We start from the raw sequence: 54306 nt of genomic DNA on the forward strand, positions 1-54306 counted from the left end.
AGCGGGACGTTGCCGGCATTGGTCACCGCGAACGAGTAGGTGACGGTCTCGCCGACATCGGCGGCGTTGTTGGCGATCACGGTGTCGTTGAGCTCGGCGGACTTGTCGATGACGATCCTGGGCTCCACGGTGATCGGGACGGTCACGCTGCTGGTCGCACTCACCTGCTCGCCGCCGGAACTGCCGGTGGCCGTCGCGGTGTTGCTGAACTCGGTGGCGGTCGCGGTGTCCGCATCGGTGAGCCGGTGGCTGCCGGTACAGGTCATGCTCGCGGTCGCGGTTCCGGCAGGGCCCAGACTGTCGGCCGGACAGGCGATGTCGGTGACCTTCGGGTCGGTGACCTTGACGTCGTTCAGCGGAACGAGCGCAGTGTTGGTGACCACGAACTGGTAGGGAACCGTGTCTCCGGCGGTGTAGGTGTCGGGCTGGGTCTGACTCCGGTCCACCTGCTTGACCAGGTTGATGCCGGGTGGCAGCGGGTCGACGGTCTCGATGGTCGGGGTGCGGATCAGGTGCACGTCGGTGCCGCCGCCGGTGGAGGCCGCGAAGCCGAACTTCCAGGTCGCCGGCGCCGGCGTCGTCATGGTGTAGCTGAGCACCGTCTGGTAGTGATCGCGAGTGCCGGTGAAGTCCATTTCGACGGTCACTGTTGGGCGAACATCGGGGCTGACGGTGATCCGCACATCGCGCCGGCTGCTGGCCAGGCTCGTCCCGCCGACTGTTCCGGGCAGGGTGGTGCCGTTGTTGGCACTGTTCACGGTGCCGGCCAGGTAGCAGTAGCCGTGGTCGCGGTCGGCCAGCATCGGGCCCCGGATCACCACGGCGTTCTTGATCAGGGTGCCGCTGGAGACCGGCGACCGTTGGTCCGCCGGGCAGCCACGGCCGCGGTTCTCGCTGTCGTTGGCGAAGTTGCCGTAGGCGTCCAGTCCGACGCCCAGATACCCGCCGTTGACCCCCGGTACGGCATCCTTCTGGGCGTAACCCAGCGACCCTCCGAAGGCCCCGACGCCGTCCAGGTCGACCGCGCCGTCGACCAGGAAGAAGCTGATGCCGTCGGCCGGGCCGATGCCCCCTCCGCCGTACTGCCATTGGCTGAACTCGACCTGCAGGCCGGCATTTGCCGGCAGCGCCTGGTTGTAGACGATGCCGCCCTTGGCGTTCTCCGAGCGGTCGGTGTGCTGCAGCCATCCGCCCAATGCATCGTTGGCCGGCGTGCCGACACGCTTCGTGCACGGCCCGTGCGCCGATCCGCCGGGCGGCGGGTTGGTGGTGGCCGCGGTGAGGCAGGCATCGTTGAGCGGGATGATGTTCGGGTTCTCGGCGGAGGTGCCGGTGAACGACTCGTCCAGCAGCAGGGTGCCGTCCGCCGGCGCGGCGAGCGCAGCCGGCGCCACCGCGGTCGCCATCGCAGCGATCAGCACGATGCTGGCAGTGGTGGCCGCGACGCGGCGAGCCGGGATGCTGCCGAGCACCGGACGCACCTTCCTTCCGTCCGGCGGCGGCCAACGGTGCGGTGACCGAGCCGTCGGTCACGATCACGGTAGGACACCGGAGAGTGACGCGCATCTGCTGATCGCAGCTGCGGCAGCCGGCGGCGCCGGCCGCGCCGATGGCGGCGCCGCGGGCGATACCGGGAAGGTTCCGCCCCATTGAACTGTTGCGCCAAGAATGCGCACCGACCTGGGAACGTACGGAGTCTGGCTGCGGACCAACGACCTCGAGGGCGCAGCCGGCCCACAGCTCGCCGCCGCCGTCGAGGAACTCGGGTTCGGCACCCTGTGGGTCGGCACCTCCCGCGGCGACGACCTGCGCCAGCAGGAGTCGCTGCTGGCCGCCACCACCAGACTGGTGGTCTCCACCGGCATCCTGAACATCTGGACCTCGCGGCCGGCCGCCACCGCCGCGTCCTATCACCGCATCGCCGGGCGCTTCCCCGACCGGTTCCAGCTGGGTGTCGGCATCGGGCATCCGGAGAACACCGCTGAGTACGCCTCCCCCTACGGCACCACGGTGACCTACCTGGACGCACTGGCGGACGCCGATGTGCCGGCCGATCGGACAGTGCTCGCCGCCCTCGGCCCCCGCGTGCTGCGGCTGGCCGGCGACCGCACCGCCGGCGCACATCCCTACCTGACGGTGCCGGAGCACACCCGGCAGGCCCGCGAGATTCTCGGCGCCGGGCCGCTGCTCGCCCCGGAGCACAAGGTGGTCGTCGAGGTCGACCCGGATCGGGCCCGCGCGATCGGCCGGGACGCGGTCCAGTACTACCTGAGGCTGACGAACTACACGAAGATGTTGCGGCGCTTCGGTTTCACCGAAGCCGATCTGGCGGACGGCGGCAGCGACGCGCTGGTCGATGCGCTGGTGCTGCACGGCGACGCGGAGACCGTCGCCGCCGGTCTACGCCGGCATCTGGAGGCCGGCGCCGACCACGTCGCGGTGCACCCGGTGGGCGACGTCCTGCCGACCCTGCGAGCGCTGGCCCCGCTGCTGGCCGGCGCCGCCTGACGCGGACCTGCCTGCCGCGGCGTCGGGGCACTGCGTCATCCTGTTCGGAGATGACTGCTGCCGGCCGAACCGACCCCGCCCTGCCCCCGGCGTCCGAGCTGCGGCGGGTGCTGGTCGCGTTGTGCATCACCCAGATCACCAGCTGGGGCGTGCTGTACTACGCCTTCCCGGTGATGCTGACGGCCGTTACCAGCGACACCGGCTGGTCGAACGGAACCGCGCTCGGTGCCTTCTCGGTCGGCCTGCTGGCCTCCGCCGTTGCCGCCCCGCTGACCGGCCGGCTGATCGACCGGCACGGACCGCGGCCGGTGATGACCATCGGATCGGTGCTCGGCGCCGGATCGCTGGTGGCGGTAGCCGGCACCCAGCAACTCGGCCTGTTCTTCGCCGCCTGGGTGCTGGTCGGGTTGGCCCAGTCCGCGGTGCTCTACCCGCCGGCGTTCGCGGCGCTGACCCGTTGGTGCGGACCCGATCGGGTCCGAGCGATCACCACCGTCACGCTGGTCGGTGGGCTGGCCAGCACCGTATTCGCACCACTCACCGCCGGCCTGCTGCACGCCATGAGCTGGCGTCAGACCTGCCTGGTGCTGGCGATCGTGCTGGGCGCGGTGACCATCCCGCTGCACGCCTTCATGCTCACCCCGGGTTGGCATCGCGGCTCGCACCGGCACTCCCCGGCGGACCCGACCCGGCCACCCAGATCGATTGCCCGGACCGCACGGTCCCGCCCGTTCGTGCTGTTCGTGCTTGCCCTCACCCTGGCCGGTTTCGGCATGTTCGGTGCCACCCTCAACCTGATCCCGCTGCTGGCCGACCGCGGTATCGGGACCTCGACGGCCGCGGTGATCTTCGGCCTGATCGGCGTCGGCCAGCTGCTCGGGCGGTTCTTCTACCCGGCGCTGGCCCGCAACACCCGCCCGCAGACCCGTACCGCAGCGGTCCTGGCCGCCGGGGCGGCGGCGGTCGCGGTGCTCGGGCTGCTCGGCGGCTCGGTCGGTGCCTTCGTGGTGGTCGCCATCTGCGCCGGGGCGGCCAGGGGCACCTTCACCCTGCTGCAGGCGACCGGCGTCAGCGACCGCTGGGGCACGGCGAACTTCGCCAGTCTCAACGGCATCGCCGGCGCCGCGCCGGCGGCGGCCATCGTCGGCGCCCCGGCCGGCGCCGCCTTCCTGGCCGACCGGCTCGGCAGCTACACCGCCGGTTACCTGCTGCTGGCCGGGCTGACGCTGGCCGGCGCACTCATCGCGCTCGGCACCGGCGTCGCACCCGACGAGCGCCGCGGCTGACGGCGCTGGCAGGCTCTGCAGGCATGCCGACCGCCGACACCGCACCCGGTGCGCCAGGAGTGAGCGCCGCGACGCTGGTCCGGGTGGAGCGCGAATCGGGCGCCGTGGCCACCAGGGCGATCTCGGTGATGGACGACCGGCTGCCCTGGTTCCGCACCCTGCCGCCCGACCAGCGGTCGTGGGTCACCCTGGTCGCGCAGGCCGGCATCTCCGGTTACGTCGGCTGGGCCACCGGCGCCTCGAGCAGCGCCCGGCTCACCGAGCAGGTGTTCGGCACCGCCCCCCGCGATCTGATGCGGTCGGTCTCGTTCCGGCGCACCGTCGAGCTGGTCCGGGTGGCGATTTCCGTTGCGGACGAACAACTCCCGATGCTGGGCAGCACCGACGCCGAGCGCGCCGCGCTGGCCGACTCACTGCTGCGGTACAGCCGGGAGATCGCCTTCGCCGCGGCCGGTGTCTACGCGGCGGCCGCCGAGAACCGGGGCGCCTGGGACGCCAGGGTGGAGGCGGCGATCGTCGACGGGGTGGTCCGCGGACAGCACACCGGCGAGCTGGCCTCGCAGGCGGCAACGCTGAACTGGGACGCCACCGGCCCGACCGCGGTGATCGTCGGGGCCGCACCGCCGGGCGACCCGCTGAGCGCCGTCGCCGCGGTCGCCGAATGGTCCCGCCGCCGACGCCGGGCCGCGATGGCCGGCGTACAGGGCGCCCGGCTGGTGGTGCTGCTGGCCGGCGAAGACCCGGAGCCGTCGATCGCCGAGTTGTTCGGCGACGGCCCGGTGGTCCGTGGACCGGCCGAACCGGGGCTGCGCGGCGCGGTGAATTCGGCCGCCGAGGCGCTGGCCGGGCTCGACGTGGCGACCGCGTGGCCGGCAGCGCCGCGACCGGTGGACACGGCCGAGCTGCTGGTCGAACGGGTGGTGAACGGCGACCGGCGGGCGGCGGATCGCCTGCGGCGGCTGGTGTTCGCGCCATTGGACGTCGCCGGCTCGCCGCTGTTGCAGACGCTGGACGCCTATCTGGATCACTCCGGCGCGCTGGAGCCGGCCGCTCGGGCGTTGTTCGTGCACCCGAACACGGTGCGGTACCGGCTGCACCGGGTCGCCGAGCTGACCGGCCGCGACCCCTGGTCCGCCCGCGACCAACTGGCCCTGCGAATCGCCCTGATGCTCGGCCGGCTCGGCTGACCCGCTGAGCCGGCTGACCCCCAGCCCGCCGATCAGCCGCCACCAGCCGCCACCCGTTTGGTCGAACCCTGGTGATTCTTTGGAGAGTCTCTACAAGCGACCCGCGGCGAGTTGGTTGCCGTCGTTACCAGCACGAGACCTTGGTCGCTGGTTGACTGATCCTCGTGCTGGCGATCGTCGCTCCCGGACAGGGAGCCCAAAAACCCGGAATGCTCACCCCGTGGCTGGAGCTACCCGGCGTGGCGGAATCGCTCGCCCGGTTCTCCGCCGCCGCCGAGCTGGATCTGCACCGGCTGGGCACCGAGGCGGATGCCGAGGAGATCAAGGACACCGCGATCACCCAGCCGCTGGTGGTCGCCGCCGCACTGCTGGCCGCCGAGCTGCTGCCGATTCCGGCCAACGGCGTCACCGCCGGGCATTCGATCGGTGAGCTCGCGGCCGCCGCCGTCGCCGGCGTCATCGACGCCGAGCAGGCGGTCGGGCTGTCGGCCCTGCGGGGCCGGGCGATGCGGGAGGCCTGCGCGCTGGTGCCGACCTCGATGGCCGCCTGCATGAACCCGGACATCGAGCTCATCCTGGCCGCGCTGGCCGAGCGGAACCTGGTGGGCGCCAACGTGAACGGCGCCGGACAGGTGGTCGCGGCCGGCGCCACCGCCGACATCGCGGCCCTGGCCGGGCATCCGCCGGAGAAGATCCGCGTCATCCCGCTGCAGGTGGCCGGCGCGTTCCACACCGACTACATGGGGCCGGCCCGGACCGCGCTCGCCCCGGCCATCGCCGCCGCCTCGCCGGCCGATCCGACCTGGCAGCTGCTCACCAACCGGGACGGCAGCGTCATCGGTTCGGGTCGTGACTACCTGGACCTGGTGCTGGGTCAGATCACTTCACCGGTGCGCTGGGACCGGTGCATGGCGTCGCTGACGGAGCTCGGCGTCACCGGAGTCCTTGAGCTGCCGCCGGCCGGCACCCTGGTCGGCCTGATCAAGCGCGACCGCAAAGACATCGCCACCCTGGCGCTGAAGTCCCCCGCAGACCTGGACGCCGCCCGGGCGTTCATCGCCGACCACGCCGGAGCCGCCGCATGAGCGCATCGATCACCCTGCCGGAGCATCCGGCCGCCACCCGCATCGCCGGCCTTGGTCACTTCCGACCGGAGCGGGTCGTCACCAACGACGAGCTGGCGAAGACCATCGACACCAACGACGAGTGGATCCGCACCCGGGTCGGCATCGCCGAACGGCACTTCGCGGCCGAATCGGACACCGTCGCCTCGATGGGTGCCGCGGCCGGGCGGCTGGCGATCGCCGACGCCGGCCTCACCTCCGCCGACATCGACCTGGTGATCGTCGCCACCTGCACGCTGCCCACCCCGATCCCACACGCCGCCACCAAGGTCGCCTCGCTGCTGGACATCCAGGCTCCGGGCGCCTTCGACATCAACGCCGCCTGCGCCGGCTTCTGCTACGGGCTGTCGACCGCATCGGCGCTGATCAGGGCCGGCGAGGCGCGCAACGTGCTGCTGGTCGGCTCGGAGAAGCTCACCGACTGGATCGACCCGGCCGACCGGGCGAACGCGATCATCTTCGCCGACGGCGCCGCCGCCGTGGTGGTGACCGGCGCCGAGACGGCCGAGATCGGGCCGGTGGCGTGGGGCTGCGCGATCGATCACACCGAGACCATCTACATCAAGGATCGCGAGTCGTTCATCTACCAGGAGGGCCAGACGGTCTTCCGGTGGGCGACCAGCGCGATCGCACCGGTGGCCATCGAGGCCGCCCGCCGTGCCGGGGTCGAGCTCTCCGACATCGACGTCTTCGCCTCGCACCAGGCCAACCTGCGGATCGTCGAGTCGATCGCCAAGAAGCTGATCGCCGCCGGCGCCAGCCCGGACATCACCATCGCCAAGGACATCGTGACCACCGGCAACACGTCCTCGGCCTCGATCCCGATCGCGCTGGACCGGATGCGGCAGGCCGGCGAGGTGCGCTCCGGCGACCTGGTGCTGGCCGTCGGATTCGGTGCCGGACTCACCTTCGGCTCGCAGGTGTTCCGCTGCCCGTAGCGGGGCATCATGACGCAGACGGCGCGGTCGGGCAGAATCGCGCCGAAGCCGCCGCACCGGAAGACCGGCGCGGCACCACCACCGAGAGGAACAACAGTGAGCAACGAGGACATCCTGGCCGGACTCGGCGAGATCGTCGAAGAGGTCGCCGGAGTGCCCGCGGCCGACGTGACCGCCGACAAGTCGTTCACCGACGACCTGGACATCGACTCGCTGTCGATGGTCGAGATCGCCGTTCAGGCCGAGGACAAGTTCGGCGTGAAGATCCCGGACGACGAGCTGGCCAACCTGAAGACGGTGCAGGACGCCGTCAGCTACATCGAACGCAACAAGGCCTGACCCGCCTCGCGGGACCGGCGTCCTGACCGGCCGTTCGCCGTTCGTCAGCGGAACTGACATCCAGGACGCCGGTCCGCGCAGCGGGCCGCCCACCGGGCTGCCCGGAAGCGCGTCACCAACAAGGAGCACATCGCACATGACAGACCACGACGTCGTCGTCACCGGTATCGGCGCCACCACTCCCCTCGGCGGGACCGCGCCGGAGACCTGGCAGGCCCTGCTGGACGGGGTCAACGGGGTGACGGCGAACACCGAGCCGTGGGTGGAGAAGTTCGACCTGCCGGTGCGGATCAAGGCTGCGCTCAAGGTCGAGCCGACCGAGGTGATCCCCCGGGTGGAGGCCCGCCGGCTGGACCGCTGTCAGCAGGTGGCACTGGTCGCCGCCCGCGAGGCCTGGGCCGACGCCGGCTCCCCAGAGATCGATCCCGAGCGGTTGGGCGTCGTGGTCGGCACCGGCATCGGCGGCGCGCTCACCCTGCTCGGCCAGGACGATCTGCTGGAGACCGAGGGGCTGCGCAAGGTCGCGGTGCTCACCATCCCGATGCTGATGCCGAACGGCCCGGCCGCCGCTGTCGGGCTGTGGGCGAAGGCCCGCGGCGGGGTGCACGCCCCCGTCTCCGCCTGCGCCTCCGGCGCCGAGGGCATCGCCTGGGCCTGGCGGATGATCCGCGACGGCGACATCGACGTGGCGATCGCCGGTGGCGCGGAGGCCTGCATCACCTCACTGCCGGTCGCCGGGTTCTCCCAGATGCGCGCCATGTCCACCCGCAACGACGACCCGGCGACGGCCTCGCGGCCGTTCGACGTCGACCGCGACGGGTTCATCCTCGGCGAGGGCGCCGGGATGATGATCCTGGAGCGCCGAGATCATGCCGTTGCACGGGGCGCCCAGATCTACGGCACGCTGGCCGGCGTCGGGATGAGCAACGACGCGTACCACATCACCGCCCCGGAGCCGAACGGCGAGGGCCAGACCAGAGCGGTCGAGAAGGCGATCCGCAGCGCGGGTCTGACGGCCGCCGACGTCGGCCATGTCAACGCCCATGCCACCTCCACCCCGGTCGGCGACGTCGGCGAGGCCAACATGATCAAGCGGGCCATCGGCGACCACACGGTGGTCACCGCCAACAAGTCGATGACCGGTCACCTGCTGGGTGCCTCCGGCGCCGTCGAGGGCATCGCCACCCTGCTCGCGGTCAAGCACGGCATCATTCCCGGGACCAAGAACGTGTTCAATCTCGACCCGGCCATCGAGGTCGACGTCGCTACCGAGAACCGCGAGGTCAACCTGACCGCCGCGCTCAACGACTCGTTCGGCTTCGGCGGCCACAACGTCGCCCTGCTGTTCACCAAGGACTGATGACCCAGTGACGGCCACCCCCGAAACTCCCACCGCCGCACCGGATCCGGCCGCCGTGGCCGCAGCAGCTTCGTCCGCGGCGGCCACCTCGGTCGCCGAAGGACCCCGCAAGCTCGATCCGCGGGAGCCGGAGGTGCGGCTGGTCGAACTGCTGGACCCGGGCACACTGGTCGGGCTGCACCCGACGGACACCTCGGGCGTCTGGGCGGTCCGCGGCCGGATCGACGGCGCGAAGGTGATCGCCTACTGCACCGACGCCACCCGGCAGGGCGGCGCGATGGGGTTCGATGGCTGCCGGCACATCGTCGATGCCATCGACACCGCCATCCGCGAGCGGATCCCGGTGATCGGGCTGTGGCACTGCGGTGGGGCGCGGTTGCAGGAGGGCGCCGCCTCGCTCGACGGCGTCGGCAACATGTTCGCCGCGATGGTCAGGGCCTCGGGCCGGGTGCCGCAGATCTCGGTGGTGCTCGGCGCCGCCGCCGGCGGCGCCGCCTACGGGCCGGCCCTCACCGACATCGTGATCATGTCGCCGGAGGGGCGGATCTTCGTCACCGGACCGGATGTGGTCAAGTCGGTGACCGGCGAACAGGTCGACATGGAGGCCCTCGGCGGGCCGTCGGCGCACGGCCGCAAGTCCGGCGTGGTGCACATCGTCGCCGACTCCGAGGAAGACGCCTTCGTCCGGGCCCGCAAGGTCACCTCGCTGTTCTCCCGGCCCGGCATTTCCGGGGTGGCCGGCATCGAGGACGATCCGGAGCTGGCAAACGTGTTGCCGGAGCAGCGGAATCGCGCCTACAACGTCCGGCCGCTGATCAACCGCATCCTGGACGAGCCGATGGAGGAACTGCAGGCGAAGTGGGCGCCGAACATCGTCGTCGGGTTGGGCCGGCTGGCCGGCCGGAGCGTCGGCGTGGTGGCCAACAACCCGCTGCGGCTCGGCGGCTGCCTCGACTCGGTCTCCGCGGAGAAGGCATCCCGTTTCGTCCGGATGTGCGACGCCTTCGGCATACCGCTGCTGGTGATCGTCGACGTGCCCGGCTACCTGCCGGGAGTCGGCCAGGAGTGGGACGGTGTGCTGCGCCGCGGCGCCAAGCTGCTGCACGCGTTCGCCGAGGCGGTGGTCCCCCGGGTCACCCTGGTGACCCGCAAGGCGTTCGGCGGCGCCTACATCGCGATGAACTCGAAAGCGTTGGGCGCCACCGCGGTCTTCGCCTGGCCGGATGCCGAGATCGCCGTGATGGGCGCGAAGGCGGCCGTCGGCATCCTGCACCGCCGCAAGATCGCCGCGGTGCCGGAAGAGGAACGGGAAGCCTTCATCGCCCAGCTCGCGCAGGAGCAGGAGAAGATCGCCGGCGGTGTCGCCAGGGCCGTCGAGATCGGGGTGGTCGACGAGGTCATCACTCCGGCCGAGACCCGCCGCCGGGTGGCCGAGGCGCTCGCCTCCGCGCCCGCCGGCCGCGGCGCCCACGGCAACATCCCGCTGTAGGTCTGACTCCTTCGGGGTACCACCGTCGACTTCTGGACATCTCCAGTGGGTGACTGCGTCGAGATCGGTACCCCGAAGACGAGGAAGGTCAGCCTGCGGCGCGAGCCTTGGCGGCCAGTGCCCGGTGCTCCGGCGAATCGATGACGCTCATCGGCGGTTGGGCTACCCGGGCCGAGGCGATCCGCAGCGCCAGCACCGCGGTCGCGGCATCCGTCAGCCGCGTTCGATCGAGGCTGCCGTCCTTGACCGCGGTGACGATCCCGACTGCCGCGGCCTGCGGGTCGAGCGGCATCAACAGCAGGTCCTGACCGGCCTTCAGCGCCCGCCACCCGGCCTCACTGGACGGGTAGGTCTGCGTCACCGGCGTCATCTGCATCGAGTCGGAGACCGTCAGTCCGCGATACTCGAGCCCGGCGCAGTCGCCGTATCCCTTGCCGCGCAAGATGTCCGTCACCGCGTGCGAGGACAAACTGGTGGGCAGGGTGTCGGAACCGATCGCCGGGAACAGCACGTGACCGGTCATCACCAGCGCGACACCAGCCTTCACCCCGGCGGCCATCGGTACCCGGTCGGTGGCGTTCCAGCCCGCGCAGTCGTCGGTCAGGGTCGGCAGTTCGTTGTGGGTGTCGGCGGCCACCCGGCCGATGCCAGGGAAGTGCTTGATGGTGGCGGCGACGCCGCCCGATTGATATCCGCGAACGGCCGCGGCGACCAACGCGCCGACCCGCTGCGGATCCGAGCCGTAGGAACGGCTGCCGATCCCGGACTCCCCCGAGGTGGGCAGCACGTCGGCGTCCGGCGCGAAGTCGACGTTGACGCCGACCGCCCGCATCTCGGCGGCGGCCGCCTTGGCCGACTGCTCGGTCAGTGCCACCGCGGTGTCGGTGTCGTCGATGGCGCCGAGCTCGCTCGCACTCGGGAAGTCGGTGAACCCGTGCACCAGCCTGGCCACCTCGCCGTACTCCTGGTCGACGCCGATCAGCAGCGGCACCCCGGCGGAGCGATCCCGCTGCGCCTGCAGCTTGGCCACCAACGTCTTCACCCGGGCAGGGGTGCCCGGTCCGGTGCCGTCGACGATGCCCTTGGTGCCCATCAGGATCACTCCGCCGTAGTGCTGCGCGGCGATGCTGCCGTCCGCCTGGGAGGCGATCGGCATGATCACCGACCCGGCGAGCTCAGTGGTACTCATCCCGGCCACCGTCGCCGCCGCGGCGGCGTGGTCTGCCGCGGTCACCTTCAGTGCCGCGACGGTCGGCTTCGGCGCCGCGGTGCTGCTGCCCTTGGTCGTCACCCTGGCCGGATCGCTGGTCGACGGTTTCGCGGCGGTCGTGCGGCGCGGGGTGGTCGCGGTCGGCCGCGCCGTGGTCACCGAGGTGGCCGCCGCGGACGTATCGGCAGCCGCCGCGGATGACGGCGCCACGGACCCGGCCACCGACGACCCGACCGCGGTGGAACGGTCCGACGACTCCCCCGAGGCGGTGCAGCCGCCGATCGTCAGGGCGACGAGCACGGCGGTCACCGCCGCCAGACGGCGGCCGGCTGACGCAGTTCGTACGGGCACAGATCTCCTTGGGTCAATTCCGTCACGGGGCGAGCTCCGTTCGGGGGGCGGGCGCTCGCCGGTCCGGTTCGGGTCCGGTGACGATTGGTTCGTCAGGCCTCGCACGGCGAGTGCCGGGCCAGGTTCTCGTTCGATCGGCCGATCAGCAGCGTGTCGTCGACCGTGGTCAGCGGCAGGGTCACGGTCCAATCGATACAGGTCGACTCCTGGTCAGGGGCGAACTCGGGTGCCTGCCGCGACCGGAAGGTGAGCTGCGCCTGCCGTGGCTCGGTCTCGATCGCCGTGATCGACATACCGGTGTCCGTAGTGGTGCTGTACTCGTTGCGCCACCGATCGCTCGAGATCGCCTTCGCCTGGTCCTTTGTCACGGTACCGGCCCAGAGCTGGTAGTCGCCGGCGTTGATCGCGTCGAAGTGACGTTGCAGCAGATCACGGATCTCGGAGGCCTGCGGATCCTTGCCGGCGGCCGCGGAGAGCCGGACCTCGGTGTCGTCGGTCAGGTCCCGGCCGGGGGCGGTGGTGAGTTCCGGCCCGACCGAGGCCGTCGGCGGTGCGGGCTCGGCGACCGAGCTGTCGGGCTCCGGCTCGTTGCCGACCGTGCTCCCGGCATCTTCGGTGCCCTGGTCGGGAACGGTGCCGCCGTCGGCTGCGGCGGTGTCTCCGGTGGATGCGGTGTCGTCACCGGCGGTGTCACCGGCTGTCGTTACGACTGCCGGACTGCTGTTCGGCTCGTCGGTCGGCGGGGTGGCAGCGGCGGCCTCGACTGCCGCCCGGTGCTGCCCCAGGAAATACGCGCCGACGCCGCCGGCCAGCAAACAAATCAACAGAGTGGCGAGCAGGGTGGCGGTCAGCCGCCGCTGGGTCATGCCCGTTCACCCGCCTTGTCGTCTTCTCGACCGTTCACCGATCGCTGCGCCGACGGCCATTGTGCCCGTCGTAGCTCGGCATGCTCGCGTTCAGGACGCGGCAGCCCGCGCGATCGTTGCTCGGCTGTGACGAATCCCGCGATCCGACGGGCGTCAGACGACCTGATGCAGCCAGGTGACGGGCGCGCCGTCACCGGCCCTGCGGTACGGCTCGAGTTCGGCGTCGATGTCGGCCCCGAGCAGCTGGTTCAGCTCGTGGGTGAGCTTCTCCGCACCGAAGCCGTGGGCCAGCAATGCCCTGATCCGGTCCTCACCGACCACGATGTCGCCGTTCGCGGCGGTGTTGGCCCGCCAGATCGCCCGGCCGGGCAGGTGGCAGATGCGCTCACCGTCGGCGCCGGGGCTGGGCTCTTCGGTGATCTCGAAGCGCAGCATCGGCCAGGCCCTGAGCGCCGCGGCGATGCGACTGCCGGTGCCCACCTCGCCGGACCAGGACACCTCGGCACGCAGCAGTCCCGGCGAGGCCGGTTGGTCGGTCCAGGTCAGGGTGACGCGGCTACCCAGGACAGACGAAATCGCCCACTCGGCATGCGGGCAGATCGCTGCCGGCGCCGAGTGGATGTACACCACACCCCGTGCCAGTGACTGACCAGCCATCACGCACCTCCGCTGTCTTTCGGCTCCGTCGTCTTCCCCAACGTGGAACCGAGCGCGGTGCTCGAGTGTGTCTCCGTCTGCAGTTGTGACGTGCTCGGCAGACCGACCGCGGCCGGAAACCGCAGCGACGCCTGAGCACATTGTGCACCCTGTGACGGGTGAGCGCCAGCGCAGCACGGCCCGCGTGTGGCGCCAGGCATCCCCGCCATCCCGGACCCAGGGCACAAAACGTCCCGGCCGTTCGGGACACCAGGCCCCTGACAACGGGACATTTCCCGCCATAGGTTGCCGCCCATGGTTTCCTGCCGGCGCCCGTGGCGGACGGTGTCCGCCGCCCTGGCCACCGTCCTCGGCCTGCTGTTGCTGCTCACCGCCGGCCTGCTCCCCGGGCTGCCGCCGACGGCCTCCGCAGCGGCCGCACCGGGCTGCGGGTGCGACAAGACCGGACCGTTCGTCGATCCCGCCTCGACGAAGCCGGCGGTCAAGCCGCCGGCACCGTTCAAGGCCGACGGCACCTCGCCGTCGGGGGCTTACACCGTGCAGTACGGCCAGGACGCCACCAACGCCACCCTGGTCATCACCCGCAGCAAGGACCAGCAGCGGGTCGCGACCCTGCACCTGGCGCTGTCGGAGAAGCCGCAATGGGGATTCAGCCCGGGCGACGATGAGTTCCTGGCGTTCGGCAGCGACTTCGCCCAGCTGTGGGACCTGACGTCGGTCGATCACCAGGTGTGGTCGCAGACCGGCGCGCCCGCGGCCTACGGCTTCAGCCCCCAAGGTGGCTACCTGCTGGAGATCCCGGCCGGCGCCACGCCGTCGGTCTTCGTCATCGACGCACACACCGGGGCGACCCGGTTGACCACCGAAGCGGTCGACAGCGAGGGCTTCAGCCCCGACGACACCCACTTACTCGCCTGGTCGGCAACCTCCGCGAAACTCTATGAGCTGCCGACCGGGCGGGTCGTGTGGTCGGACCCCGGACCGGCGCCCGACGCCTTCGGCTTCGCGCCCGGCGGCGGCTACCTGGAGATCAAGACCAGCACGAGTGCCACCCAGCTGACGACGACCGTCATCCGGACCAGCGACGGCGGTACCGCGTGGGCGTCCGGCACGATCACGCTAACCGAGCCCCCGATCGGTTCGAACGACAAGATCGGCGCCGAGGGCTCCGGGTTCGGCCCGGACGGCCGCAGCTTCGTCGAGGCCCATCGGCTGCCGAACGGAACGACGATCGGCTGGGCGCTGATCAATCTGAGCAGCGGAGCGACCAGAAGCCAGAACATCACCGCCGGGTCGGCCTTCTGGCAGTTCAGCCCCTGTGGCGACGCGATCGGCCTGGTGGACACCGTCGGCGTGGCGATGTACGCCACCGGCGACGGACATCAGCTCGGCAGCACCTTCCCCACCGGCGGCGCCGGCGTGTCCATGACGTCGACGGACAACTCGCTGGTCGCGACCGTCGGCGGCACCGATCACGTGATCGCCGCCAACACCGCCGGCGGGTCGTGCACGCCGCCGTCCGGGCTGACCATCGCCGATGCCGTTCTCCCGGACGGTGTTTCGACAACCGCGACCGTGACGCTGGCGAAGGCCGCGACGGCCGACACCGAGGTCTCGCTGACGGCGGATAGCGAACTGATCGACCTCCCGGCTTCGGTCACCGTCACCAAGGGCGCAACCACGGCGACCTTCACGATCACCGGGCAGGGTGCCGTGAGCAGCACCGAGGTGGTGCTCACGGCGACTTCGGCCGGAGTGTCCAAGGCGGCCACCGTCACCGTCCGGCCGCCACTGGTCACCGGGCTGACCCTCGAGCCCAGCACGGTCGCCGGCGGCGAGCCGGTGACGGCCACCGTCACCGTGGACGGCACCGCACCGAACGGGGGCACCTCCGTCGACCTGGCCAGCTCCGGTTCCGCGGCGTCGGTACCGGGCGTGCTGGTGATCGATCCGGGCAAGAGGTCGGGCACCGTCGTCGTCAGCACCACGACCGTCGTCGCGGCCACCGCCGTGAAACTCACGGCCAAGACCGGAAGCTCCTCGGCCACAGCGACTCTCACCGTGCAGCCGGTGCAGGTGACCGCGTTGTCCGTTCCCGACGACCCGCTGCCGATCAGCAGTGACGTGCCGTTCCCGGTCACCGTCCGGCTCAACGGTCACGCACCGGCCGGTGGGCACGTCGTCACGTTGCGCAGCGCCGACCCCGAACTCGCATCGATACCGGCGTCGGTGCTGGTGCCGGCCGGGCGCACCGGCGTCACGGTGACCGTCACCCCGCACCCGATCGCGCTGCCGGAAGACTGGAACCCCACCAACAATGGCAAGCGGTCGGTCGTGCTGACGGCCTCCGACACCTCCGGTTCGGCGCAGCTCGCCGTGACCCTGGTTCCCCCGGTGCAGCTGAACTACGCACACTTCGAGGGAGGCGGTTATGCCGACAACTCCACGGCGTCGGCGGGAGAGCCGATCAGCATCATGGTCGCGCTGGCCCGGCCGTGGAACATCGCTGTCGAGGGCGACACCAAGGTGATCTCGCTGTCCACCGACCGGCCCGATCTGGTGTCGTTGCCGCTGGTGGACGGCCGGCCCGGCTACGCCGTCACCGAAGACGGCGACGGCGACATCTCCGGCGCCACCTGGGAGCGGGATCTGTCGATCTCGGTGCGTCCGGTCAGCGAGCCGACCATCGCGGTCATCACCGTGTCGATCGGCGAGACGAGCGTCGATCTCACCCTGGACATCGAACCGCCGGCGCCCGGGACGATCTTCACCATCGCCGGGACCGGTCTGGGCGTCGGTGAACAGGGCTCGACACCATCGACGATTCAGCCGGGCGTCGCCAGCTCCGACCCGCTGCAGACCGACCTGTGCGGCTGCATCGCCGAGGCACCGGCGCCGGTCAAGGATGTCGCTGTTGCCGCCGACGGAACCGCTTACGTCTCGTACTCGACGGTCGCGCCCAACACCACCTACCACCCGACGCCGATCCCGCCCGGCATCGCCAAGGTCGATGCGTCCGGGCTGGTCAGGTTTGCCGATCTCTCCGGCGAGTTGGACACCGGAGCGGACGCCGACGGCCATCCGTCCAGCGGCCAACTCGACCTCGATACGGCCGGGAACCTGTATGTCGCGACCGGCCACTCGATCATCAAGGTCGCCCCCGACGGAACCAAGGCGACGGTGCCAGGGACCGAGGGCCTCGGACAGCTGGCCGACGTCACCGTCGACCTCGCGGGCAATCTGTACGTCGCCGACTGGTCCGCGCGCCGGGTGTGGCGGATCAGCCCCGCCGGCGCCGTCACGGCCTATGCCGGGAGCGGCGTCGATGGCTCCAGCGGCGACGGTGGCCCGGCGACGCAGGCCCGGCTCGGGCCGGTGTACCTGGACATCAGCCCGCTCGGTGTGCTCTACCTCGGCGACATCGAGCACCACGAACTGCGCGCCGTCGATCCCGACGGAACCATCTCGAGCATTGCCGGGACCGGGACCGCCGGTCTGGGTCAGGACGGCAGACCGGCGGCTGACGAACCGGTGGACAGCCCCAATCCCACCGCCACCCAGGGCGGCGGGGTGCTGTTCGCCGACGACTACGATGTGCAATTCATCGATCCCGCCGGCTATCTGCACCACATCGCCGGTGAGGGGTCGCGGGGCGAATGCTGCGGGCAGCTCAGCACCGTCGGCGGAGTCACGGCCGACGGCGGTGGCAACGTCTACATCGCCGACGCCGAGAACAATCGGGTGCGCGAGGTCGGGCACGCCTACCAGCTGTTCGACGTCCCGCCGATCACCGTGACCGGGGCGGCTCCGTTCGGCGAGGTCGCACTCGGCGCGCAGAGCGCGGCGCGCACGCTGACGCTGACCGACGACTCGGACCGGCCGATCACCCTGGGCGCGCTGGACGTCGCCGACCAGCCCGTCGACGGGACTCCGATCGGGGACTATCCGCTGTCCGCCGACACCTGCAGCGGCGCGACTCTGCAGCCGGCGCAGACCTGCACGGTCGATGTCCGGTTCCGGCCACTGGGCCCGTTCGGGCGGCCCGGGATCCTGCGGGCGCAGGTCAACGCATCGGGAACGCAGGCCGGCTACCAGTACGCCCTCGACGAACTCGACGGAACCGGACTGAGCCCACTGCAGGCCACGCCCACGACGCTGAACTTCGGCTCGGTCTCCCCCGGGCAGGTCGGTGACGAGCAGGCGGTGACGGTGACCAACGGCTCCGGATCGGCCGTTACCTTGGGCGGGCTCGAGGCCGGCGGTGACCCGGCCTTCGCGGTGACGAAGGACGAGTGCAGCAATACCGTGCTCGCGGCCGCCGGGTCCTGCACCCTCTCGGTGAGCTATCGGCCGGGCGCAACGGGATCCGATTCGGCCACTCTGGCGCTGACCGGGCCGAGCCCGCTGGACGGCGACACCGCTGTGGTGCGCTACCTCGAGGTCGATCTGTCCGGTAGCAGCGGAACGGACACGACTCCGTCGACGACCGAAACCACGCCAACGACCGAGACCACCGAGACCACTCCGATCACCGAGACCACCGAGACCACCGAGACCACCGAGACCACCGAGACCACTCCGACCACTCCGACCACCGAGACGACGGCGACCACCACGACCACCCCGACGGCGACCACCCCAACCACATCCACCCCGAGGAAAACAACGTCGACCAGGGCGACGCAGACCACTGCGCCGACCGCGACAACGACGCCCACTTCAACGAGGGCGCCCACCTCGACCACAGCGCCCACGTCAACAACTGCACCCACCTCAACGGCGGCACCCAGGTCAACCGCGCCACCCGCCGCGACCGCGGCTACCGGGACGGTCCGGCAGGGCGATCCGCAGACGGTCAGCGGCTCCGGGTTCGACCCGGGCGAACCGGTGCAGGCGTGGCTGCACTCGCAACCGATCGATCTCGGGGTCGTGCATGCCGACGCCGCCGGGATCGCATCGGTTCGGTTCACCGTGCCGAACACCCTGGCGACGGTGAACCACACGGTCGAGCTGATCGGGCTGACGTCCGGTGTCACTGCCACCGTCGGCTTCGTGGTGTCGGCCGGACCGCCACCGATCACTACCCAGCCGACAGCACCCGGCACCAACGGCACGTCACGGCCGACGGAGCAGCAGATCGCCTACACCGGTTCGCCCACCTGGCAACTGCTTGCGGTCGGCGGGCTGCTGGTGCTGCTGGGGCTCTGGCTCCGGGCCGCAGCCCGGCGCAGCGCTAACCCGGGTCGGCACACCGGGTCCGGCCCTCGGCATTAGTCAGCGCCCGGCGGGGCCGGCTCAAGGGCAGAGCAGGCGATCGCCGTTCATCATGCCGACGGCGTGAGCAGTTCCCAGTGACCCTCGGACAGCACCTCGACGGTGCCGTCGACCACCGAAATGGCCGTTTGGTCGTCGATCGCATACGCCGGTCCCGGGATCCTCGTCGCCCAGCTGCGCGCGCGGTCGAGCGTGTTGCTGGACCAGCCCGGGTAATCCAGATGCGGAAAGATCGAGAAGTCGACGACGCCCAGAACCTCGTCACCGCCGTCGGGGTGCCAGTCGACGAACTCGCGGCCGATCCGAGGCGTCATCACCATGCTGCCGGCACTCACTCCGACCCAGACGGTGTCCCGCAGCGACGGAAGCAGATCGGCCAGCCCCGATTGCCGCATCCAATGGCAGAGGTAGATCGCCTCGCCGCCGTCGACCAACAGGACGTCTGCCTCGCGGACCCACGGAACCCAGCGGTCCTCGGCGATGCTCGGCAGTGCGGTGAGCTCGAGGACGCCGATCGATTTCCAGCCCAGGCCGCACAGTCCGGGGTCGTCCCCCCACTCGCCGGCGATCGACCGCCACACCGATGCGGGCGAGCAGGCCGGCTGGCCCCACTGCGCCGTCGGGATGAACAGCGCGCTCGACTCGCTGATCGGCTTCCCCAACAGATCGACCAACGCTGTGCGGATGCTGGTGTTGGTGACTCCGCCGGAGGTGAGTAGCAGTTTCATGATGAGCCTTCTTGTGACCGACGGTCGCCGGGGAGAACTGGTTGCAAAGTGCGAGTAGTTGGCGAGACGCTAGCACAACCGGTTGCGAAGTACTATCAGCCTGATGGCTGACTTCCAAGACGTGGTGCACCGGTCGGGTTGCCCGATCAACCTGGCCGTCGAGGTGCTGGGCGACCGGTGGTCGCTGGTGGTCCTGCGCGACGTGATGTTCGGCGATCGGCACTACTTCCGCGAGCTGCTGACGAGGTCGCAGGAGGGGATCGCGTCCAACATCCTCGCCGACCGGCTGCGGCGGCTGGTCGCCAACGGGCTGTTGTGGCGGTCCGCCGACGAGACCCACCGGCAGAAGATCCGCTACAGCCTCACCGAAGCGGGCGTGCAGCTGGTGCCGGTGATGGCGGCACTCGGCTCCTGGGGGCGGCGACACATGCCGGCCGGCCACGAGCTCTCCGTCCGCGCCGAGCTGCTCGAGCGGGGCGGGCCCGAGCTGTGGGACAGGTTCATGGACGAGCTGCGCGAGCAGCATCTCGGCATTCCGCGCCCGGCGGGGACGCCGTCGGTTTTCGCCGAGCTGCAGGCGGCATACGAAGCCGCGGTCGAGCAGGCAGGCTAGCGCCAACGATCGCGCAGCCGCGATGACGGGTGCCCCAGAAACGCAAGAAACCCCCTGGGAGACGCAAGAAACCCCCTGGCGAGAGGGGGTTTCCTGGGCATTTCACCTGGTCCTGGCTCCCCCGGCTGGACTCGAACCAGCAACCGTCCGATTAACAGTCAGAAGGTTGGGCCGTCCAGATGTATCATTCATAGGCTCCCATCAGGCAAAATGTCTACAGGGCGCTACGGGGTCCCGTGGTAACCTATGGGTCCCTGAATGGGTCCCCGGCCTCACCAGCAACCAAGGCGGTAACAGTCATGGCGGTGTACGAAGACGCGAACGGTGTGTGGTGGGCGAAGATCGACGCGGGCTACACCAAGAGTGGCGGCCGGCGCAGGATCAAACGCAGCGTCAAGCCCAAAGGCGAGAAGGGCAAGAAGGCCGCCGAGGTCGAGGAACGCAAGCTGCTGCGCGCGAAGAACGAGGGCACGCTCACGATCAAATCCACGAAGGTCAAGGCATGGGCCGACGAGTGGCTGGAGCGGCAGGCATCACGCGTCCGGCCCAAGACGTGGCTCGGCTATCGGACCACCGTCAGCTACATCATCCCGACGATCGGTCACAAGGATCTGGATAAGCTCACTCCGGCCGATGTGCGGGCCGTTGCTGCCAAGGTCAAGGCCGATGGAGGGAACTCGACCACGGCGCGCGGCCACCAGACTGTCACCGTCAAGATGCTGCGCGATGCACTGGCCGAGGGTCACAAGGTTCCGGCCCCTGTCTTTGTGGTGGAGCTGCCGAAGATAGCGACGAACGATCGAGATGCGATCCCCGGTGACGATGGCCGCGCGCTACTCGCCACCGCAGCCCAACTCCCCGACGGATCCCGCTGGGTCGCCGCGCTGCTACAGGGCATGCGTCAGGGTGAGTGTCTGGGGCTGACGTGGCAGTGTGTCGACCTCGCACGCAACACACTCGACGTGTCTTGGCAGCTACAGGCGCTCCCCTACGCCCACGGCTGCGACCCGAAGTGTGGCCGCAAGTTCGGCGGCGATTGCCCGCAACGGTTCCTCCAGGTGCCCGATGGATACGAGTACAGGATCCTGTACGGCGCGGTCTGCCTCGTGCGCCCCAAGTCCAAGAGCGGCAAGCGCATCATCCCGCTCGTGCCCTGGATGGCCGCCGCGCTCCGAGGATGGAAGCGTGAAGCGCCGGCCTCGCCGCACGATCTCGTGTGGCCCGACGCGACAGGCGAACCGCGTGACCCCGACGACGACCGAGCCGTATGGAAGGCCCTACAGGACGCCGCGAAGGTAGCGTTACCCGAAGGCCGCCACTGGCACCTGCACGAAGCGCGGCACACCACCGCGACGCTGCTCCTGGAGGCCGACGTGGATCCCCAGACCGTCATCGCCATCATGGGACACGCGTCGATCGTCACGTCCCGCGGATACCAACACGTGCCGCAGGCATTGGCCCGGCAGGCGTTGGAGCGGGTAGCCGAGCGGTTGGGATTGCCCTCGGGTGAAACCGCCACATGACGTCGCGATCAGCTACGACACGATCCCGATGATGATGGCAATGGCGATGGCCGTGAAGACCACGATGTAGGCCCAGTCGCTCGGGAGTAGCGGGTTCTTCCCGGCCGCCTTGCGCTCCTTGCGACGCCGCGCCTTGTCGTCGGTGATCGCCTTCGTGGCGGCAGCTGTTCCGAGGTTCGCGCCATTGACCGTGCCGCCCTTGGCGATCGTGTTGATCCCGGCCGCGAACTTGCGTGCATCGTTCGACAGCTTCGGGTCAACGCGCATCGCCATCGAGTACTCGGGAGCGTCGACCAGGATGTACAGCTCGCGGTTGTCCTTCTTCTTCTGCCACGCCAGCGCGAAGACTCCGGTCAGCAGGATCCGGGACGCGGTGATCCGCTTGTCCAGGTTCCCGGCACTGTCCACCGTGGCAACGGCGCCTTCCAGCGACCCGCCCTGGCCGGCACATCGGATCGTCTTCGCATCCGTGTTCAGCGTCATCACGCCATCGAGCGTCTTCAATGGCCATTGCGCCATGGTGATCAGCTTCCTTTCAAGCAACCTGAGTAGCGGACATCCTCCGTGCGAGTCGGGGGATCACCTCGTGAGTCTCGCCATCGACCATGCATCCCAGACAACGCTCCTGACCTAACGCCATCACCTTCTGCAGAGCCGCCCGCCGCCGGAACGGCGTCAGCCTCTCTGACACCTCGACGTGTTGCAGCCCCGCAAGATAGAGAGCCGCCCGGCCCGCCGGCAGATCCGTCACGTAGACGTTGATCCCGTGCTGATCCATCCATCGATCTACAGAATGCATTCCCCTGCGCCCCATCCGACCCGAGCCCGACCCCATTGGTTAACTCCTTACCGGCAGAGGTTACGGGGCGACACGCTCCGTAGGCAATAGCAGTCAGGGTGAACGCGCGCAACACGAACGGGTGTATTCGTGGCAGGGATCACCCCGCCTCTCCCCCGTTTGCGTCATCATCGTCAACCCACAGCACCTCCGAGCGCGCCATCAACGCCTCGGCCTGCTCCACAACCTCAGACATCGTGACCCCAAGGGCAGACGCGTAGGCCCACGCCTTGTCGATGCTCAGCGTCCGAGAGTTCTGGCTCTCCATGTTCGAGGTCGTCGTCCGTGAGATCTCACCTGGCGACGTGCCAAGTCGGGTTGCCAACTCCCGGCCGCTCACGCCTAGTTCCTTCATCAGCACTGTCACAGCCAGGCGCACGTAGCGCTCGTACAACCGGTCGTCGTTCATGATCAGGAGAGTACAGATCTGGCGTACTAGATACCGGAACGGGTGACGGAATCCGCCGATCGGGTGATTAACCGATCTGGTGTTGTTCAGAACCGATCTGGGGTCTACAGTAACCATCATGGTTAACCAGACGGCAGCGCTGCTACAGGTCGTGCAAGCCGAAGTTGCCCGGTCGGGTCGGAGTCAAGCCGACTTGGCCGCCGCTTCTGGAATCAATCGCGTCACGTTAGGCCGCCGGCTCAACGGCTCGATCCCGTTCACCTGGGACCAGCTGTATGCCCTCGGCCGTGCGCTCGGAGTGACCCCACTCAGGTGGTTCGCCGAGATCGAGGCTGCACAGTCGCAGCCGTCCTAAAGGGACCCGATCCTTCACAACTCCATACAGCGCACGGACGTAGATACGGGAGCACCCACGCCATCGGGTGTTGCTACACGCCAAGTGAGGTCGGCCAGGCAGCCGAAGGAACCCACCACTGGTAGGGAACGGAATCCGAGCGCGGCACACGAGGGCCGGTATGTCCCGGATCGCTTGTGATGCAACACCAATCAGCAATGCCCCGCCCAGCCCAGTGCCGCACGGACCTCCGAGCGCGTGGATGGCTGGCCGCCGAGTTCAAGTCGGGCCGGGGCACGTATCCGCACCCAGTGGCTATGCCTGCCACGCATCGGGTGCAAGCGCTGCCAGTAGCGGCGAACGGTCATGCCGACCGAACGGGGCGCGCCATCGACGCCCACAGCGCACCGACACCAATCCCCCACCCCGACCGGAAGGACCGACCATGAAGTCAACCCCGACACCGCTCACCGTGCACGCATCAGCCTGCACCACCCGCACCTATCAATACCAGGCGCCATGGAAGTTGCGAGCGCCGATCATCGCCGTCTGCACCACCCCGAACTGCGGCGCCACTCGCCGGCTCGTTGGTCGTGATGTTCCCAAGCCGATCTCGGAGTTGGCCCAGTGAGCGCGCCGACCAAGTGGGCGGTTCTCAGCGAGAACTCCACCGGCTACCGCAGTACCAGCCTGTATGGACCGTACAGAGATCTCAGCATGGCCATCGCCCAGGCCGAGAGCTACGCGGCGGACTGGGATGGCTCGAACCCCCGCCGATACGCCGTCGTTGAACTGGTCGAGCACTACATCACGGAGAGCACCCGATGACCGCGCCGAAGCTGTTCCTCACACTCCCCGAAGCTGTTGCGGCAACGGGTATGAGTCGGGAGCAGATCAAGAAGTACATCCACACTACGAATCCGAACGATCACCTACCGGCCAAGAAGCTGGACAACGGCCGCTACCTGATCAAGGTCACCGTGTTCAACGAGTGGTTCGAGCGGCAGGCAGACGCATGAGCGCGCGAGATGACGCGCGACCGAATGCCGTCGAGCCACTAAGGCGAACGCCGCACTGCTACCGGCAGGGATCTGTCGCATCGAGCCCGACGACCCTTGTCGGGGCGGGGTCGGGTAGAGGGCTTAGCGACGACGATTCGGAGTGTGCGTTCTGCTTCACGGAGACTGGTCTCCATTCCCGGTCCTGCCCAGTCGGGAAATCCAAGGGGTCGGCATGACCACACTCCCCCGATTCTCCCACGCCGAGATCCGTTCGTTCGCAGACTGGCTGATCGACCAGGGTTGGACGTACACGGGCGACGACGCGGACGGTCACGCACTGTTCAGCTACCCGAATGGTGCGGCCTACAAGTTGCCCGAGACGCCGCGTTACTTCCCCGTCCAGCGAAACCGGGTCGCGGTCCAGAAGTTGATGGGCCACAAGGTCGACGGCAAACGTTCTGCCGCCGCTGCCCGTGATCGTCAAGCGCGTGAGGCATTGCGTGCCAGGGAATACCAGCAACACAGAGACGACGAACTGTCCCGGATCGTTGCACGCATCGACTCACGAGATGAGCGGGCACAGCAGCAGATCCGGGAAGCAGCCGACGAACTTGGTTGCCATGCCAGCGTCCGGGCCATTGATGCCCGACGCCGAGAGCTGATGTCAATCGCTGCCCTGATGGGTACGCGCATCCCTTAGGAGTTCCGTCGTGGACCAGCGCAGCAAGAACCGATGGTGGGAACACTCTCGCCCCGGTCATGAACTGACACCGGAGGGCAGTCCGCTCTCTGGCAATCAATTCTCTGGACGTACGTACGTACTTCGCGGCCACGTCATCCACCGGTGCTCATGTGGCTGGTTCGGATGGATCCACCCCTCACCCAAGGAGTTCCAGTGAACACCGTTGTTTCCGTGGTCCTCATCATCGCGGGACTGAACCTGCTACTCGTGGCCGTCCTGCTGGTCGGCTTCATCCGTCGCCCATTCTCGAAGCGCAACACGATCGGCCATGCGCTGCAACACGTTGACGATCCGGTCGACTTCTACCCGGCCGAGTTCGTTGAGGTCGACTGGGAACAGCTCGTGTTCCACAACGCCGACTTCGATGACGAGTGCGACAACCTGTACGGCAGCGAGTCATGACCACTCTCGCCGACGCCTTCATCATCCTCCCCGACGCACACGGACCAACCAGCCACCACGACCCCAGCAACATGCGCCCCGAGATCGAGGCCAGGTTGCATCGTCGTCGGCGGCTCGTGTTCGACATTCGCCTAGGCCGATCCGTTGTGCGGCCTGCATACCACCAGGAGCGTCCGTCGTGATCTTCGAATACGGATCAGCACCCCGAGGCCAGCAACCCAAGCCGCTGCCCTACTTCGTGCCCGTCGGCTACCAGCGCTACGACCTCATGACCGACTCGAACGGCAACCTGTACCTACAGGACGCCGTGACCTGGACCAGCCAGCCTGACCCGAGGGCCAAGCGCTGGGATCCGATTGGGCCGGTGGAACTGTGATGGACCTGCAAATCGGCAACGGCGTGCTGAGCTTCCCGATCCCCGCTGACCCATACTTCGTGGACGTGACCCGTTGTGACGACGGCGAGTGGCTCATCGGCATGAAGGACGTCCGGATCCACGGCACCGACGAGACGGTAGAGCGGCTGGTCTTCGAGGCCATCTGCCAGATCGTCGATGCCCACGGTCGCAACGCGGTTGAGCGCATGGTGCACGAGGCCATCGCCAAGACCTATGCGCGGCAGGCGGTGGCATCGTGACCGCCGCAGAAGTAGACCCATTGCACCCTTGCCCTGAATCCGTGTCGGTCGTCTCCGGTCACCGTGAGGACTGGCTGGCGAAGCGCTCCACTGGCATCGGCGGCTCCGACGTGTCGGCGATCCTGGGCATGAACAAGTACTCCAGCCCCCGCGACATCTGGCTGTCGAAGACTGGGCAGGGCAAGGACGCTCACTCGTGGCCGATCATGCGGGGCAACGCACTGGAGCGCCCACTGCTGGATTGGTTCGCCGAGCAGACGGGCCGGGCGGTTGCGTCTCTACCCATGCAGAGGAACGTCGAGCGGCCTTGGATGCTCGGGTCGACTGATGGGATCTCCGGCGACGGGATCCTGGAAGCGAAGACGGCGAGCTACTGGGTGGGACGGCATGACTGGGCCGACGGCATCGCGGACCACGCCGAGATTCAGATCCAGTGGTACATGGCCGTTACCGGTCTCACTCATGGCTGGGTGATTGCGGCCCTGGGCGATGACGATCCGGTGATCAAGCCTGTGCAGCGCGACCAGAAGCTGATCGATGTGCTGATCGATGCGGCCGAAACCTTCTGGGTGCACAACGTTCTCGGCGAGGTCGAGCCTGAGCTGACGTGGCTGGATCGCGGCACCGTCGCCGACGAGTACCCGACCGTTGAGCGTCACCGGGTGGACGGCTCGGCCGAGGTGGACGTGCAGATCACCACCCGTCAGTGGGCGGCCGACGAGATCAAGCGGGTCACGAAGATCAAGGACGCCGCCGAGGCCGAGATCATCCAAGCCTTGGGCGACGGCGACCACCTTGTGATCGACGGCCAGGTCGCCGCCACCCGCAAGGCGCGGAGCACCACCAGGTTCGACCGTTCCGCCGCCGAGGCTGACGGCCTGGACCTCACCCCGTACATGAACACCACCGAATCCCGCGTGCTCCGCATCCCCGCGAAGCGCGCCCCCTGGAAGGAAATCTGATGGGCTGCGACATTCACCTGTACACCGAAGTGCAGAGCGACGATGGAACCTGGCGCACCACAACCGAACCAGTGGTCGCGGACGCTGGGACGGAGGACGAATACACCAGCCTGGAAGCTACGTTCCGCGGGCGAAACTACGACCTGTTCGCCATCTTGGCTGGCGTTCGAAATGGCCGCGGCTTCGCCGGTACCGATCTCGGGGACCCGACCGTGCCGATCTCCGAACCCCGCGGGATTGCCGACGATGCATCCGAGCAATACCGCGCCGAGTCGGACCGGTGGGGCGTCGACGGCCACTCGCACAGTTACTTCACCCTGACGGAGTTGCTGCGGCACACCTGGACCGAATCGACTACAACGCACCGGATGTGGGTGCGACGCAAGAAAACCGCGTCCGCGATGAGCCAGTACCTACTCAGTCAGGGACTCGATGACCCTGACAAATTCGCGGCCCGGATGCAGGAGATCTTTCAGTCCACCGGGGAAGACGGATACCGCTATCTGGAGAACTGGGAGGCCGAGGGTTGCGGTCGCTCCAGTGAAGGCCAGGGTGCATCTGGCTGGCGCACGATTCAGTGGACGACCAATCACCTTGAGTCGGCCGGTTCGAGTTGGTCGAAGTTCCTGGTGTCCCTGTGCTCGCTGGCTGCGACCTACGGACTGACCAACGACCAGGTCCGCATCTCCTTCTTCTTCGACAACTGAGAGGCACCACTATGGCATCGAATCTCGCAGCCCGCGCCGCCGAACAGGTCGAGCAGCAGACTGCACCGAACCGTCCGCCGACGATCAAGGAACAGATCGGCCGGATGGAATCGCAGTTCGCGCTGGCTATGCCTCGCGGCTCGGAGGCGGCGCAGCTGGTGCGTGACGCGATCACCGCGATCAACACCAACCCTCAGCTTGCCGAGTGCACGCCGGCTTCGGTGCTCGGGGCTTTGATGACGTGCGCGCAATTAGGGCTACGCCCAGGCGTTCTGGGTCACGCCTGGGTCCTGCCGTTCCGGTCCAAGGGCGTGATGCAGGCGCAGCTGGTGATCGGCTATCAGGGCCTCGTTGAGTTGGCCCACCGCACCGGTCAGGTCGCATCCTTGATCGCCCGGGAGGTCCACGAGCGCGACCACTTCGACGTGGACTACGGCCTCGCAGACTCGTTGATCCACAAGCCTTTGCTCAACGGCGACCGCGGTCCCGTCACCGGGTACTACGCCATCGTCAAGTTTAAGGGTGGCGGCCACTCGTTCATCTACGCCAGCAAGGCCGACGTCGAGGCGCACCGCGACAAGTTCTCCAAGATGAAGAGCTTCGGTCCGTGGGTCGACAACTTCGACAGCATGGCCTTGAAGACGGTCGTGCGGATGCTGGCCAAGTGGATGCCCAAGTCCACCGAGTTCGCCAACGCAATCAGCGCCGACGAGGGCGTGCGGGTCGACTACTCCCCCACCGCCGACGTCGCGCAGGCAACCGAGTATGTGCAGCCGCAGCTGGAAGAGGCACCGGTCGAGGGCGTCGTCGTCTCCGAGGGTGGCGAGTCCTGATGGCCGATAACGTCGAACCCCCCAAGATCACCCACCTGGGGATGCAGCGTGGCGTGTGGCCCGTGCAGGTGTTCACCAGTTCCCTCTATGCCGCCAACTGGGCGGCCGATGCCAATGCAGGAGTGCAGACCCGCTACATCTGGCCAGTCCTCAGTGTCGAATTGGGCAAGCGCCAGAAGGCCGAGCATGTACCGGCCCGCACCGTGTTGGTCGACTACGACGATTACGCAAACCTGATCGCCGAGCCCGACACGGACGCCGACCAGTGAACACCCGTCAGTACCAACACCTCTGCCGCCGAGCCGAACGCGAGGGCTACGACGGCGACATTGCCGACCTGATCTACGAGGACCACGAGCGCGCACAGGATCAGCGGCGCGCGGAACGTGAGCGCGGCAAGGCATACGACTACGAACAGGAGAAGGTGTCATGAGCACACCCATCAAGTTCGAGGACATCCGAGTCGGGGACCGGGTGCGCGGGATCGACCATCACGACAACGGGACCACGGTCACGGTTGAGTGTGTGGTCACAGACCTGGACGACAACTGGTTCACGGACGGCGGGAACTTCGAGTCTTTCCGGGCACCGAAGACAACTCCTGGGGTTCGTCGGACGTTCGAGCTGATCGAGCGCCCAAAGCCGGAGTTCAAGCCGGGCCAGATCTGGCGGCACCGTGTCAGCGGCAACAGGTACCTGATCCTAGAGATCGGCAACAGTGACCCGCTGGCCTGGGGCATCGACTCCCGCATCCTGATTGCCTACCACGACTTCGACAACCACCTGACCTACGTCGGCGAGGCTGAGATCACGGTGAAGCAGCCATGACTGACTACTACATCTCCCGCGACCAGGAGTGCATCGTCGTGGAGCTGGAGGACACCTGCAACCACCGCGATGCCGGCGTCTCCCTCACCACCACCGAGTGGGAAGCATTCGTCGCAGAAGGTGACGCGATCCGGGATGCGATCGAGTCCGGGGCTGACGATCCGGACGTGCTGGGCGATCTGATCCGGGACGGTGCGTGATGAGCATCGATCCTAGTGACGTCCACCAGCGCGTCGATGCCGAAGTGACCGCGATCGAGTACGCGGTTTGGCTGCCTGGCTTCGGTCAAGTAGTCCGGGGTGTCGATGAGTCCCGAGCGCGGGAAGTCGTTGATGCACACCGGGCCGAAGGTCGCTACTGCACCGTGACGTTCCGCAAGCGTCGGACGCAGTGGACCGCATGGTCGGACTCGTACAACCCGTCCGAGATCGCGTGGACCACCTGGACAGGTGATCCCGAATGACCTGCTGCATATGCCATTCCCCAGCCCACACCGTCTACGCCGAGGGTCCGGAGATCGCAGGGTTTTGCGCCATCTGCGATCGGATCGGCGCTGAAGATCAGGAGGAATTGTGAACACCCGACTCTTGCATGACATGATTTACATGCAGTGCCCCGCTTGCGATTTCCTGCACGGCGTCAGGATCATCGGTCAGGGCGCCTGGGACTGGGACTGCAACAGGGATGCGCCGACCATCTCCCCGTCGATCCTGGTTCAGGGTGGCGCTGAGAACATCCGCTGCCACTCATTCCTCAAGGCTGGGCGCTGGGAGTTCCTGTCCGACTGCACTCATGCGTTCGCCGGGCAAACCGTCGACATGGTGCCACTTCCCCCCGTGCGATGGTACGGCGCCGGGGATGACGAGGACGAGACATGAGCGACCTAATGAACTTCATCCCCACCGTGCCTGTAGGCAGCGGCGTCTCGGTCGATGTCATCTTGGAGATCCGGCGCGTCACATTCCTTGAAGCGGCGGCGCTACTGGATACCGAAGCGCCCGAGCACTTTGGGAGCTACTGGGGATGGCGTGCCGCTGCCGACCGTCTGCGCCTCGCTGCTGAGGAGGACTGATGAGCGCCCCCATGGAGTCCGCCCGCTCGGTCTACCTGGGTGGCCTGGCGCTGCTGCTGATCATCGTGGCGGCTGCGGTCATCTGCGGGGTGCTTCGATGAGCGAGTGCGAGTGCTTCCCGGTCGAGAACCCTTGGACCTACTACGGAATCGTGGAGCCGGGTGGGGCAATGGATCCGAACCCCGACTGTCCGGTTCACTTCCCCGCGAACGAGAAGGGGCCGACGCTGCGGGAGCGGTACCTACGAGCCACCCTGACTACCCGCTCGGCCGTCGTGAAGATGTACGGCAAATGGTGGTACGGATGCGATTTCAACCATCGGCCTGGCCTCGTCGATGAGCAGTTCCCCACCCACGCCGAAGCTCTTGCCGCTGCCAACCAGCACGCCTTGAAGCACGTGATGCAGGACTATCGCCCCTGCTGCTGGTGCTCACGATGCCAGGACGTGGAGATCCAACGGGAGCTTGCTGCCGGTCGATTCCCCGCCCGCTTCATGATCGTGTGTCCCGACTGCGGCAACAAGCGTTGCCCCCGAGCCACTTTCCACGAGCACACATGCACCGGATCCAACGATCCGGGCCAGGAAGGAAGTCGGTACTGATGACCATCAGCTTGGCCGCACTGGAGGCGGCAGACAAGGCAGCAACCGAGAGGCCGTGGCGCGCCGACGACGAGCACGGACTCATCCCCGGCGCGACCCCGGCTTGGTGCGTATCGCTGGACGATGGCTCCGAAGGGTACGTCCGGGACATTGCCTACACCACGGGCATTCACGAGCAGACCGACGCCGAGCTTATAGCCCTCTACCGCAACGCCACACCGCAACTGGCGCAGGCGCTTCGGGCGGTGCTGGCGCTGGCGGACAAGTGGGACCAGGAGTCCAAGCGGCAGGCAATCATGCGCGGTCTGGGCAACACCTGGCGGTCCGAAGATCTTGACGAGTGCTCACGTCTTGTCAGACAGGCCATCGCCGACGCAGGGGTGGAGCCGTGACCGAGCACGAACCCATCGATCTCCTTGGCGCTCTGGCACGCAGCATCGAAGCCACACGGGTGCAACGTCGCATCAACCGACTGCCCCGAGCGTGCGAGCTCTGCCGCCGGTACGAGCCCGACCACGAGGCGACGTGTCCAGTTCGGCTGGCGCAACAACTCGAACGCATCAACCCATCGCTCGCGGCTGACATTGCCGCCGACAGAACGGAACACGACCATGCCTAGGAATAACAGCAAGGAACGCAAGGACCGCCGACGTCAGGTAGTGGCGCTGAACCAGGCGCAACTGGTCGAGGTCTTCAAGTGCTGCGACGACAAGACGATCCTGACGTTCGCCGAGCATCAGAAGCGGGCGCACGGAACGGTTGGCGCCGAGGCCACATCATGACCCGCCTCGTCCCCGCCATCCTCATCCTCTGGGCCGTGTCGGTGCTGGTGCTGCTGCCCCGCCTGGTGTCTGACGTCCGGGCGGTGTGGGCATGAGCCGGCTAGTGAGCGGCGGCCCGTGGACGGCAAGGAGTCAGCTGGTCGATGTCCTGCGCCGGATCACAGACGATGCGCAATCCGATGCGCTGGTCGATGCTTTCGAGGCAGAGATTCACGCCGCCATCCTGCGGGCCGCCAGTCAAAGAGCCTTCGCAGCAGCCGCTGCCGCCGCTGATCGCCTGCGGGCTGGGGAAGGAGACCAGTGATCACGGTGACCGACATTTTCGCAGGCGCCGGCGGGTCGAGCTCCGGCGCAGTGCAGGTGCCGGGCGTCCATGTCGCCCTGGCAGCGAATCACTGGCAGCTGGCCGTGGACGTCCACAACTCCAACCACCCGACGACCGAGCACGCCTGCGTCGACCTGCACATGGAGGACCCCCGGAACTTCCCGAAGACCGACATCCTGTGGGCATCTCCGGAGTGCACCAAGTGGTCGATCGCCAACAGCAAGGCGACCGCGCTCAGTGTGGAGATGGGCGGCGACCCCAGCCTTTTCGATGACGTGCCGGACGAGCTGATCAGCACCGACGAGGACGAGATCAGTCGTTCCCGGCTGCTGATGTTTGACGTCCTCCGGTTCATCGAGTACCACCGCTACCGGGCCGTCGTTGTGGAGAACGTCGTGGACATTGCCACCCAACCGAAGTACGGCACCGCCTGGGAGTCGTGGAAGCGTGGCCTGCACAACCTGGGCTACCAGTTCCGGATCGTGTCCCTCAACTCCATGCACGCCGGGGCGATGGGCAGGCCAGCACCGCAGTCCCGGGACCGCCTGTACATCATCGCCGTCCCCGTCGGCGAGAAGTTCCCCGACGTCGACTCGATCCTCCGACCACGGGCCTACTGCGGGCGCTGCGACAAGATCGTGGAGACCAGCCAGTCCTGGAAGAACGGGAAGACGGTCGGCCGGTACCGGGCGCAGTACGTGTACGTGTGCACCGGCTGCTGGAAGGCTGTCGAACCGGCATGGCTGCCCGCGTCGACGGCGATCGACTGGTCCATCCAAGGCCAGCGGATCGGTGACCGCACGAAGCCGCTGTCTCCCAAGACCATGGCGCGCATCCGCGAAGGGCTCAGGAGGTACGGGCACGAGTTCCTGACAATCCACCGCGGCGACCGGACACCAGGTGTGGCCGACAACCGGGTCATGGCAACCACCGACGCGCTCCCCGCACTGACTGCGTCCGGGAACTTCCTCGGCCTGGCGGTGCCCGTCGAAGGCAGAGACGGCAAGGAGGCCCGGCCGATCAACAAGCCGCTTCGCACCATGACCACCCGCAATGAGACGGGCATCCTGACGATGCTGCGGGGCACCAACTCCCCGAAGCTCACGAACGAACCGCTGGACACCATGGCGGCTTCCGGGAATCACCACGGACTCCTGGTGCCCTACTACTCGTCGTCGGACACCGGCCGACCAACGAGCGATCCGATCGGCACGCTCACCACCCGCGACCGATACGCGCTACTAATGCGGAACAACTCGAGCAAGGGCGACGGGGCCGAGATGGTCACCCCGTCTCACGAGCCGATGCGAACCCTCACCACCCACGGCCATCAGTCCGTCCTGGAACCCGCCACGATCGATCCGGAGGACTGCTCGTTCCGGATGCTCGAACCACACGAGATCGCCGCCGGCATGAGCTTCCCAGCCGACTACCGGTGGGTCGGGTCGAAGCGGGACCGGGTCCGGATGGCCGGGAACGCTGTCACTCCCCCGGCTGCACGGGATCTCGTCGCGGTCGTAGCCGAATCGCTGGGGGGTGCGGCATGACCTGCATCTGCGGCCATGACGCCGCTGACCACCAGCTCGTGCCTGTGAGCGACAAGGCGTACGAGATCCACGAATGCGACCTGTGCCCGTGTCCTGGCTACTGCGCCGACGAGGCACTAGCGGCGGTAGAAGCGATGGGAGACAAGGAATGAGCCCGAAGCGAATCCAGATGTCCCGCCAGCATCCGTGGCGGGCTGACAACCCCGACGCGGTAATCGTCAGCCGGCCGTCGAAGTGGGGCAATCCGTTTCGGGTGATGCGGGCTGACTGTAGCGCCGGCGGTAGGTGCTGGGCCGTTGCTCTCGGGGCGATGGTCGTTTACCAACACCCAAGCAGTCTGTCGCTTGCCCGCGAGATGGCCGTTGAGTTCTTCAAGTCGTGGATGGCAGAAGACGACCACCATGACCTCGCGGACCCATCTCCACTGGCTGGTAAGGACTTGGCCTGCTGGTGCCCGCTCGATCAGCCGTGCCATGCAGATGTGCTGCTGGAACTGGCGAACGGCGGTGCCTCGTGACCACCATCCTCGCTTGCCTCGCCACCACCACAGCCCTCCTGCTGCTCCTGTGGCACACGGGCTGGATCTTCGAAGTCCTCGGGCGGATACCCGGGGCTGATGTCAGGGAGCGCAAGTGAACCCGTACCTGCCCCCAATCCGTGAGGATCCCCAGCCCGACGACGCCTTGTGTCGCAAGGTGGGCCACCCAGACGACTGGTTCCCGACCAGGATCCGGGACGCCGCCGAGCCGATCAAGGCTTGCTGGAGATGCCCGCTGATCAAGGGGTGCGCAGCTGCCGCTCTCGACACCATGCAGCGACACGGGGTGTGGGCCGGGGTGCTGCTCAATGACGCCGACATTCAGACGTCCCGTGACCAACTCAGGGAGATCTTGAAATGACATCACCACACGGCAGTTCCAGTGCCTACTTCATCGACCGTTGCAGGTGTGACGTGTGCAAGCTGGCACAGTTCCGGCGAGCCAAGACCTGGCGTCGGAAGCGCCACCTTGACCCGATGGTGGACGCGGCCCCAGCATACGAACGGCTCCGGGAATGGGAGGCGGAAGGCTTTGCGCTCCGACCGGTCGCCGCGTACTCGGGGCTTAAGCGGGTTGCCCACGACCAGAAGCACATCCACCGGTCGTTGTCCGAACGGATCCTTGCCGTCACCCGAGCCGAGCTGCTGGCCAACCTGCCCGACGGTGCCCGCGTCCCGAATATAGGCAGCCATAGGCGGGTCAAGGCTCTGGTCGCTCTCGGGCACACTCACGAGTCGCTTGGCGTCACCGCGAAGAATGCCAGCAGCAGTCGATCCAACCGCGTGACAGCCGCCGTGCACCGCCAGGTCGCGGCACTCTACGACCAACTGGCCATGACTCCCGGCACGTCTGAGCGGGGCAAGAAACTGGGCAAGCACCTACCGCCGCCCCTCGCCTGGGATGACGACGCGATCGATGACCCCGAAGCCACCGCCGCGCAATGGATCCGTACGGCTGGCACCGACCTCCGTGACGAGCTCACCGAGCGTCGCGAGGCCATCGCCAAGCTCACCAAGGCTGGACTGTCCGCCGCCGAGATCGCAGACCGTTTGCAACTCGCGCCGCGGACCATCGAACGCCACCGCAAGATCGCATCCTGAAAGGAACCAACATGGCACTCCCCTACATCACAATCCAAGGCAATATCGTCCGCGATCCGGAGCTGAGATTCACCGCATCCGGTAAGGCTGTCGCATCCATCACCGTCGCCGCGAACGAGCGCTACAAGGACAAGGCTGGCGAGTGGCAGGACGGCTCGTCACTGTTCCTCGACGCCTCCATCTGGGGTCCGGAAGGTGAAGAGGTAGCCAACCTACTGCACCGTGGCTCGAAGGTCACCGTCACCGGGAAGCTGCACACCCGCTCATGGGAGACGAAGGACGGCACCAAGGCGTCGAAGGTCGAGTTGAAGGACGCGACGGTCGCTGAGGTCATCCAGGCGCCCAAGGACTCGGCTGGTGGGCAGCGGCCGGCGGATCCATGGGAGCAGGTCCCGGCGGCTGTTCCCGGTGACGATTCCCCGCCTTTCTGACCGGAATTCGGTAACAGGATGGTAACAACGGAGAGGTTTTTGGACTGAAATGGCGCTCCCCTGGGTCCGTTTGGACACCCAAATTTCGTCCAATCCGAAGGTCCTCATGCTGCTCGCCGACAGTCACCAGCAGGCCGTGTGCGTCTACCTATTCAGCCTCGGCTACTCGGGCGCACATGGCACGGACGGCTTCATCCCCAAGCTCGCACTCCCGATGATCCACGGCAGCATGGCCGACGCGAAACGCCTTGTCGGCGTGGGCTTATGGTCCAGCGCTGGTGGAGGGTGGGACATCAACGGCTGGACAGAATTTCAGCCGACGAGCGACGAGAACGCCGAGCGGAAACGCAAGGCCAAGCTGGCCGCCCACAAGCGCTGGCACCCGGACGAGCCGTTCACCGAGTGATGCTCAGCATGCTCCGAGCATATGCGCCAAGCATTGCTCCGAGCATATGCACGTACGGACGTACGTACGGACGAACTTACTTAGAGAGTTCTCACCTTGAGAGGAAAATCTTCTGTTGAGTAACGCGCACGCGAACGAGGAACAGAGTTATCCACAATTTGGGGACAAGCCAGGCGCTACGCGCACTGGCAGGTCCAGGAAGTCCGCGAAGGCTGCGGGGTCACGGTTCGAGAGGTCCATCGCCGACTGGTTGGCAGCGAACGTAGACGACCGCATCGACCGGCGACCGCGAAACGGCGCAAAGGACAGGGGCGACATCGGTGGCGTGAGACTTTCGCCCGCCCTTGGTGGTGGCCGTGTGGTCCTGGAGTGCAAAGACGTCGCCAAGCTCTCGTTGGGCACTTGGTACTCGGAAGCATTGACGGAGATGGGCAACGACGACGCTGTGGTGGCCGCTGTGGTTCATAAGCGGGTCGGCAAGGGCAATCCCGCCGACCAGTGGGTCACGATGAGCCTGGGCGATCTGAGGGCGTTGCTGATCGGCGAGCGGGTGGAGTCGTGAGCCGCTACTCCCGACGTCTCAACGGCGGCTGGAACCCACGAGCCAAGGGCCACCAACGCAACTACCGACGATGCAACTGCCCCGAGTTCTGCCAGTGGGTCGACCGGATCGAACGAATCTACGTGATGCACGCCCAGTACCACGCCAAGACCAAACACCGCAGGAGGAACCGATGAGCACCTTCCTTACCGTTCTCGGGATCATCATCGTCGTCGCTCTAGGGTTGGGATCACTGGCGCTGCCGCTTGTCGCATGGTTCTCCTACAGCGACATCAAAGAGTCCGAGAAGATCGGATACCCGACCATCTCGGACAAGCAACGTTGGTTCTCGAAGCACCGAATCTCGCTGACCGTACAGGTCTTCATAGTGATCCCCTTGCTTGCGACTGGCGTGGTTGCGATCGGTCTGGGCGCCGAGGGAAACGCAGCGCACTGTGGCCAAGGAACCCGGTACGTGGAAGCGACTACCACTAGCTCGGGCGTGATCATGGTCGGCTCGACCGTTGTCCCGACCTCATCGTCGGATACCGACTGGTGGTGTGTTGCCGAATGACCACCCTCACGCCAGCCGAAGAAGCCTGGGTCGAGCAACTAGCCGGCGCCGATGCCCTGATCGAGTTCGGGCGCTGGTTGAACATCCGCAAACTCACCGACGGCATCTGCACCGAGGCTGCTGAGCGGCTTATTGAGCTACTGGAGGAAGAGAGATGAGCACCGTCTATCGATACGCCGATGGGTCGGAAGGGTTGACACCGCCACCTCAATCTGTTTGCTACGACCACGACTGGGTGACCATCGGTGCCCCGTTCCTGTTCCTCTCGGAACTCGGCTTCGTGGAGTGCGCAACATGTGGCCTGCGTGGCTTCCGGCGCAGCTACTTGGAGGCATCGTCATGAACCTGCCCCTGCGCATCTGCCTCATCGCCGCAGCAGGTATCGGCGCGCTGATCGGTCTGTCCAATGCGATCGCTCGGACGGCTTGGATGTACGAGGGTGGGCTACTGGGGCTGCCTGATGCGCCTGACATTGAGCCGCAGACCGACTGGACCGATAGCAGCGGGTATGACGCAACCTGGGCGCCGACGCATCTGTTCGGAGGTTCGAGATGAGCACCCCGGCGCAACCCGACTGGCACGACGGCCATCAGGTGATCAAGCACCTACGCACCCGGTGCGCGACTTGCGGCGAGCAGATCGACGTGCCAATTGTCCGCAGCACCAGCCGTATCGGAGGCGCGCTCGTTATCAGCATGGGATCCGACACGTACGACTACGAAGCGCATCAGCTGACACATGAGGTACATCCATGAGGGCCGCACTCATCGGCCTACTCGCCATCGTCTACACCCTGTACCGCAACCCGCTACTCGCCCACCGAGCAACCGTCACCTACCTGCAATGGAGAGGCCGCCGATGAGTGACCAGATACAGGAATTCACCAGGTGTGTCCGAGGATGCACGATGCGCTGCAAGTCCTTCGACTGCAAGGAAGCCGGCGCGCACGATCACGAGCCAATCCCCCGACAGTCCGAGGTTGGCCTACTATGCGCCATCTGTGCTCGCAGGATCTTGGAAGCGCTAGCCGACATCGAGCTGATGTATCCCGAACTGAGCATCTACGCCCAGCAACAAGGCCAGCAGCAAGAGGGCAAGCGGGGCAAGCTCTCCGGATCCCCCGCGCTGATCCGGCTGGACGTGCTCGCGATGCTGGACTTCAACGCCAACCCCGGCGATGGCGTCCGGTCCATCATGGGCACACTCGCCTCATGGGCCGACTGCGTGCGTGACGACCTGGGACTCGTTACGTCAGGCTCGCCCATCGACATCCTGCGCACCTGGCACGCGCGCATCTGCGCACTGCCCTGGATCGATGACTACTGGGACGAGGTGACCGAACTGGCGGGCATGCTACGACGCGCCACCAATCAACCCAAGCCCATCGGCAGATGCTTCGGTCGCGCCACCAACAAGGGCTGCGGACGGAGACTCTACGAACCCGTGCCACCAGAAACCGCCATCGTCTGCCCAGATGAGAACTGCGGCAGGCGATACGACGGCGCCGAGCTGGTCAAGCTCCAGATCCAAGGAGAGAGGGATCGGGTTGGTAGCCGTATCGCGTAGGGCATGGCGGCCCACCATCACCGAAGCGGCACGGTTCTACGACGTGCCCGTGCACAGGGTGGACAAGTGGCTACAGCGCGGCAAGGTGCACCGCAATGAGGATGGCACCGTGAACGTGAGGTGCCTTGGGTTATGGCTGATCCGCCACACGCTTGACGACTACGTTGCGGATCACGCTGAGGTGTGTCAGACTTTGACCTGACCCCGTATACCCATTTGCTCCCCGTCGTCCGACAGGGCTGGCGGGGTTTTTGCTTCCCCGGCCCGCCACGTCAGCACATCTCACACGAGGCGTGAGCTGTGGCCGGGGACTTAGCACCACGCATACGTCGGGCTACCGCGGGCCAATGAGTGGCTAGGCGGCTAGGTCGTGCGCTAGGAATACGCACCCAAGGACGAGCGTGGAACCCTGCACCGTGCGCACGGTGCGGACAACTTCATAGCGCGAGCCGATCGCCAGGACCATGCACGGACTGGCGATCGGCTCGGCACAACGGAGGACGTCGTGAGTCGCTGGCACGCATGCTCAGCCGACGACTGCGACCAGTTGGCCTACGACTACGACGAGTGCGACGACTGCCGAGAAGCACGCGGACAGGATCGGCGCACCAAGCGACACGAGACACGCGATGAGTTGGACGAGTAGCGACCGACGATCGAGACTGCCGAGCAACTGGCCGTCACTCGTCAAAGCCGTGAAGACTCGAGCCGGCGGACAATGCCAAGCCATCGACCACGGCATACGTTGCACCGTCAAGGGTTCCGACTGCGACCACATCATCCCCGGCGACGACCACAGCATGAGCAACCTGCAATGGCTCTGCCGCGACCACCACAAGATCAAGACCGCGAAGGAATCCCGCGCCGCTCGAGCGCGACTCCGACGCGAACGGTATCGACCATCGCCGAAGCATCCCGGCCTAAGCTGACCCCCTGGGGGGAGGCCCCGGGTCGGCCCGATAAGAGTACCGCGGGAGCTAGCAAGCCTGGTCCGACGAACGACCCTCGGGCATTTCAGACCCTTTTTTCGTGATCCATCCGGCTCGCCCAGGCGGTGAGTGTCGCCCCAGGAGGGCACCGTGAACGACTCCCCCGATCGCTTGAGCGCCACGGCATTGAGCCTCTGGTCTGCAACAACGGCCAAGTATGAGCTGCGTACAGATGAGTTGGCCGTGCTCGAGGCGGCTTGTCGTGAGATGACGCTGATCGAGCGGATGGACGCGATCCTGGCCGAGGCGGAGCCGGTGGTGAAGGGTTCCATGGGGCAGCCGGTTGTGAATCCGTTGATCGGCGAGATTCGTCAGCACCGTTCGACGATGAACACTCTGCTGCGTTCGTTGAAGCTGCCGGATGATGGCGGGTCGGTGAATCAGCAGCGGTCCGCCGGCCAGTCCTCTTGGGCTGCTCGGGCTCGTGGCGCGTAGTCGGTCGGCTGCATCTGAGGCTGATGAGTCGCCGGAGATCATCGCCTGGTACCGCGACCTTCTGGATAACGCTGCGCCGCCGACGGATCTCGCCTGGGAGCCGGTGAAGGTCGGTCCGACGTGGCAGTGGGACAACGGCTGGGTGCTGCCCGAACTGACTCTCGGCTGGGATGTCCTGGCCTGGTGTGGTCAGTATCTCCGGGCGAAGCGTGGTGGGCCGTGGACGTTCACGGCTGAGCAGGCGCGGTTCATCCTGTGGTTCTACGCGCTCGAGGAATCGGGCGAGTTCGCCTGCCACTCGGCAGTGTTGCAGCGATTGAAGGGCTGGGGCAAGGATCCGGTCGCTGCCTGTCTGGCGATGGCGTCGATGCTGGGTCCAGTGACGTTCGATCACTGGGACGGTGATCGTCCGGTCGGCCGCGATGAGCCGGCGGCGTGGATCCAGCTGGTGGCCGTGTCGCAGGAGCAGACGCAGAACACGATGAAGCTGTTCCCTGGTCTTGTGCCGGCTGAGACGCGGCTTCGGTTCGGTGTGCAGATCTCGAAGACCAACGTCTGGGCGTTGGGCGATGAGCGGCAGATTCAGGCTGTTACGTCGTCGCCGCTTGCGATCGAGGGTGGTCGGCCCACGCTGATCGTGCGGAACGAAACGCAGAACTGGAACACGTCGAACGACGGGTTCACGATGGCTGGTGCGATCGAGGGTAACGCTGCGAAGTCTGAGGATGGTGCGGCGCGGATCTTGGATATCTGCAACGCCTATCGTCCCGGTGAGGAATCGGTCGGGCGGCAGGTTCGCGAGGCGTGGGAGGCGACACAGGGCGACGCAGACGCTGAGGATGAGCAGGACCGGCCGCGAGCCGCGTCGGTGGGCGTCATGTATGACTCGCTCGAGGCTCCCCCGGAAGCGCCACTGACGGCTGAGGATGCGCCGGCTGTGGTTGAGTCGATCCGCGGTGATGCGGTGTGGCTTAACACGAAGCGGATCGTCAAGTCGATCCTGAACTTGTCGAACCCACCTTCGGAGTCTCGTCGCAAGTGGTACAACCAGATCACGGCGGCCGAGGATTCTTGGGCGACGCCGCAGCAGTGGCAGATCATGGCCGCGCCCCGGGTCGAGGTTTCCGAGGATGACGAGATCGGGCTGTTCTTCGACGGTTCCAAGTCGGACGATGCAACCGGCCTGATCGGGTGTCGGATGTCTGACGGGCATCGGATGACGCTGGGTATGTGGCAGCGTCCGCCTGGTGTCCGCGGCAAGGGCTGGTTGGTTCCGCGCGATCGGGTCGATGAGCGCGTGCAGGACATCATGAACCGGTACAAGGTGGTTGCGTTCTTCGGTGATCCGTCGCATACCCGCGATGACGAGACGCAGGAACGGTACTGGGATGGCCTGTTCGATGAGTGGCACCGCCGCTACAAGGACCAGTTGAAGATCTGGGCGACGCCGGGACGTGAGGGTCACGCAGTGATGTGGGACATGTCGAACGTGAAGCGGGTCCGGGAGTTCACGGATGCGGCCGGCAGGACGCTCGAGGACATCGAGGAATCGGAGCGTCGCGCTCAGCAGAATCCGCCCTTGCTGCCGGTGTTCACGCACGATGGCGATGCACGGTTGGCGTTGCATGTCCGGAATGCCAGGCGTGCTCCGAACAACTTCGGCGTCTCGATCATGAAGCGCCACAGGGAGTCTCCCGACAAGATCGACCTGGCGGTTTGCATGATTGGCGCGGGCATGGTCCGGCGCATGTACTTGAACAACCGCAAGTCGGAACGAGAACGTACCGGAGAAGCCTACTTCCGGCCGAGATGGTAAAGGGGGTAGGCAATGGGCTTGAGTCAGTCTGCGGCGCTTGACGCTGTGCGCAACATTATGCAGTCCGCTCGAGCCGCTGAACTCCCCCGGCTCGAGCGGATCCATGCTGCGATGCAGCCGATCGGGCCACTCCGGAAGTCTCAGGTTGAGGTTCCGATAGATGCGCCGAACGTGATGCGACGTCTCGCAGAGAAGGCCGACACGAACCTGTTGCCGCTGGTGGTGAAGACCTTCTCGCAGGTGTTGAAGATCGACGGCTACTACACCGCCTCGTCTCCGGATCGCTCCACTGCATGGAACTACTTCCAGCGCAACCGGATGAATGCCGGACAGACCGGGATCCATCGCTCGGCGCTGCAATACGGCGCGTCGTATGCGACGGTCCTGCCTGGCAGTCAGGGGCCAGTGTCGAAGGGCTACTCGCCGCGTCAGATGACTGCGGTCTATTCGGATCCGACGTGGGACGAGTGGCCGATGCTGGCACTCGACATCGACGGTCAGATGCTCCGCCTGTTCGACGAAGAGAAGGTCTACTACATCGGCGCGCAGAACCCTGTGCGCGGTACGTTCCAGGACGACTCCGTACTGGGCGCATCCGCGAATCAGTTCCACTACATCGAGTCCAGGAGTCACGACGCCGGGATCTGCCCGGTTGTTCGGTGGCGGGATCGGATGTTGCTGGACGGTGAAGAGCAGTTCGGCATCGTTGAGCCGCTGATGACTGTGCAAGCGCGGATCAACGAAACCGTGTTCGGGCAGCTTGTCGCCCAGTTCTTCGCTGCGTTCAAGCAGAAGTATGTGCTGGGTTGGATTCCGAAGTCTGAGGCCGAAGAGCTTCGGATGGGCGCCTCCGACATCTGGTACTTCGCGGACGGCAAGTCGGAGGGCATGGAGGTTGGGTCGCTTCCGGAGACGGACCTGACCCGATACATCTCCGCGAAAGAGTCGGCCATGTTGGACATGGCCGCTCAGGGTCAGTTGCCCGCGCAGAACTTGGGGATCCCGGCGCTGTCGAACATCTCAGCTGAGACCCTTGCCGCCCTTGAGGCTGGCAAGGAGCGCGAGGCGGACGAGATCGGGACCAGCTTGGGTGAGTCTTGGGAGCAGTGGTTCCGTCTCTGCTCGCACTTGGATGGCCAGGCCGAGGCTGCCGCGGATTACACGTCCGAGGTCCGCTGGAAGGACGCCACCGCCCGTTCGTTCGCCCAGACTGTCGATGGTCTCGGAAAGTTGGCGCAGATGCTTGGCCTGCCGTCGGAGATCCTGTGGGAGAAGGTTCCGACCCTCACGACTCAGGACATCGAGCGCGCGAAGGTCATTCGGACCCGCGAGCAGGCCCGACAAGGCTTGGCTGGACTCGGGTTTGCTGCCGGTGCCGCTCGGCAGGATCCGACCGTTCAGCAGGCGGTGAACCAGCGTGCCGACGCTGGCTGACGTTCAAGGGTTCCAGTCGTCACTCGATGACGTTTCGTCTGCATCGCTTGCGGAGTTCCTGGCGGTCTGGCGGGTGTTGGATCTCGGGAACGCGGCTGCGGCTACGGGCGCGATTCGCGAAGCTATTGCGGCCCTGATCGAGCAGTACGGCCCGATGTCCGCGGAGCTTGGCGCGCAATGGTTCGACGATCTGCGGGTTCAGGCTGGGCAGTCGGTCAGGTATGAGGCGCGGCTGTCGAAAGTCGTGATCACCGACGCCTTGCAATCTCGGATCGGTTGGTCGGCGTACCCGCTGTTCCTCGAGCAGCCGAACGCTCAGCAGGCCCTTTCACGGTTTACGGCAACACTTCAGCAGGAAGTGACGGAGCCGGCGAAGGAAACCGTCGAGGTCAACGTGGAGCGGGATCCGGCGCGGCCACGGTGGGCGCGTCACGCTTCGGCGAACGCGTGCGCATGGTGTGCGCTGCTGGCGACCCGCGGCCCGGTGTATAGGTCGGAGACGTCGGCTGGCGGCGGGAAGAAGTACCACCCGCACTGCCATTGTGTGCCGGTCGCCGTGTGGTCGAACCAAACGTTCGAGCCTGCACCGTGGGTCGCCGACTGGGACAAGGGCTATCGGGCCGCGCGGAAGAAGTTGGACACCAAGGATTCCGCAGCGGTCCCGTCCAAGGCGATCCTCGCTGAGATGCGTACCTCTCTCGGCCTGAAGTAGAAACTTCCCGTCCTGGTGGCGGAAGAGCAGTACCCCATCACTCAGCCCCAGGAGGGCACACCAATGCCGGAAGACGTGTCGCAGAACGCAGTGCCAGCAGCGCCGGAAGTTCAGCCGGAACCAGCCGCCCCGGAGGCGACTGCGACCGAGCCTGCTCCGACCGGTGATCTCTCGCAGCTCCCCGAGTGGGTGCGCGCCGAACTGACGAAGGTTCGAAACGAGGCCGCCAACTACCGGACCAAGCTGCGAGAGGCCGAACCGCTTGCCCAGAAGGCTCGCGAGTTGGAAGAGGCACAGAAGACCGAAGTTCAGAAGCTCGCGGAAGCCCGCACAGCTGCCGAGGCTCGCGCCGAAGCCGCCGTGTCGGAAGCTCTCCGTCTGCGCATCGCCGTCAGGCACGGCATCGCGGAAGCCGACTTCGATCTTCTCGGATCCGGCACGGAGGAACAGATCGAGGCCAGGGCGAAGCGGATCGCTGAGCTTGCAACCGCATCGGCTCCCAGCACCACCACGACCCCACCGCCGTCCGACAGGCCCGTCGAGCAGTTGCGCCCCGGCGCGACGCCGACGGATGTGCCCTTGGGGCAACAGGACAGCTATCCGGCGCACTGGCTACCAGGGCGCACCGAATGAAAGGAATGAACAGTGGCGAATGAAGCAATTCCCCTGTTCCGGCCGGGATCTGACGTAACCGTTCAGACCACCGCTGCCGTGACCGGCAAGACCTTCCTCGGCGTCTCTGGCGCTCGGGACACCACCACCGGACTTGTGAAGGTGGCCCCCGCAACCGCGGCCGGCGCCGTCTTCGGAGTCGCCGCGTACGACGCGGCCTCGGGCGCTCGCGTCCCGTCGATCTCCGGCCCCGGAACCATCCTCTTCGTGACCGCTGGCGGCACCATCGCTGCTGGCGCACAGGTCGAGGTCGGCTCCGGCGCCAAGGCGGTCACCCTGGCCAGCGGGATCGCTGTCGGTCAGGCCCTCGAAGCAGGCGCGGCGAACGCCGACGTCCTGATCAAGCTCTACTAAGGAGGGCTGAACAATGGCACAGAACCCCGTTTCTTACCCGCTCGGCGCTCCCGTCGTCAGTGGCACCGAGATCACTCTCGACACCATGCTGAACGAGCCGACCCGGATCACCCGCTACCTGTCGGATCTGACCCTGCGGAAGATGTTCTCGCAGCGGATCTTCTCCAACGGCGGCAGCGTTTCCGGCGGCGCGGTCATCTACGACCAGCTGACCGCGAACGATCTGTTCACCGACCGCGACGTGCAGAACGTCGAGCCGGGTGCAGAGTTCCCGATCGTCACCTCGAGCCGCGCAACGTCGAAGGTTGCCCAGGTCGAGAAGTTCGGTGGCAAGTTCTTCGTCACCGACGAGGCTCGGGACCGCAATGACCCGCTGGCCCTCCGGATTGGTGCGCAGAAGTTGGCGAACACCATCCAGCGCAAGACCGATGGTCGCGCCCTGGCTGTCCTGAACGCCGCGGTGACCGAGTTCTCGCAGACCGCCACCGGCACCAACTGGGCCACTGCCCTGTCGACCGCGGCCGGTTCGATGACCAAGGCCATCGAGCCCGCGGCGGACTTCGCGAAGGTGCAGCTGTCCGCTGACACCGACGAGCTGGGGGTTGAGTACAACCTGTGGATCGTCAACCCGGCGCAATACTCGAACCTGGTGCAGTTCTACGGCGCCAGCAACCTGAGTGCCGTGCTGTCGGCCAACGGGATCGAGATGATCCCGACCAACCGGCAGACCGCCGGTGAGGCCCTGGTCGTCGAGGCTGGGCAGGTTGGTGAGATGCGATTCGAGAAGTCGCTGAGCACCGAGACCTGGCGCGAGCAGGCCACGGAGCGGACCTGGGTTCAGTCCAGCGTGCGCCCTGTGTTCGTCGTGACGAACCCGTACTCCGTCATCAAGGTCACCGGCCTCGCAGGCTGATGGCTTCTCGGAACGAGCGCACCGTCCGGGCGAAGGTGGTCACCTACCTGAGCCCGGACGGGCACCGCACGGCAATTCGCGGTGACGTGATCACGCTGGCCGCCGGGGATCTTGCCCGATTCGACCAGGCGGAGGTCGCGGCCGGTTATCCGTCGCTCGAATCCGAGACTGATGCGAGGGAGGTGTCCGGTGGCGATAGCTCAACCGGAGGAAGTCGCCCGGCGGCTGGGTCGCGAGTTCAGCGCAAGCGAAACGGATCAGGCCGGCGCTCTTCTTGATGACATCGAGTTGGAGATATCCCTGCGCGTGCCGGACTTCGCTTCTCGGCTGACGAACGACGTCGCATTCGCGGAAGTGGTGGGTCTGCTCGAGGTCCGCGCGGTTCGGCGCGTGATGTTGAATCCGCTCGGTGTTCGGCAGCGCTCGGATTCGGTTGATGACCACACGGAGTCGGAGACGCTAGACCCGTCGATCGCCTCGAGTGGTCTGTATCTGACGGATGCGGAGTGGGCCATGCTGATCCCGGGGCAAACTGCCGGGACGGTGCAGGGCTCGGGCGGGTACGCATGAACCCGGACCGCCTTGCCGGGGTGCTGGCCAGGGGACGCGATCACGCGAACGCGCTCATGCAGGACTCCTGCACCATCACCATCCCGGGCGAGGGTGAAGGCACATACGACCCGGGCACGAACACGACGATCCCACCGGATCCGACCGTGATCTACGACGGCAGGTGTCGGATCCAACTGTCCCAGCCAGTGTCCGATCGCCCGCTCGTTGCGGTTGATCAGAAGACGGTCGTGTCGCACGTGATCTCGATTCCGGTGGGTTCGCCGACTGTGCCGAGAATGGCCCTGATCACGATCACGGCGAGCACTCACGATCCGGCGAATATTGGCCGCCAGTTCACGGTGCGTTCGCGGTTGTCGAAGACTCACGCTACGGCTGAGCGGTTGCAGGCAGACGAGTTGCAGTTGGAGGCGCCGTGATCACGGTTACTGGCCTCAATGAGCTGATCTCGGATCTGCGTGCGGCTCCGGCGAGGCTTGAGTCTCAGGCGAGGCGGAACGTATCGAAGACCGCCCTTGAGGTGAAGAAGGGCGCTCAGGCTCGGGTTCGTGCTGCTACTCCTGGCGCGTCTCACCTGCCGCACTATGCCCGCTCGATCGACTATGACCTGCTTGATGGCGGGTTGGCGGCCGAGGTTGGTCCGAATCCCGACAAGATTCAGGGCCAGTTCGGCGTGGGTGTCGAGTTCGGTTCGGCTCGTACGGCCCCGATCTCGCACATGTTGCCGTCGGCGGATGAGCAGTGGGCGAAGTATGTGGCTGGCATGGATCAAGCTGCGGCGGATTCGCTGTGACGACGGTCCAGGAGGCGTTCATTGCGGTTGTGAAGGCTGCTGTTCCGGCGGGTGTGAAGGTCTTTGACTCGATCGTCACCGGGAACACCACGGCCCAGTATGTGGCGGTGTACCCGGATAACGGGGATCGCACGCAGGGCGCGGCGCAGGGGTTCAACGACGGCAAGTTCCGTTTCCAGATCACGTCTGTTGCTTCCGGTTCCGTCCAGCTGGGCCAGGAGCTCCGGGGCCTGCGTAAGCGCGTGTCTGATGCGCTGATCGGTGTGCGGCTCGTGGCTGACGGCTGGTTGTGTGGCCCGGTTGAGTCGGACTTCTCGAACAAGCCGCTTGCTGACGAGTCCGCATTGCCGACTCCGACGGTGTATGGCACCGACGGCTTCGTGTTGCTCGCCGATCGCCTGACCTGACCCACCTCCTGTCTGCCCGCGCCGGTTCGGTGTCGGGCCAATTGTCATGCCCGAAAGGGGATCTGATGCCAGTCATCCGATACCGCAAGCCCAATGCGAAGTCCTGGGCGACTGTCGCTCAGATCAGGGCGAATCTTGCTGCCGCCGAGGCAGCAGCCAAGGCGAATGCCTCGGTGGCAGTTCCGCAGGTGCGCACCACTCCTCCGGCCACTGAGGCCACCACCGAAGCGGAGCAGAAGCCCGCCACCCCCAAGGAGAACACTCATGGCACGTCTCGTTGACTCCGAAGTCACCAAGCTGGTCTGGTTGGCCGGCGACGCAACTGTCATCGCCGACATCAAGGCCCCGACGGTCACTGAGCTGACCGCCGCCGTCGACATCACCTGCTACGTCCTGAAGAACTACGAAGTTCGCGCGGACGCTTCCGACACCACCGACGAATCGGCCGTGTGCGACTCGGCTGCCGGTGCGGTCCCGACCCGGAAGAAGTACACCGGCAACCTGCCGCTGTTCCGCGACTTCGCGTCGACTGGACTGCCGGACACCACGGACCTGCTGGCCGTGTTCCACGAGGACTACCCGCAGGGGTACTTCATTCGCCGGGTGGGCAAGCCGCAGGAGACCGCGTTTGCCGCGACGGATGTCCTGGACATCTACCACTTCTCGGGCGACGTTCCGCAGATCCAGGGTGGCACCGGTGAGGGCTTCCTGAAGATGACCGTGCCGCTGCTGCCGACCGGCAAATTCACCACGAAGGCCGTCGTCGCTGGCCCGTGATCTGACTCCGCCTGGCCCGGGGCGTGTTTGAGGCGTCCCGGGCCGGGTGGCTCCACGTAGTTCCGTTGTTCCGTCTTACCGAAGGAGATACCGTGGCTGATACCACGCACTACGTCCGCGCCAGGAAGGCCCTCGAAGGTCTGCCAGGCGGCAAGGACTCCGCTGCTCTCGATGCGTCCCTTGCGGTTTCGACTGCAACCCGCGAGGTCACTGCTGCGATCATCGCGCAGACCCGGGCGGTTGAGACCAAGCTGCACGACATCGCTTCCGCGCTTGAGCCCGATGCTGGGCTCGTGCGGTTCCAGTCGCCCAGCGGTAACGCTGACGTCTGGATCTCCCCCAGTCACGTCGTGGCCGTTGGGCAGGGCGTCAACACCTCGAACGAGGCCACCGTCTTCACGAGTCTGGCCGCCGCTCCGATGCTTGTGCAGGGTTCGCCCGCCGACGTCGCCGCCAAGCTGGGAGTGTCGGCATGAGCGAGAGACTGCTGATCGTCAGTCTGTTGACGGCGCTGAATATCGACCCGTTCCGAGTCGCCCAGAAGGGCTGGACCGTCACCGAAATCGGCGACGGAGAAGCCATCGTCTACTACGACGAGTTTGACCTGGACAAGTTCGGCAAGCGAGTCCTGGTGGAGAACAAGGACGGCTCTGTGAGTTTCGCCAGGACACGGAAGACCTTCACTGTCACGGCGAGCACGCCTCGACCCGACACTGGGCCGGACGTCTGGTCGCACATACCCAACATCATGGCCAAGAGCCTGGAGGGTCAGCAGGTGACCTTGAAGGTCGGCGACGAGCAGATCCGCGCCATCGTCAAGGACGAGATCGGCCGGGCCGCCATGGTCGCGAAGGGTGCGAAGCGATGACCACCCCGGAGGCGAAGGTCGACGCGAAGTCATTCGACCTGGACGCATTCCTGGGCAACTTCACCGCGCCGAACTGGAAAGTTCGCATCCCGACCCGGGGTGATCTGCTGGTGGAGATCGAACGTCTCCGTGTCGAGATCGCCGCCATTGAGGCCGCAGAGTCCGGCGACGAAGCCGTTGGTGATGGTCGCTCGAAGACGAAGCTGATCACCGAGCACAACAAGCTCGTCGACCAGTTCGAGGCCGAGAATGTGGAGTTCACGTTCCGCCCCACGAACATCGACGATCACATCACCGCCCGCGCCAACGCCCAAGCCGACGGACTGGATCTGTCCGCCGAGGGATCCGCAGAGAGGCTGCTGCCCTATCAGTGGGCCGTCGCATGCGTCGAGCCGGCCGGGATCACCGCGCAGGCATTCATCGCGCTCCGTGAACGTGTCGGTGACGCGGCCCTCGGGATCCTCCACGCCATGTGGCTCAAGGCCAACAACGGCGGTGGTCTGATCGAGGCCCCTTTCTCGCCGAAGTCCTTGCCTACCCCCACAACCGCGGCGCGGTCCAGAAGGTAAGGGCTGCCCTGCGCGCCGGTCGTTCCCCGCTCGTCTACTGGACGGGCCGGAACGAATGGAACGCTCGGGCCGACATGATCAACCTGGCGCTGATCATGTACGACGACTCGCTGTGCGGGTCGTGTGGGCAATCTGCGATTCACGCATTCAATCCCCGCAACTCCGGCGAGTTCGAGATCGCTGACGACACGGTGTGTCTCGGCTGCGAAGTGATGGAGCAGCACGGCGACGTGAAGAACCCTGCTGGCACGAAGGTCTACGTGCAAAACCACCTGAGTGACGACTGATTTGGGGAGGTGCTGACCATGCCGCAACGGGAACTCGTCGTCAAGGTCAGTGCCGACATCCACCAGTACCAGCAGGCGATGACGCTTGCCGCGTCGTCGGCGCACGGTTTCCAGCAGGCGATCGGTGCCGCCGGCCAGTCCATGCAGGGCTTCCAGTCGGCGTCGTCGTCGGCCGGTTCGGCCGCTACCCACGTTGGGCAAGCTCAGCATCAGGCGGCGTCGCAGGTCAACTCTGCGAACAGCCAGATCGCGTCGTCGAACAACAATGCGGGCAACAGCTTCACTGCGTTCGCGAAGAAGGCCGTCGCGATCGTCGGCATCGGTGCTGCGATCAAGTCGACCGCCAAGGCCGGAATGGACTTCCAGTCGCAGTTGAACACCCTGGGCGCCGTGTCTGGTGCCAGTGCCACGCAGATGAAGAAGGTCGGCGATCAGGCGCGCGCTCTGGGCGCCGATATCGAGATCCCGGGTGCGTCTGCGGCGACTGCTGCCCAGGCGATGACGGAGCTGGCCAAGGGTGGCCTCAATGTCCAGCAGTCGATGGCTGCTGCGAAGGGCACCCTTCAGTTGGCTGCTGCTGCCCAGATCGATGGGGCTGAGGCTGCCGAGATCCAGGCCAAGGCGATCAACACGTTCGGTCTGGCTGGCAAGGACGCCGCGCACGTTGGCGATGTCCTGGCGAACACTGCCAACGCTGCTTCGGGTGAGATCACCGACTTCGCTGCGGCCCTTGCTCAGGGTGGCCTTGTCGCGCATTCGATGGGCATCTCGATCGATGACACGTCGACCGCTCTGGGTATCTTCGCGAATCAGGGGCTCGTCGGCTCTGATGCTGGTACGTCGCTGAAGACGATGCTCGTCAGCTTGCAGTCGCCGACGAAGCAGCAGGCCGCGGCTCTGGATCAGTTGGGCGTCAAGGCGTTCGATGCTCAGGGCAATTTCGTCGGCATGCGCACGATCACCGAGGAACTGGCGAACGCTCAGGCGACCCTGACGCAGGAGCAGTACGCCGCTGCTGCCTCGACCGCGTTCGGTACCGATGCTGTGCGTGCTGCGGTCGCTGTTGCTGCTGGTGGCACCGAGGCGTGGGACAACATGGCCGCCGCGGTCGGTAAGGCTGGCGGTGCTGCGGAGTTGGCGGGCGCTCAGACCAAGGGGCTGAAGGGTGCTTTCGGTCTGGTCGAGAACGCTGTGCAGGACGCTCAGATCGCGCTGATGGAGAAGCTGTCTCCGGCCCTCGAAGCTGGGACGCGGTCGCTTGCGGACATGGTGCCGGCGCTGGCTGATTCGCTGGTGCCTGCCCTGTCGACTGCGGGTCAGGCCGTGATCGGTATCGCGCAGTCGGCGCTGCCCCTGTTGGCGTCTGCTGCTACGGCGATCGGCCCGCTGTTCACTGCCGCCGCGGATGGTGTCGGCGCGATCATGCCGGTGCTGAACATCGTCGTCGGTGTCGTCGGTGCGGCTGCGAACCTGTTCGCGTCTCTCCCCGCCCCGGTTCATGCTGCGGTGCTGGCGATGCTACTGCTGCGTACGGTTCGTGGGCCGCTGAACTCTGTGGGTACGGCTGCGGCTGGGTTGCGCACTCAGTTGACGCTGATGGGCCGCCAGATCAGCTACCTGAAGTTCCAGGGCATGAATGCCGGGCTTGCGACGATGCGTGTTGGCCTGCGTGGTCTTGGCGTTGCTGCGGCTACTGCTGGCCGTGGGCTGATGGCTGCGTTCGGTGGGCCTGTTGGTCTGGCGATCATCGGTATCACGACGGCCCTGTCCATCTTCTCGTCGAACAGTGCCGAGGCTGCTCAGCGGACGCAGGAGTTCAACGATCGGTCGAAGGAACTGGCCGACACCCTGGAGAAGACGACGGGTGCGATCTCGTCTGACACGACGTCGAAGATCGTCTCCGACTTCGCGAACGTTGCGTCCGAGTTCGACAACGTAGGGATCAAGTCGGGTGACGCGGCTCAGGCGATCATCGACTACGGCAAAGGTGCTGCTGGTGCCAAGGCGAAGGTTGACGGGATCCGCGACTCGATCCTGAAGACGACCAACGTTGTCGACAATAGCGACATCAACAACGGCCAGGCCGCGATGGCGCTCGATGCCTACTCGACTGCGCTCGGAATGACCGGGATCACCTTCGATGATCTGAAGCGTGCGGCCCTGGGTGGCAATGATGCGATCGCTGCGATGGCGTCGAAGATCGCGGCTCAGGGTGGCGACTACGAAGCGGCTGCCCGGAAGATGCGGGACTACCGCGGCCAGGCTGAGTCTGCCGTTCCTGCCCTGCGTTCATTGAATGCCGAGCAGGACGTCGTGGCGGCTGGTCTGCATGTCCAGGCTGAGGCGTTCAAGACGGCCAAGGATGCTGCGACGGCTGCGGCTGGTGCGTACGGGTCGCAGCTCCAGCAGGCGATGCGGAATGCGTCAACGTCGGGTGCCTCGCTCGAAGAAGCGATGACGGCGCTGAACATCCCCGCCGAGCAGCAGGCCGCGATCATGGCTGCCCTCGCCCCGCAGCTGTCCGCTGTGGGTGACAAGGCGCACTACATGACGCCGGAAGCTCAGGCGGCGGCTCAGGCTCTCGGTGTCACTGGCGACAAGGCTGGCGAGACTGCCGGGAACCTTGATCGCTTGAAGGGTTCCGTTCCGACGTCGGCATTGCAGGCGTTGCACGGCGACGCTGATCACGTGGCGGGCTCTGTCGGTGGTGCGGCCACTGCGGTTGGTGATTGGGCGAAGGCTCTGGAGGATGCGAAGGAGCCGACGGGCGGCTTGTCGTCTGCTCTGGCCGAGGTGAAGGCTGCCGCGGACAACGTGACGACGGCTTCGGATCTGATGGCTGCCGCTGTTCTCCGGGCTGCTGGTGTGGATCTGACTGCCGAGCAGGCACAGCGCGAGAATGCTGCTGCCCTGCGAGGTATCACCGAGGGCATCTACGACAAGGCCCGCGCGTCTGCCGATGACCAGCTGGCCACCCGCGATCGGATCCAAGCCGAGAAGGACCTTGCGGAGGCGCAGAAGGACGGCCGGAAGACCGACGAGGACGGCAAGTACACCGAGACGCAGGAAGAGTACGACCGGCGGATCATCGACTCGAAGGACAAGGTTCGCGACGCCCGTCGCAAGGAGCAGGACGCACACCTGAAGAACGCGGCTGCTCAGACCGCCGACAAGGAGGCGTACGGGAAGGCCGCTCAGTCGGCGCTGGACATGGCGAACAAGTCGGGTCTGGCTGCTGCTGCTACGGGCTCGGTCAAGGATGCGTCGAAGGCCGCGCAGGTTGAGATCGGCAAGCAGCGCAAGGCGTTCATTGACGCTGCGGTGTCGGCAGGCGTGTCGGAGAAGGCTGCGGCGAAGCTGGCCGATCAGTACGGGCTGACCCCGAAGGCTGTCAAGACCGCGTTCGAGGCGCAGATCAGGGATGCCGAGAAGAATGGCACCCACCTGTTCCAGGTGTACGACAAGACGACTGGCACTTGGTCGGCGCAGTTCCTGACACGGGATGATGCTGCGGCGAAGCTCAAGGCTGGCGACGTCTTGAAGGCGTACGACAAGACCAAGGGCAAGTGGACCGGCAAGATCACCGCCGACAATGTTGATGCTCTGGACAAGATGGAGGCGACTCAGAAGAAGGTCGACTCCCTCAAGGGCAAAGAGGTGCAGATCACCTACAAGGGTGTGATCACCACCCCGGATCTGGCTGCCACGTCGGGGCTGAACAAGGCCCGGGCGAACGCGGCGGGTGGTTATCAGGTTGGTCCGGGTACTGGCACGTCGGATTCGATCCTGTCGTGGCTGTCCAATGGCGAGTACGTCGTCAATGCGAAGGCAACGGCGAAGAATCGGCCCCTACTGGAGCAGATCAACCGGGACACTCCGGCATTTGCGTCCGGTGGTTTCATGGGGAACTCCGGCAAGGAGATCCGCTACGGCATCACTGGTTCGTCTGCGGGTGCTCCGGACTTCGCGAAGATGCTGGCCGATGGTGCTCAGGGTATGGCGTCGGCGGTCGGTAAGAAGCTGACGGCCTCGATTCCACCGATTCCTGCCGCGAACTATTCGGGCGTGTCTCAGTGGCTTC

The 54306-nt window shown here is 66.5% G+C and carries 71 protein-coding genes and 1 tRNA gene (2 of these 72 running past the window's edge); 64 read left to right on the forward strand and 8 right to left on the reverse strand.

The window, feature by feature from the left end; translation table 11 throughout:
• Positions 1 to 1472 carry the start of a DUF7507 domain-containing protein gene (locus tag K340_RS0100560; RefSeq protein WP_154673979.1) on the reverse strand. The gene continues 3583 nt to the left of window position 1, outside the view, so the window shows 1472 of its 5055 coding nt (coding positions 1–1472); it begins with the start codon at positions 1470 to 1472; its stop codon lies off the left edge, out of view.
• Positions 1473 to 1668: 196 nt separating this feature from the next.
• Here K340_RS0100560 and K340_RS0100565 point away from each other — a divergent pair, with 196 nt between their 5' ends.
• The 8 genes from K340_RS0100565 (at position 1669) to K340_RS0100600 (ending at position 10231) form a co-directional block, all read left to right on the forward strand.
• Complete coding sequence (locus tag K340_RS0100565) at positions 1669 to 2508, forward strand: LLM class F420-dependent oxidoreductase (RefSeq protein ID WP_029135275.1); 840 nt, start codon at positions 1669 to 1671, stop codon at positions 2506 to 2508.
• Positions 2509 to 2558: 50 nt separating this feature from the next.
• Positions 2559 to 3794 carry an MFS transporter gene (locus tag K340_RS0100570; RefSeq protein ID WP_211229192.1) on the forward strand — a complete coding sequence of 412 codons (1236 nt, stop codon included), beginning with the start codon at positions 2559 to 2561 and terminating at the stop codon, positions 3792 to 3794.
• Positions 3795 to 3817: 23 nt separating this feature from the next.
• Positions 3818 to 4981 carry a PucR family transcriptional regulator gene (locus K340_RS26475; RefSeq protein WP_051264697.1) on the forward strand — a complete coding sequence of 388 codons (1164 nt, stop codon included), beginning with the start codon at positions 3818 to 3820 and terminating at the stop codon, positions 4979 to 4981.
• A gap of 164 nt (positions 4982 to 5145) precedes the next feature.
• On the forward strand, positions 5146 to 6066 hold the full coding sequence (locus K340_RS26480; protein WP_037362138.1) for an ACP S-malonyltransferase: 921 nt from the start codon (positions 5146 to 5148) through the stop codon (positions 6064 to 6066).
• Positions 6063 to 7043 (forward strand): beta-ketoacyl-ACP synthase III, encoded by a 981-nt coding sequence (locus K340_RS0100585; protein ID WP_029135277.1) that lies wholly within the window; start codon positions 6063 to 6065, stop codon positions 7041 to 7043. The genes K340_RS26480 and K340_RS0100585 overlap by 4 nt, the downstream gene beginning before the upstream one ends.
• 96 nt (positions 7044 to 7139) lie before the next feature.
• Positions 7140 to 7382 (forward strand): acyl carrier protein, encoded by a 243-nt coding sequence (locus K340_RS0100590; RefSeq protein WP_029135278.1) that lies wholly within the window; start codon positions 7140 to 7142, stop codon positions 7380 to 7382.
• 136 nt (positions 7383 to 7518) lie between these two features.
• Positions 7519 to 8742, forward strand: a complete 1224-nt coding sequence (locus K340_RS0100595; RefSeq protein WP_029135279.1) for a beta-ketoacyl-[acyl-carrier-protein] synthase family protein — start codon at positions 7519 to 7521, stop codon at positions 8740 to 8742.
• A 235-nt stretch (positions 8743 to 8977) separates the two neighbouring features.
• Positions 8978 to 10231 (forward strand): acyl-CoA carboxylase subunit beta, encoded by a 1254-nt coding sequence (locus K340_RS0100600; RefSeq protein WP_407662194.1) that lies wholly within the window; start codon positions 8978 to 8980, stop codon positions 10229 to 10231.
• Between the two features lie 88 nt (positions 10232 to 10319).
• Here K340_RS0100600 and K340_RS26485 read toward each other — a convergent pair whose 3' ends face one another.
• From K340_RS26485 to K340_RS0100615, 3 genes are all read right to left on the reverse strand, one after another.
• Entirely contained in the window at positions 10320 to 11792 is a 1473-nt protein-coding gene (locus K340_RS26485; RefSeq protein WP_154673980.1) for a glycoside hydrolase family 3 N-terminal domain-containing protein, read from the reverse strand.
• A 92-nt stretch (positions 11793 to 11884) separates the two neighbouring features.
• Positions 11885 to 12658, reverse strand: coding sequence for a hypothetical protein (locus K340_RS0100610; RefSeq protein WP_029135281.1), 774 nt, complete (start codon positions 12656 to 12658; stop codon positions 11885 to 11887).
• Positions 12659 to 12811: 153 nt separating this feature from the next.
• Positions 12812 to 13315, reverse strand: a complete 504-nt coding sequence (locus K340_RS0100615) for a DUF3145 domain-containing protein (RefSeq protein WP_029135282.1) — start codon at positions 13313 to 13315, stop codon at positions 12812 to 12814.
• A gap of 294 nt (positions 13316 to 13609) precedes the next feature.
• Here K340_RS0100615 and K340_RS0100620 point away from each other — a divergent pair, with 294 nt between their 5' ends.
• The gene (locus K340_RS0100620; protein ID WP_154673981.1) at positions 13610 to 18589 is read left to right on the forward strand and encodes a choice-of-anchor D domain-containing protein; all 4980 of its coding nucleotides are present in this window, start codon (positions 13610 to 13612) and stop codon (positions 18587 to 18589) included.
• 50 nt (positions 18590 to 18639) lie between these two features.
• On the opposite strand, the gene K340_RS0100625 is transcribed toward K340_RS0100620, so the two are convergent.
• On the reverse strand, positions 18640 to 19317 hold the full coding sequence (locus K340_RS0100625; protein ID WP_029135284.1) for a Type 1 glutamine amidotransferase-like domain-containing protein: 678 nt from the start codon (positions 19315 to 19317) through the stop codon (positions 18640 to 18642).
• A gap of 103 nt (positions 19318 to 19420) precedes the next feature.
• Between K340_RS0100625 and K340_RS0100630 the strand changes: the two genes are divergently transcribed.
• Positions 19421 to 19930: a winged helix-turn-helix transcriptional regulator gene (locus K340_RS0100630; protein ID WP_029135285.1), complete on the forward strand. Its 510-nt coding sequence runs from the start codon at positions 19421 to 19423 to the stop codon at positions 19928 to 19930.
• 113 nt (positions 19931 to 20043) lie between these two features.
• On the opposite strand, the gene K340_RS35555 is transcribed toward K340_RS0100630, so the two are convergent.
• Positions 20044 to 20154 (reverse strand) — tRNA-Asn (locus tag K340_RS35555).
• A 75-nt stretch (positions 20155 to 20229) separates the two neighbouring features.
• Between K340_RS35555 and K340_RS0100635 the strand changes: the two genes are divergently transcribed.
• On the forward strand, positions 20230 to 21453 hold the full coding sequence (locus K340_RS0100635; RefSeq protein WP_029135286.1) for a tyrosine-type recombinase/integrase: 1224 nt from the start codon (positions 20230 to 20232) through the stop codon (positions 21451 to 21453).
• Between the two features lie 12 nt (positions 21454 to 21465).
• Here K340_RS0100635 and K340_RS26490 read toward each other — a convergent pair whose 3' ends face one another.
• On the reverse strand, positions 21466 to 21972 hold the full coding sequence (locus tag K340_RS26490) for a hypothetical protein (RefSeq protein ID WP_154673982.1): 507 nt from the start codon (positions 21970 to 21972) through the stop codon (positions 21466 to 21468).
• A gap of 419 nt (positions 21973 to 22391) precedes the next feature.
• On the reverse strand, positions 22392 to 22700 hold the full coding sequence (locus K340_RS0100650) for a helix-turn-helix domain-containing protein (protein WP_029135288.1): 309 nt from the start codon (positions 22698 to 22700) through the stop codon (positions 22392 to 22394).
• Positions 22701 to 22818: 118 nt separating this feature from the next.
• On the opposite strand from K340_RS0100650, the gene K340_RS0100655 reads away from it, so the two are divergent.
• The 53 genes from K340_RS0100655 to K340_RS33680 form a co-directional block, all read left to right on the forward strand.
• The gene (locus K340_RS0100655; protein WP_084613902.1) at positions 22819 to 23055 is read left to right on the forward strand and encodes a helix-turn-helix domain-containing protein; all 237 of its coding nucleotides are present in this window, start codon (positions 22819 to 22821) and stop codon (positions 23053 to 23055) included.
• A gap of 424 nt (positions 23056 to 23479) precedes the next feature.
• Entirely contained in the window at positions 23480 to 23665 is a 186-nt protein-coding gene (locus tag K340_RS0100660; RefSeq protein WP_029135290.1) for a hypothetical protein, read from the forward strand.
• Between the two features lie 193 nt (positions 23666 to 23858).
• Positions 23859 to 24053, forward strand: coding sequence for a histone H1/H5 family protein (locus K340_RS0100670; RefSeq protein ID WP_029135292.1), 195 nt, complete (start codon positions 23859 to 23861; stop codon positions 24051 to 24053).
• A gap of 214 nt (positions 24054 to 24267) precedes the next feature.
• Positions 24268 to 24735: a hypothetical protein gene (locus tag K340_RS0100675; RefSeq protein ID WP_029135293.1), complete on the forward strand. Its 468-nt coding sequence runs from the start codon at positions 24268 to 24270 to the stop codon at positions 24733 to 24735.
• Between the two features lie 195 nt (positions 24736 to 24930).
• The gene (locus K340_RS0100680; protein ID WP_029135294.1) at positions 24931 to 25179 is read left to right on the forward strand and encodes a hypothetical protein; all 249 of its coding nucleotides are present in this window, start codon (positions 24931 to 24933) and stop codon (positions 25177 to 25179) included.
• A 178-nt stretch (positions 25180 to 25357) separates the two neighbouring features.
• Complete coding sequence (locus K340_RS0100690) at positions 25358 to 25555, forward strand: hypothetical protein (RefSeq protein WP_029135296.1); 198 nt, start codon at positions 25358 to 25360, stop codon at positions 25553 to 25555.
• Positions 25555 to 25815, forward strand: coding sequence for a hypothetical protein (locus K340_RS0100695; RefSeq protein WP_029135297.1), 261 nt, complete (start codon positions 25555 to 25557; stop codon positions 25813 to 25815). Before K340_RS0100690 ends, K340_RS0100695 begins: the two co-directional genes overlap by 1 nt.
• Positions 25812 to 26777: a YqaJ viral recombinase family nuclease gene (locus K340_RS0100700; protein ID WP_161632033.1), complete on the forward strand. Its 966-nt coding sequence runs from the start codon at positions 25812 to 25814 to the stop codon at positions 26775 to 26777. The genes K340_RS0100695 and K340_RS0100700 overlap by 4 nt, the downstream gene beginning before the upstream one ends.
• Positions 26777 to 27484, forward strand: coding sequence for a hypothetical protein (locus K340_RS33650; protein ID WP_051264701.1), 708 nt, complete (start codon positions 26777 to 26779; stop codon positions 27482 to 27484). Before K340_RS0100700 ends, K340_RS33650 begins: the two co-directional genes overlap by 1 nt.
• 11 nt (positions 27485 to 27495) lie before the next feature.
• The gene (recT, locus tag K340_RS26500; protein ID WP_051264703.1) at positions 27496 to 28317 is read left to right on the forward strand and encodes a recombination protein RecT; all 822 of its coding nucleotides are present in this window, start codon (positions 27496 to 27498) and stop codon (positions 28315 to 28317) included.
• Positions 28317 to 28586, forward strand: coding sequence for a hypothetical protein (locus tag K340_RS0100715; RefSeq protein WP_029135299.1), 270 nt, complete (start codon positions 28317 to 28319; stop codon positions 28584 to 28586). The genes recT and K340_RS0100715 overlap by 1 nt, the downstream gene beginning before the upstream one ends.
• A complete protein-coding gene (locus tag K340_RS35560) occupies positions 28583 to 28750 on the forward strand; it encodes a hypothetical protein (protein WP_154673983.1) in 168 nt (55 codons plus the stop codon). Before K340_RS0100715 ends, K340_RS35560 begins: the two co-directional genes overlap by 4 nt.
• A complete protein-coding gene (locus K340_RS0100725; protein ID WP_029135300.1) occupies positions 28747 to 29145 on the forward strand; it encodes a hypothetical protein in 399 nt (132 codons plus the stop codon). Before K340_RS35560 ends, K340_RS0100725 begins: the two co-directional genes overlap by 4 nt.
• The gene (locus K340_RS0100730) at positions 29142 to 29345 is read left to right on the forward strand and encodes a hypothetical protein (RefSeq protein WP_029135301.1); all 204 of its coding nucleotides are present in this window, start codon (positions 29142 to 29144) and stop codon (positions 29343 to 29345) included. Before K340_RS0100725 ends, K340_RS0100730 begins: the two co-directional genes overlap by 4 nt.
• A complete protein-coding gene (locus K340_RS0100735; protein WP_154673984.1) occupies positions 29342 to 29608 on the forward strand; it encodes a hypothetical protein in 267 nt (88 codons plus the stop codon). The genes K340_RS0100730 and K340_RS0100735 overlap by 4 nt, the downstream gene beginning before the upstream one ends.
• Before the next feature lie 109 nt (positions 29609 to 29717).
• On the forward strand, positions 29718 to 30023 hold the full coding sequence (locus K340_RS0100740; protein ID WP_051264705.1) for a DUF6527 family protein: 306 nt from the start codon (positions 29718 to 29720) through the stop codon (positions 30021 to 30023).
• Positions 30020 to 30217, forward strand: coding sequence for a hypothetical protein (locus tag K340_RS0100745; protein ID WP_029135304.1), 198 nt, complete (start codon positions 30020 to 30022; stop codon positions 30215 to 30217). The genes K340_RS0100740 and K340_RS0100745 overlap by 4 nt, the downstream gene beginning before the upstream one ends.
• Positions 30218 to 30314: 97 nt before the next feature.
• On the forward strand, positions 30315 to 30818 hold the full coding sequence (locus K340_RS36360) for a hypothetical protein (RefSeq protein WP_051264707.1): 504 nt from the start codon (positions 30315 to 30317) through the stop codon (positions 30816 to 30818).
• Positions 30818 to 31210, forward strand: coding sequence for a hypothetical protein (locus K340_RS0100760; RefSeq protein ID WP_029135306.1), 393 nt, complete (start codon positions 30818 to 30820; stop codon positions 31208 to 31210). The genes K340_RS36360 and K340_RS0100760 overlap by 1 nt, the downstream gene beginning before the upstream one ends.
• Entirely contained in the window at positions 31207 to 31437 is a 231-nt protein-coding gene (locus tag K340_RS0100765) for a hypothetical protein (protein WP_029135307.1), read from the forward strand. Before K340_RS0100760 ends, K340_RS0100765 begins: the two co-directional genes overlap by 4 nt.
• Positions 31430 to 31600 carry a hypothetical protein gene (locus tag K340_RS35565; RefSeq protein WP_154673985.1) on the forward strand — a complete coding sequence of 57 codons (171 nt, stop codon included), beginning with the start codon at positions 31430 to 31432 and terminating at the stop codon, positions 31598 to 31600. The genes K340_RS0100765 and K340_RS35565 overlap by 8 nt, the downstream gene beginning before the upstream one ends.
• Before the next feature lie 91 nt (positions 31601 to 31691).
• Positions 31692 to 31904 carry a hypothetical protein gene (locus tag K340_RS35570; protein WP_154673986.1) on the forward strand — a complete coding sequence of 71 codons (213 nt, stop codon included), beginning with the start codon at positions 31692 to 31694 and terminating at the stop codon, positions 31902 to 31904.
• 5 nt (positions 31905 to 31909) lie between these two features.
• Positions 31910 to 33472 carry a DNA cytosine methyltransferase gene (locus K340_RS0100780; RefSeq protein ID WP_211229193.1) on the forward strand — a complete coding sequence of 521 codons (1563 nt, stop codon included), beginning with the start codon at positions 31910 to 31912 and terminating at the stop codon, positions 33470 to 33472.
• Between the two features lie 148 nt (positions 33473 to 33620).
• Complete coding sequence (locus tag K340_RS34915) at positions 33621 to 33989, forward strand: DUF4326 domain-containing protein (protein WP_211229194.1); 369 nt, start codon at positions 33621 to 33623, stop codon at positions 33987 to 33989.
• Positions 33990 to 34104: 115 nt separating this feature from the next.
• Positions 34105 to 34371 carry a WhiB family transcriptional regulator gene (locus K340_RS26505; protein ID WP_051264709.1) on the forward strand — a complete coding sequence of 89 codons (267 nt, stop codon included), beginning with the start codon at positions 34105 to 34107 and terminating at the stop codon, positions 34369 to 34371.
• Positions 34368 to 35111 (forward strand): helix-turn-helix transcriptional regulator, encoded by a 744-nt coding sequence (locus tag K340_RS0100805; RefSeq protein ID WP_154673987.1) that lies wholly within the window; start codon positions 34368 to 34370, stop codon positions 35109 to 35111. Before K340_RS26505 ends, K340_RS0100805 begins: the two co-directional genes overlap by 4 nt.
• An 11-nt stretch (positions 35112 to 35122) precedes the next feature.
• Complete coding sequence (locus tag K340_RS0100810; protein ID WP_029135311.1) at positions 35123 to 35542, forward strand: single-stranded DNA-binding protein; 420 nt, start codon at positions 35123 to 35125, stop codon at positions 35540 to 35542.
• A gap of 49 nt (positions 35543 to 35591) precedes the next feature.
• Entirely contained in the window at positions 35592 to 35948 is a 357-nt protein-coding gene (locus K340_RS0100815) for a hypothetical protein (RefSeq protein ID WP_029135312.1), read from the forward strand.
• A 325-nt stretch (positions 35949 to 36273) separates the two neighbouring features.
• Entirely contained in the window at positions 36274 to 36510 is a 237-nt protein-coding gene (locus tag K340_RS26510) for a hypothetical protein (protein WP_211229196.1), read from the forward strand.
• Positions 36511 to 36682: 172 nt separating this feature from the next.
• Positions 36683 to 37063, forward strand: coding sequence for a hypothetical protein (locus K340_RS0100825; protein ID WP_029135313.1), 381 nt, complete (start codon positions 36683 to 36685; stop codon positions 37061 to 37063).
• Complete coding sequence (locus K340_RS35575; RefSeq protein ID WP_154673988.1) at positions 37060 to 37221, forward strand: hypothetical protein; 162 nt, start codon at positions 37060 to 37062, stop codon at positions 37219 to 37221. Before K340_RS0100825 ends, K340_RS35575 begins: the two co-directional genes overlap by 4 nt.
• Positions 37218 to 37406 carry a hypothetical protein gene (locus K340_RS35580; protein ID WP_154673989.1) on the forward strand — a complete coding sequence of 63 codons (189 nt, stop codon included), beginning with the start codon at positions 37218 to 37220 and terminating at the stop codon, positions 37404 to 37406. Before K340_RS35575 ends, K340_RS35580 begins: the two co-directional genes overlap by 4 nt.
• A complete protein-coding gene (locus K340_RS0100835; protein ID WP_029135314.1) occupies positions 37403 to 37618 on the forward strand; it encodes a hypothetical protein in 216 nt (71 codons plus the stop codon). Before K340_RS35580 ends, K340_RS0100835 begins: the two co-directional genes overlap by 4 nt.
• Entirely contained in the window at positions 37615 to 37818 is a 204-nt protein-coding gene (locus K340_RS0100840) for a hypothetical protein (RefSeq protein ID WP_029135315.1), read from the forward strand. Before K340_RS0100835 ends, K340_RS0100840 begins: the two co-directional genes overlap by 4 nt.
• A gap of 151 nt (positions 37819 to 37969) precedes the next feature.
• Positions 37970 to 38629 (forward strand): hypothetical protein, encoded by a 660-nt coding sequence (locus K340_RS0100845; RefSeq protein WP_154673990.1) that lies wholly within the window; start codon positions 37970 to 37972, stop codon positions 38627 to 38629.
• A gap of 1079 nt (positions 38630 to 39708) precedes the next feature.
• Positions 39709 to 40053 (forward strand): hypothetical protein, encoded by a 345-nt coding sequence (locus tag K340_RS33665; protein WP_154673991.1) that lies wholly within the window; start codon positions 39709 to 39711, stop codon positions 40051 to 40053.
• A complete protein-coding gene (locus K340_RS0100870) occupies positions 40043 to 41869 on the forward strand; it encodes a hypothetical protein (protein WP_211229197.1) in 1827 nt (608 codons plus the stop codon). Before K340_RS33665 ends, K340_RS0100870 begins: the two co-directional genes overlap by 11 nt.
• Before the next feature lie 12 nt (positions 41870 to 41881).
• Positions 41882 to 43303, forward strand: a complete 1422-nt coding sequence (locus tag K340_RS26520; RefSeq protein ID WP_084613904.1) for a phage portal protein — start codon at positions 41882 to 41884, stop codon at positions 43301 to 43303.
• Positions 43287 to 44015 carry a VG15 protein gene (locus tag K340_RS33670; protein ID WP_051264715.1) on the forward strand — a complete coding sequence of 243 codons (729 nt, stop codon included), beginning with the start codon at positions 43287 to 43289 and terminating at the stop codon, positions 44013 to 44015. Before K340_RS26520 ends, K340_RS33670 begins: the two co-directional genes overlap by 17 nt.
• 63 nt (positions 44016 to 44078) lie before the next feature.
• Positions 44079 to 44648: a hypothetical protein gene (locus tag K340_RS33675; RefSeq protein WP_154673992.1), complete on the forward strand. Its 570-nt coding sequence runs from the start codon at positions 44079 to 44081 to the stop codon at positions 44646 to 44648.
• 12 nt (positions 44649 to 44660) lie between these two features.
• The gene (locus K340_RS0100890) at positions 44661 to 45041 is read left to right on the forward strand and encodes a capsid cement protein (protein WP_029135319.1); all 381 of its coding nucleotides are present in this window, start codon (positions 44661 to 44663) and stop codon (positions 45039 to 45041) included.
• A gap of 13 nt (positions 45042 to 45054) precedes the next feature.
• Positions 45055 to 45954 carry a major capsid protein gene (locus tag K340_RS0100895; RefSeq protein WP_029135320.1) on the forward strand — a complete coding sequence of 300 codons (900 nt, stop codon included), beginning with the start codon at positions 45055 to 45057 and terminating at the stop codon, positions 45952 to 45954.
• A 189-nt stretch (positions 45955 to 46143) separates the two neighbouring features.
• Positions 46144 to 46524, forward strand: a complete 381-nt coding sequence (locus K340_RS0100900; RefSeq protein WP_029135321.1) for a Gp19/Gp15/Gp42 family protein — start codon at positions 46144 to 46146, stop codon at positions 46522 to 46524.
• The gene (locus tag K340_RS0100905; protein ID WP_029135322.1) at positions 46521 to 46943 is read left to right on the forward strand and encodes a DUF6093 family protein; all 423 of its coding nucleotides are present in this window, start codon (positions 46521 to 46523) and stop codon (positions 46941 to 46943) included. The genes K340_RS0100900 and K340_RS0100905 overlap by 4 nt, the downstream gene beginning before the upstream one ends.
• On the forward strand, positions 46940 to 47317 hold the full coding sequence (locus tag K340_RS35585) for an HK97-gp10 family putative phage morphogenesis protein (protein ID WP_154673994.1): 378 nt from the start codon (positions 46940 to 46942) through the stop codon (positions 47315 to 47317). Before K340_RS0100905 ends, K340_RS35585 begins: the two co-directional genes overlap by 4 nt.
• A complete protein-coding gene (locus tag K340_RS0100915; RefSeq protein ID WP_029135323.1) occupies positions 47314 to 47724 on the forward strand; it encodes a hypothetical protein in 411 nt (136 codons plus the stop codon). The genes K340_RS35585 and K340_RS0100915 overlap by 4 nt, the downstream gene beginning before the upstream one ends.
• 65 nt (positions 47725 to 47789) lie before the next feature.
• Positions 47790 to 48005: a hypothetical protein gene (locus tag K340_RS35590; RefSeq protein WP_154673995.1), complete on the forward strand. Its 216-nt coding sequence runs from the start codon at positions 47790 to 47792 to the stop codon at positions 48003 to 48005.
• Complete coding sequence (locus tag K340_RS0100920; protein WP_029135324.1) at positions 47989 to 48501, forward strand: phage tail tube protein; 513 nt, start codon at positions 47989 to 47991, stop codon at positions 48499 to 48501. Before K340_RS35590 ends, K340_RS0100920 begins: the two co-directional genes overlap by 17 nt.
• Positions 48502 to 48593: 92 nt before the next feature.
• Positions 48594 to 48977, forward strand: coding sequence for a hypothetical protein (locus K340_RS0100925; protein WP_029135325.1), 384 nt, complete (start codon positions 48594 to 48596; stop codon positions 48975 to 48977).
• On the forward strand, positions 48974 to 49369 hold the full coding sequence (locus K340_RS0100930) for a hypothetical protein (RefSeq protein WP_029135326.1): 396 nt from the start codon (positions 48974 to 48976) through the stop codon (positions 49367 to 49369). The genes K340_RS0100925 and K340_RS0100930 overlap by 4 nt, the downstream gene beginning before the upstream one ends.
• Positions 49366 to 49938 carry a hypothetical protein gene (locus tag K340_RS0100935; protein ID WP_029135327.1) on the forward strand — a complete coding sequence of 191 codons (573 nt, stop codon included), beginning with the start codon at positions 49366 to 49368 and terminating at the stop codon, positions 49936 to 49938. The genes K340_RS0100930 and K340_RS0100935 overlap by 4 nt, the downstream gene beginning before the upstream one ends.
• 74 nt (positions 49939 to 50012) lie before the next feature.
• Entirely contained in the window at positions 50013 to 50225 is a 213-nt protein-coding gene (locus K340_RS0100940) for a hypothetical protein (RefSeq protein WP_029135328.1), read from the forward strand.
• An 18-nt stretch (positions 50226 to 50243) separates the two neighbouring features.
• On the forward strand, positions 50244 to 54306 hold the 5' portion of the coding sequence (locus K340_RS33680) for a phage tail tape measure protein (RefSeq protein ID WP_154673996.1). It continues 1649 nt past the right edge of the window; the window shows 4063 of its 5712 coding nt (coding positions 1–4063); it begins with the start codon at positions 50244 to 50246; the stop codon falls past the right edge of the window.

The organism is Nakamurella lactea DSM 19367 (assembly GCF_000426645.1).
GTDB lineage: Bacteria > Actinomycetota > Actinomycetes > Mycobacteriales > Nakamurellaceae > Nakamurella > Nakamurella lactea.

Excerpts from the sequence above, each read along its gene's own strand:
- K340_RS0100565 (WP_029135275.1), top strand. The coding sequence starts at position 1,669 with ATGCGCACCGACCTGGGAACGTACGGAGTCTGGCTGCGGACCAACGAC.
- K340_RS0100570 (WP_211229192.1), top strand. The coding sequence starts at position 2,559 with ATGACTGCTGCCGGCCGAACCGACCCCGCCCTGCCCCCGGCGTCCGAG.
- K340_RS26475 (WP_051264697.1), top strand. The coding sequence starts at position 3,818 with ATGCCGACCGCCGACACCGCACCCGGTGCGCCAGGAGTGAGCGCCGCG.
- K340_RS0100585 (WP_029135277.1), top strand. The coding sequence starts at position 6,063 with ATGAGCGCATCGATCACCCTGCCGGAGCATCCGGCCGCCACCCGCATC.
- K340_RS0100595 (WP_029135279.1), top strand. The coding sequence starts at position 7,519 with ATGACAGACCACGACGTCGTCGTCACCGGTATCGGCGCCACCACTCCC.
- K340_RS0100610 (WP_029135281.1), bottom strand. The coding sequence starts at position 12,658 with ATGACCCAGCGGCGGCTGACCGCCACCCTGCTCGCCACTCTGTTGATT.
- K340_RS0100615 (WP_029135282.1), bottom strand. The coding sequence starts at position 13,315 with ATGGCTGGTCAGTCACTGGCACGGGGTGTGGTGTACATCCACTCGGCG.
- K340_RS0100620 (WP_154673981.1), top strand. The coding sequence starts at position 13,610 with ATGGTTTCCTGCCGGCGCCCGTGGCGGACGGTGTCCGCCGCCCTGGCC.
- K340_RS0100625 (WP_029135284.1), bottom strand. The coding sequence starts at position 19,317 with ATGAAACTGCTACTCACCTCCGGCGGAGTCACCAACACCAGCATCCGC.
- K340_RS0100630 (WP_029135285.1), top strand. The coding sequence starts at position 19,421 with ATGGCTGACTTCCAAGACGTGGTGCACCGGTCGGGTTGCCCGATCAAC.
- K340_RS0100635 (WP_029135286.1), top strand. The coding sequence starts at position 20,230 with ATGGCGGTGTACGAAGACGCGAACGGTGTGTGGTGGGCGAAGATCGAC.
- K340_RS26490 (WP_154673982.1), bottom strand. The coding sequence starts at position 21,972 with ATGGCGCAATGGCCATTGAAGACGCTCGATGGCGTGATGACGCTGAAC.
- K340_RS0100650 (WP_029135288.1), bottom strand. The coding sequence starts at position 22,700 with ATGAACGACGACCGGTTGTACGAGCGCTACGTGCGCCTGGCTGTGACA.
- K340_RS0100655 (WP_084613902.1), top strand. The coding sequence starts at position 22,819 with ATGGTTAACCAGACGGCAGCGCTGCTACAGGTCGTGCAAGCCGAAGTT.
- K340_RS0100660 (WP_029135290.1), top strand. The coding sequence starts at position 23,480 with ATGAAGTCAACCCCGACACCGCTCACCGTGCACGCATCAGCCTGCACC.
- K340_RS0100670 (WP_029135292.1), top strand. The coding sequence starts at position 23,859 with ATGACCGCGCCGAAGCTGTTCCTCACACTCCCCGAAGCTGTTGCGGCA.
- K340_RS0100675 (WP_029135293.1), top strand. The coding sequence starts at position 24,268 with ATGACCACACTCCCCCGATTCTCCCACGCCGAGATCCGTTCGTTCGCA.
- K340_RS0100695 (WP_029135297.1), top strand. The coding sequence starts at position 25,555 with ATGGACCTGCAAATCGGCAACGGCGTGCTGAGCTTCCCGATCCCCGCT.
- K340_RS33650 (WP_051264701.1), top strand. The coding sequence starts at position 26,777 with ATGGGCTGCGACATTCACCTGTACACCGAAGTGCAGAGCGACGATGGA.
- recT (WP_051264703.1), top strand. The coding sequence starts at position 27,496 with ATGGCATCGAATCTCGCAGCCCGCGCCGCCGAACAGGTCGAGCAGCAG.
- K340_RS0100715 (WP_029135299.1), top strand. The coding sequence starts at position 28,317 with ATGGCCGATAACGTCGAACCCCCCAAGATCACCCACCTGGGGATGCAG.
- K340_RS0100725 (WP_029135300.1), top strand. The coding sequence starts at position 28,747 with ATGAGCACACCCATCAAGTTCGAGGACATCCGAGTCGGGGACCGGGTG.
- K340_RS0100730 (WP_029135301.1), top strand. The coding sequence starts at position 29,142 with ATGACTGACTACTACATCTCCCGCGACCAGGAGTGCATCGTCGTGGAG.
- K340_RS0100745 (WP_029135304.1), top strand. The coding sequence starts at position 30,020 with ATGAGCGACCTAATGAACTTCATCCCCACCGTGCCTGTAGGCAGCGGC.
- K340_RS36360 (WP_051264707.1), top strand. The coding sequence starts at position 30,315 with ATGAGCGAGTGCGAGTGCTTCCCGGTCGAGAACCCTTGGACCTACTAC.
- K340_RS0100760 (WP_029135306.1), top strand. The coding sequence starts at position 30,818 with ATGACCATCAGCTTGGCCGCACTGGAGGCGGCAGACAAGGCAGCAACC.
- K340_RS35565 (WP_154673985.1), top strand. The coding sequence starts at position 31,430 with ATGCCTAGGAATAACAGCAAGGAACGCAAGGACCGCCGACGTCAGGTA.
- K340_RS35570 (WP_154673986.1), top strand. The coding sequence starts at position 31,692 with ATGAGCCGGCTAGTGAGCGGCGGCCCGTGGACGGCAAGGAGTCAGCTG.
- K340_RS34915 (WP_211229194.1), top strand. The coding sequence starts at position 33,621 with ATGAGCCCGAAGCGAATCCAGATGTCCCGCCAGCATCCGTGGCGGGCT.
- K340_RS0100805 (WP_154673987.1), top strand. The coding sequence starts at position 34,368 with ATGACATCACCACACGGCAGTTCCAGTGCCTACTTCATCGACCGTTGC.
- K340_RS0100810 (WP_029135311.1), top strand. The coding sequence starts at position 35,123 with ATGGCACTCCCCTACATCACAATCCAAGGCAATATCGTCCGCGATCCG.
- K340_RS0100815 (WP_029135312.1), top strand. The coding sequence starts at position 35,592 with ATGGCGCTCCCCTGGGTCCGTTTGGACACCCAAATTTCGTCCAATCCG.
- K340_RS0100825 (WP_029135313.1), top strand. The coding sequence starts at position 36,683 with ATGAGCACCTTCCTTACCGTTCTCGGGATCATCATCGTCGTCGCTCTA.
- K340_RS35575 (WP_154673988.1), top strand. The coding sequence starts at position 37,060 with ATGACCACCCTCACGCCAGCCGAAGAAGCCTGGGTCGAGCAACTAGCC.
- K340_RS35580 (WP_154673989.1), top strand. The coding sequence starts at position 37,218 with ATGAGCACCGTCTATCGATACGCCGATGGGTCGGAAGGGTTGACACCG.
- K340_RS0100835 (WP_029135314.1), top strand. The coding sequence starts at position 37,403 with ATGAACCTGCCCCTGCGCATCTGCCTCATCGCCGCAGCAGGTATCGGC.
- K340_RS0100840 (WP_029135315.1), top strand. The coding sequence starts at position 37,615 with ATGAGCACCCCGGCGCAACCCGACTGGCACGACGGCCATCAGGTGATC.
- K340_RS0100845 (WP_154673990.1), top strand. The coding sequence starts at position 37,970 with ATGCGCTGCAAGTCCTTCGACTGCAAGGAAGCCGGCGCGCACGATCAC.
- K340_RS26520 (WP_084613904.1), top strand. The coding sequence starts at position 41,882 with ATGGGCTTGAGTCAGTCTGCGGCGCTTGACGCTGTGCGCAACATTATG.
- K340_RS33675 (WP_154673992.1), top strand. The coding sequence starts at position 44,079 with ATGCCGGAAGACGTGTCGCAGAACGCAGTGCCAGCAGCGCCGGAAGTT.
- K340_RS0100895 (WP_029135320.1), top strand. The coding sequence starts at position 45,055 with ATGGCACAGAACCCCGTTTCTTACCCGCTCGGCGCTCCCGTCGTCAGT.
- K340_RS0100905 (WP_029135322.1), top strand. The coding sequence starts at position 46,521 with ATGAACCCGGACCGCCTTGCCGGGGTGCTGGCCAGGGGACGCGATCAC.
- K340_RS35590 (WP_154673995.1), top strand. The coding sequence starts at position 47,790 with ATGCCAGTCATCCGATACCGCAAGCCCAATGCGAAGTCCTGGGCGACT.
- K340_RS0100920 (WP_029135324.1), top strand. The coding sequence starts at position 47,989 with ATGGCACGTCTCGTTGACTCCGAAGTCACCAAGCTGGTCTGGTTGGCC.
- K340_RS0100930 (WP_029135326.1), top strand. The coding sequence starts at position 48,974 with ATGAGCGAGAGACTGCTGATCGTCAGTCTGTTGACGGCGCTGAATATC.
- K340_RS0100935 (WP_029135327.1), top strand. The coding sequence starts at position 49,366 with ATGACCACCCCGGAGGCGAAGGTCGACGCGAAGTCATTCGACCTGGAC.
- K340_RS0100940 (WP_029135328.1), top strand. The coding sequence starts at position 50,013 with ATGATCAACCTGGCGCTGATCATGTACGACGACTCGCTGTGCGGGTCG.